Annotated in this window: 37 protein-coding genes and 4 pseudogenes; 26 read left to right on the top strand and 15 right to left on the bottom strand. The window is 61.9% G+C overall.

The annotated features are described in order from the left end of the window. Positions 1 to 1,050: 1,050 nt before the first annotated feature. Positions 1,051 to 1,344 carry a helix-turn-helix domain-containing protein gene (locus AB4118_RS31125; protein ID WP_441493358.1) on the bottom strand — a complete coding sequence of 98 codons (294 nt, stop codon included), beginning with the start codon at positions 1,342 to 1,344 and terminating at the stop codon, positions 1,051 to 1,053. Positions 1,345 to 1,508: 164 nt separating this feature from the next. On the opposite strand from AB4118_RS31125, the pseudogene AB4118_RS31120 reads away from it, so the two are divergent. The 9 genes and pseudogenes from AB4118_RS31120 to AB4118_RS31080 all read left to right on the top strand — a co-directional run bounded on the left by AB4118_RS31120 (position 1,509) and on the right by AB4118_RS31080 (position 6,702). Further along, positions 1,509 to 2,344, top strand: a pseudogene (locus AB4118_RS31120) (IS110 family transposase). A gap of 361 nt (positions 2,345 to 2,705) precedes the next feature. After that, positions 2,706 to 2,996 (top strand): annotated as a pseudogene (locus tag AB4118_RS31115) (transposase); the annotation flags it as partial. 35 nt (positions 2,997 to 3,031) lie between these two features. Further along, on the top strand, positions 3,032 to 3,625 hold the full coding sequence (locus tag AB4118_RS31110; RefSeq protein ID WP_441493357.1) for a hypothetical protein: 594 nt from the start codon (positions 3,032 to 3,034) through the stop codon (positions 3,623 to 3,625). Positions 3,626 to 4,028: 403 nt separating this feature from the next. Continuing rightward, positions 4,029 to 5,027, top strand: coding sequence for a sensor histidine kinase (locus AB4118_RS31105; protein ID WP_441493356.1), 999 nt, complete (start codon positions 4,029 to 4,031; stop codon positions 5,025 to 5,027). Between the two features lie 418 nt (positions 5,028 to 5,445). After that, a pseudogene (locus AB4118_RS31100) lies at positions 5,446 to 5,775 on the top strand (glutathione-dependent formaldehyde dehydrogenase); the annotation flags it as partial. Between the two features lie 41 nt (positions 5,776 to 5,816). Beyond that, positions 5,817 to 6,158: an ATP-dependent DNA ligase gene (locus AB4118_RS31095; protein WP_441493361.1), complete on the top strand. Its 342-nt coding sequence runs from the start codon at positions 5,817 to 5,819 to the stop codon at positions 6,156 to 6,158. Next, positions 6,073 to 6,303, top strand: coding sequence for an ATP dependent DNA ligase (locus tag AB4118_RS31090; RefSeq protein ID WP_441493355.1), 231 nt, complete (start codon positions 6,073 to 6,075; stop codon positions 6,301 to 6,303). Before AB4118_RS31095 ends, AB4118_RS31090 begins: the two co-directional genes overlap by 86 nt. A gap of 20 nt (positions 6,304 to 6,323) precedes the next feature. Next, positions 6,324 to 6,479 (top strand): ATP dependent DNA ligase, encoded by a 156-nt coding sequence (locus AB4118_RS31085; RefSeq protein WP_441493360.1) that lies wholly within the window; start codon positions 6,324 to 6,326, stop codon positions 6,477 to 6,479. A 100-nt stretch (positions 6,480 to 6,579) separates the two neighbouring features. Beyond that, positions 6,580 to 6,702 (top strand): hypothetical protein, encoded by a 123-nt coding sequence (locus tag AB4118_RS31080; protein WP_441493354.1) that lies wholly within the window; start codon positions 6,580 to 6,582, stop codon positions 6,700 to 6,702. Positions 6,703 to 9,327: 2,625 nt separating this feature from the next. Here the strand turns inward: AB4118_RS31080 and AB4118_RS31075 are convergent. The 4 genes from AB4118_RS31075 to AB4118_RS31060 all read right to left on the bottom strand — a co-directional run bounded on the left by AB4118_RS31075 (position 9,328) and on the right by AB4118_RS31060 (position 12,928). Then, positions 9,328 to 9,558 (bottom strand): hypothetical protein, encoded by a 231-nt coding sequence (locus AB4118_RS31075; protein ID WP_441493353.1) that lies wholly within the window; start codon positions 9,556 to 9,558, stop codon positions 9,328 to 9,330. Positions 9,559 to 9,692: 134 nt separating this feature from the next. Further along, positions 9,693 to 9,902: a cold-shock protein gene (locus AB4118_RS31070; protein WP_305693457.1), complete on the bottom strand. Its 210-nt coding sequence runs from the start codon at positions 9,900 to 9,902 to the stop codon at positions 9,693 to 9,695. A 748-nt stretch (positions 9,903 to 10,650) separates the two neighbouring features. Further along, positions 10,651 to 11,562: a universal stress protein gene (locus tag AB4118_RS31065; RefSeq protein WP_441493352.1), complete on the bottom strand. Its 912-nt coding sequence runs from the start codon at positions 11,560 to 11,562 to the stop codon at positions 10,651 to 10,653. Positions 11,563 to 12,031: 469 nt separating this feature from the next. Next, complete coding sequence (locus AB4118_RS31060; RefSeq protein WP_441493351.1) at positions 12,032 to 12,928, bottom strand: LysR family transcriptional regulator; 897 nt, start codon at positions 12,926 to 12,928, stop codon at positions 12,032 to 12,034. 275 nt (positions 12,929 to 13,203) lie between these two features. On the opposite strand from AB4118_RS31060, the gene AB4118_RS31055 reads away from it, so the two are divergent. The 8 genes from AB4118_RS31055 to AB4118_RS31020 all read left to right on the top strand — a co-directional run bounded on the left by AB4118_RS31055 (position 13,204) and on the right by AB4118_RS31020 (position 20,591). After that, the gene (locus AB4118_RS31055) at positions 13,204 to 13,938 is read left to right on the top strand and encodes an SDR family NAD(P)-dependent oxidoreductase (RefSeq protein WP_441493350.1); all 735 of its coding nucleotides are present in this window, start codon (positions 13,204 to 13,206) and stop codon (positions 13,936 to 13,938) included. A 203-nt stretch (positions 13,939 to 14,141) separates the two neighbouring features. Further along, a complete protein-coding gene (locus AB4118_RS31050) occupies positions 14,142 to 14,741 on the top strand; it encodes an NADPH-dependent F420 reductase (RefSeq protein WP_441493349.1) in 600 nt (199 codons plus the stop codon). 831 nt (positions 14,742 to 15,572) lie between these two features. Beyond that, positions 15,573 to 16,577 (top strand): helix-turn-helix transcriptional regulator, encoded by a 1,005-nt coding sequence (locus AB4118_RS31045; RefSeq protein ID WP_441493348.1) that lies wholly within the window; start codon positions 15,573 to 15,575, stop codon positions 16,575 to 16,577. Positions 16,578 to 16,838: 261 nt separating this feature from the next. After that, on the top strand, positions 16,839 to 17,279 hold the full coding sequence (locus AB4118_RS31040) for an HD domain-containing protein (RefSeq protein WP_441493347.1): 441 nt from the start codon (positions 16,839 to 16,841) through the stop codon (positions 17,277 to 17,279). Positions 17,280 to 17,900: 621 nt separating this feature from the next. Continuing rightward, positions 17,901 to 18,281 (top strand): IS66-like element accessory protein TnpA, encoded by a 381-nt coding sequence (gene tnpA, locus AB4118_RS31035; RefSeq protein ID WP_441493346.1) that lies wholly within the window; start codon positions 17,901 to 17,903, stop codon positions 18,279 to 18,281. Next, positions 18,278 to 18,625, top strand: a complete 348-nt coding sequence (gene tnpB / locus AB4118_RS31030) for an IS66 family insertion sequence element accessory protein TnpB (protein WP_441493345.1) — start codon at positions 18,278 to 18,280, stop codon at positions 18,623 to 18,625. Before tnpA ends, tnpB begins: the two co-directional genes overlap by 4 nt. A gap of 59 nt (positions 18,626 to 18,684) precedes the next feature. Beyond that, entirely contained in the window at positions 18,685 to 20,337 is a 1,653-nt protein-coding gene (gene tnpC / locus AB4118_RS31025; protein WP_441493344.1) for an IS66 family transposase, read from the top strand. Between the two features lie 56 nt (positions 20,338 to 20,393). Continuing rightward, positions 20,394 to 20,591: a hypothetical protein gene (locus AB4118_RS31020; protein ID WP_441493359.1), complete on the top strand. Its 198-nt coding sequence runs from the start codon at positions 20,394 to 20,396 to the stop codon at positions 20,589 to 20,591. A gap of 490 nt (positions 20,592 to 21,081) precedes the next feature. Here the strand turns inward: AB4118_RS31020 and AB4118_RS31015 are convergent, their stop codons facing one another. From AB4118_RS31015 to AB4118_RS31005, 3 genes are all read right to left on the bottom strand, one after another. Then, complete coding sequence (locus tag AB4118_RS31015; RefSeq protein WP_441493343.1) at positions 21,082 to 21,624, bottom strand: hypothetical protein; 543 nt, start codon at positions 21,622 to 21,624, stop codon at positions 21,082 to 21,084. Between the two features lie 856 nt (positions 21,625 to 22,480). Continuing rightward, on the bottom strand, positions 22,481 to 23,857 hold the full coding sequence (locus AB4118_RS31010) for a transposase (protein ID WP_441493342.1): 1,377 nt from the start codon (positions 23,855 to 23,857) through the stop codon (positions 22,481 to 22,483). Between the two features lie 125 nt (positions 23,858 to 23,982). Next, positions 23,983 to 24,387 carry a response regulator transcription factor gene (locus AB4118_RS31005; RefSeq protein ID WP_441493341.1) on the bottom strand — a complete coding sequence of 135 codons (405 nt, stop codon included), beginning with the start codon at positions 24,385 to 24,387 and terminating at the stop codon, positions 23,983 to 23,985. Positions 24,388 to 24,626: 239 nt separating this feature from the next. On the opposite strand from AB4118_RS31005, the gene AB4118_RS31000 reads away from it, so the two are divergent. The 3 genes from AB4118_RS31000 to AB4118_RS30990 all read left to right on the top strand — a co-directional run bounded on the left by AB4118_RS31000 (position 24,627) and on the right by AB4118_RS30990 (position 27,489). After that, positions 24,627 to 24,923 carry a hypothetical protein gene (locus AB4118_RS31000; RefSeq protein WP_441493340.1) on the top strand — a complete coding sequence of 99 codons (297 nt, stop codon included), beginning with the start codon at positions 24,627 to 24,629 and terminating at the stop codon, positions 24,921 to 24,923. A gap of 447 nt (positions 24,924 to 25,370) precedes the next feature. Continuing rightward, positions 25,371 to 26,819 carry a sensor histidine kinase gene (locus tag AB4118_RS30995; protein WP_441493339.1) on the top strand — a complete coding sequence of 483 codons (1,449 nt, stop codon included), beginning with the start codon at positions 25,371 to 25,373 and terminating at the stop codon, positions 26,817 to 26,819. Continuing rightward, positions 26,812 to 27,489: a response regulator gene (locus AB4118_RS30990; RefSeq protein ID WP_441493338.1), complete on the top strand. Its 678-nt coding sequence runs from the start codon at positions 26,812 to 26,814 to the stop codon at positions 27,487 to 27,489. Before AB4118_RS30995 ends, AB4118_RS30990 begins: the two co-directional genes overlap by 8 nt. 223 nt (positions 27,490 to 27,712) lie before the next feature. Here the strand turns inward: AB4118_RS30990 and AB4118_RS30985 are convergent, their stop codons facing one another. Next, a complete protein-coding gene (locus tag AB4118_RS30985; protein ID WP_441493337.1) occupies positions 27,713 to 29,023 on the bottom strand; it encodes an HlyD family type I secretion periplasmic adaptor subunit in 1,311 nt (436 codons plus the stop codon). Positions 29,024 to 29,026: 3 nt separating this feature from the next. Then, entirely contained in the window at positions 29,027 to 30,739 is a 1,713-nt protein-coding gene (locus AB4118_RS30980) for a type I secretion system permease/ATPase (protein WP_441493336.1), read from the bottom strand. A gap of 853 nt (positions 30,740 to 31,592) precedes the next feature. On the opposite strand from AB4118_RS30980, the gene AB4118_RS30975 reads away from it, so the two are divergent. Beyond that, positions 31,593 to 44,216 carry a peroxidase family protein gene (locus AB4118_RS30975; protein ID WP_441493335.1) on the top strand — a complete coding sequence of 4,208 codons (12,624 nt, stop codon included), beginning with the start codon at positions 31,593 to 31,595 and terminating at the stop codon, positions 44,214 to 44,216. 74 nt (positions 44,217 to 44,290) lie between these two features. On the opposite strand, the gene AB4118_RS30970 is transcribed toward AB4118_RS30975, so the two are convergent. Then, complete coding sequence (locus tag AB4118_RS30970) at positions 44,291 to 45,877, bottom strand: methyltransferase (protein ID WP_441493334.1); 1,587 nt, start codon at positions 45,875 to 45,877, stop codon at positions 44,291 to 44,293. Positions 45,878 to 46,017: 140 nt separating this feature from the next. On the opposite strand from AB4118_RS30970, the pseudogene AB4118_RS30965 reads away from it, so the two are divergent. After that, a pseudogene (locus tag AB4118_RS30965) lies at positions 46,018 to 46,137 on the top strand (hypothetical protein); the annotation flags it as partial. Here the strand turns inward: AB4118_RS30965 and AB4118_RS30960 are convergent. Beyond that, positions 46,078 to 46,344, bottom strand: coding sequence for a hypothetical protein (locus AB4118_RS30960; RefSeq protein ID WP_441493364.1), 267 nt, complete (start codon positions 46,342 to 46,344; stop codon positions 46,078 to 46,080). The pseudogene AB4118_RS30965 and the gene AB4118_RS30960 sit on opposite strands and share 60 nt — an antisense overlap. Positions 46,345 to 46,418: 74 nt before the next feature. On the opposite strand from AB4118_RS30960, the gene AB4118_RS30955 reads away from it, so the two are divergent. Together AB4118_RS30955 and AB4118_RS30950 are read left to right on the top strand one after the other, a co-directional pair. Then, complete coding sequence (locus AB4118_RS30955; protein WP_441493363.1) at positions 46,419 to 46,754, top strand: hypothetical protein; 336 nt, start codon at positions 46,419 to 46,421, stop codon at positions 46,752 to 46,754. A gap of 44 nt (positions 46,755 to 46,798) precedes the next feature. Further along, entirely contained in the window at positions 46,799 to 47,050 is a 252-nt protein-coding gene (locus tag AB4118_RS30950) for a hypothetical protein (RefSeq protein ID WP_441493362.1), read from the top strand. On the opposite strand, the gene AB4118_RS30945 is transcribed toward AB4118_RS30950, so the two are convergent. Next, positions 46,955 to 47,338 carry a response regulator transcription factor gene (locus tag AB4118_RS30945; protein ID WP_441493333.1) on the bottom strand — a complete coding sequence of 128 codons (384 nt, stop codon included), beginning with the start codon at positions 47,336 to 47,338 and terminating at the stop codon, positions 46,955 to 46,957. The two genes, AB4118_RS30950 and AB4118_RS30945, sit on opposite strands and share 96 nt — an antisense overlap. A 776-nt stretch (positions 47,339 to 48,114) precedes the next feature. On the opposite strand from AB4118_RS30945, the gene AB4118_RS30940 reads away from it, so the two are divergent. Next, entirely contained in the window at positions 48,115 to 48,789 is a 675-nt protein-coding gene (locus AB4118_RS30940) for a response regulator (RefSeq protein ID WP_441493332.1), read from the top strand. A gap of 372 nt (positions 48,790 to 49,161) precedes the next feature. On the opposite strand, the gene AB4118_RS30935 is transcribed toward AB4118_RS30940, so the two are convergent. After that, entirely contained in the window at positions 49,162 to 49,434 is a 273-nt protein-coding gene (locus AB4118_RS30935) for an HU family DNA-binding protein (RefSeq protein ID WP_441493331.1), read from the bottom strand. 621 nt (positions 49,435 to 50,055) lie between these two features. Beyond that, positions 50,056 to 50,301, bottom strand: a complete 246-nt coding sequence (locus tag AB4118_RS30930) for a hypothetical protein (RefSeq protein WP_441493330.1) — start codon at positions 50,299 to 50,301, stop codon at positions 50,056 to 50,058. A gap of 564 nt (positions 50,302 to 50,865) precedes the next feature. Between AB4118_RS30930 and AB4118_RS30925 the strand changes: the two genes are divergently transcribed. Next, a partial coding sequence (locus AB4118_RS30925; RefSeq protein ID WP_441493329.1) for a peroxidase family protein occupies positions 50,866 to 57,671 on the top strand: 6,806 nt, incomplete at its 3' end.

The following is a 57,671-nucleotide window of genomic DNA, read 5'->3' as shown; positions in this document are numbered from 1 at the left end:
CAAGCGGCGGGGCAGGGCGGCCAGCTTAGCCAGCCATCGAGATCACCAGCGTGCGGAGTGGTGTCGTCCGGTACCCGTGGGCGGGCGCCCAAGGCGGTGGTCCGCCTCGGCGATGACCGTTCCCGTACCCGTCGTCGTAACGGTCGCGCCGGTAGGAGCGTTGCCGTTGCTGGTAATACTCCATCTCAGCTATCCGATGATCGCGATTGTGGCGCGTGTATTCCGCGGGCAGCTTGTCCAGCGACTCGGACGCGCGGAAGTTTTGTGGTGCGGCGTTGGCCATCGGGGCCGGCGCCCCAAGGAAAAAACTAGCGATCAAAAGCGGACGCATTGGGTCCTCCCTGCACCATGCCGGAGGGCGCAATGCTTGGCGGTCGCGAAAACTCAGAGGCGGCCCTTGGAGGGGGCGGCTACACCGGGTCTGACTTGACCCGTTCGAATAACTTCTTCGCGGAAACACTCCGCACGTCGCCTCCGCTGCCCAAAGCCAGGAAACTCCCTGATTATAAGTTGTGCCGCGGAACCGGCAGTTTCGCTGTGGGTTCGATTCACGCGTGTTGGCGTCGCCGCACATCCGGCGCCCTCACGGCCTGGTCGCCCCGCCGCCAAATCCCCCGGAGGCGGGGCGACCGTGCCTAACTTCGCCGAGTTCAGACCTGCCTAAGCGATGCCGGACCTCCGTATGCCATGATTGTTTGTCGGAACCGTTCCGCAGCCCGCCACGTGAGGTCGTCTTCGTCTTCGGCGACGTGCAAGAATGCAGCCACGATGTAAGCTAACCGAGCACGCTCCCGCTCCTCAAATCCCTCGGGAACGGTCGATCTGACTTCGTTCCAAGCGGCCTCCAGAGCCGCCTGCGCGCGAGCGAGGTCAACGGGGTCCCTCAGCGATGAGAATGGCATGGCTCCCTCCTTCCCCAGGAAACTGCGAAAAAAATTTAGGCAAGCAGCCTGCGGCGACAAGGGGTGAACGATAGGATTCCGCAGATGATTGGCTGCGAGCCACTCGCCCAATGCATCGACTCGGTCAGGCCTGGGCGATACCGCGCCCCTACTTCCCACGAAGCAATCGCCGGCGCGCTTCCTCCGCGGCTTTGGCGGAATTCTTCGCCTTCAGCGGCAGACGGCGCTCGGGCTTGTCGACGCCAGGCTCGATATAACGATCTTTCGGGCGTGAGGTGCGCTCTCGGATGTAACTACCAAGCGCCTCCTCATCGAAGGTCCACAGTCCCCCGATCTTCGCCGCCCCAGGCAATTCCCCGCGGAGAGCCATCGATTGGATTATGCGCCGCCCAACGCCGAGGATTGCGGCGGCGGCTTCACTTCGCATCCGCTCAGGCTTCACTACTTCATCCTTGAAGTCCCAACCCGTCGAATGTCCGAGACTATTCGGAGTGAGCGATAACAAAAAGATCGGGTTGTTGGGGCTCCGGCCGCCCGTTGATACGGGATGACGGAGAGCGGTCTTCCGGTCAGGCTCCATCGATCCAACCGGTCAGGAGGCCTGCCATGGAGCTGTTCGTCGGTCTTGATGTGTCTGTTCGCACCACCAGCGTCTGCGTCATGGATGCGGGCGGCAAGCTGATCCGGGAGAGCAAGGTCGAGAGCGAGCCGGAGGCGATCGGCGAGCTGCTTCATGCGATCGGCGGGCCGTACAAGCGGGTGGGGCTGGAGGCCGGACCACTGTCGCAGTGGCTCTACAGCGGCCTGGCAAGCGCGGGGTTTCCCGTGATCTGCGTCGAGACGCGGCACATGAAGGCCGCGCTCTCGGCGCAGATCAACAAGACCGATCGCAACGATGCCCGCGGCATCGCGCAGATGATGCGGGTCGGGCTTTACAAGCCGGTGCATGTCAAGACGGTCCGGAGCCAGGAGATCCGGATGCTTCTCACCGCCCGCCAGTTCCAGCATCTGCACAAAGCGATGGGGCGGCTGGCCGAGAGCGACGAAACCTGCAAGCTGCTGATGACGGCGCCGGGCGTCGGTCCGATGGTCGCGCTGAGCTTCCGGGCCGGCGTCGACGAGCCGGCTCGCTTCGGCCGATCGCGCTCGGTTCCGGCCCATTTCGGGCTGACGCCCTCGCGCTATCAGTCGGGAGAGATCGATCGGGATCGCGGCATCTCGAAGTGCGGCGATGCCGGGATCCGCTGGGCGCTGGTCGAGGCCGCCGGGATCCTGCTGCGGATCTCGAAGAAGAGCTCGCCGCTGAAGACGTGGGGCTTGCCGTCGCCCGTCGTCGAGGCATGGCGAAGGCGACCGTGGCGGTAGCCCGGCGCCTGGCGGTCATCCTGCATCGGATGTGGGTCGACAACACGCCGTATCGCTGGGAGGCTGAGGCCGCCTGAACCAGCAAAAGAGTTCCGCGTCGCTGCGCGGATCGAGGTCCCGTCCAGGGACGCGTGGGCAGGCAATCTCGAGGCGGGCCTGAGCGTCAGTCCAGGCTGGCAGCTCGATAAAAAGATTGAGACGCCTCTCCATCCGACCCGATCATGAAGCGGCTCAGCGCCGACTTCGCAGAGAAGCCAGACCCCTGGCGGGAACTCATTATCGCGCAGCGTGGCGCAGAGGCTTGTCGGATAATCACCCAAAGCGATCGACGGCGGGCTCTATGACCCCGCCGTGGGCGCTTTTGCTTGACTCCTACCGCCCCAAAAGACGAGCCCGCCGGTTAGGGCGGGCTCCGTAGCTAAGCGGTTAAAGGAATTAGCTCTGATCGAAGGATTGCCCGCAAAGCTCGTCATGGCCGACGCGGCCTATGACGCCGATCCCCTCAGGCGAAAGATTGCCGAGAAGGGCGCCATCGCCGTCATTCCCAACAATCCGTCACGGGCGCGCAAGTATCCCCTCGACAAGCACCTCTACGCCCAGTGCCACCTGATCGAATGCTGCTTCTCGAGGCTTAAGCAGTTTCGGCGGGTCGCGACGCGCTTCGAAAAGACCGCCAGACACTACCTCGCCGTCGTCACAATCGCCGCGATGATCCTATGGATCAGATAAGTGTCCACAGATCCTACGCTCGGGTGCTTGGCTCCATGCGCCGCGCCAAAGCCTTATGGCAGGACCGCGACCCGGGCGAGCAATGTGACCAGCTCCGCCTGACGCTTGGTATTGGTCTTGGCGAAGAGTGCGGACAGTTGCGAGCGAACGGTCGAGCGACTGAGGTGCAGCTTACTGGCGACATCGACCGGCAGATCGCCGTTGGCCAACAGAAGCGCAAGCCGCGTCTCGGCCGTAGTCAGGCCAAACATGCGCTGAAGCATGAAGGGGTTAGGTCGCAGGTGAGCGTCAAGATCGACCAGCATCACCAGACTGGTACTATCGTGCGGTATAGCGTCTGCGGCCTGGTTCAGGACGAACGGCGCTTCGTGTTGGTTCCAGATGACGACCCAACACAATGGACCCAGCGGCGGCCGGTGTGGCGCCCGCGCCAACAATTGCATGAAGGCGCTCGTCAGTTGATCAAACTCTTCGCCCGAACTGGTCTTGCAGCGCAGAATCAGCCGGGCTGCGGCGTTGGCCTCGACAATCCTGCGGCGGTGCTCGACAACGAGATACCCACATCCGAGGCGGTCGAGCGTGCTCAGGGCGAAAGCGCCTTGATAATTCCTGGGGGAGGCGACCCCTGACCTGCCCTCCTGGTCGGCCGGCACACTCCTGGGTATTTCGCATGGCTCAGAGGTCATCGATTTCACCTTACCCGCCAAGCTATCCCGGTTTCGCCTGCCCCCATCTGAACGCACGTGTCTCTAACTTTGGGGATCTTTGAGTGTTCCTTGCCCGGGGGAACGATTTGTCGTGGCCCGGCGTTTGGGACGGTGCTGGAGTAGCTGTTGTGCACGCGTCGCGTTTTGCGTGTCGGCCTGGGGCCGAGATTGCCTGGACCGGTCAGCACGGCCCGGGATACCCGCCAGCGAGCGAACTGCGGCAGGCGTCGTTCAAGGGGCTCCGCGACGATGCAGATGCTGCGACTTATTAGAAACCCGACCTTCCTGATAGCATGCGCACCCCGCGGCCGGTCCGAGTGTAATCATGCCCACCAGCAACCCTCTTTCGTGGAGCGCTGAGAGCCTCCGGCGCGCTATCGGCGCAGCCGGGGTCGCCCTGTGGTCGTGGAACGTAGAGACCGACCGGTTCGCCATGGACGAACGGGGATACGCCTTATGGGCCGTGCCGGACGACGGTAACCCAGTGAAGTTCGAGGACCTGTCTGCCCGCATCCACCCCGCGGATCGGGATCGGGTCCGGGCCGCCTTCGCTGCGGCGCGGGCCATTGTCGGTGCCTACGAAATCGACTTTCGCATTATTATCGACGAGGAGATCCGTTGGATTTCTGCGCGCGGCATTGGCGACGATTCCCATCTGCACAATGGCGTTGCGTACGGCATCTTTCTGGATGTGACGGGCCGCAAGCAGGCCGAGGAAGGCCATGAGCTTCTCGCCGGGGAGATGAGCCATCGCGTCAAGAATCTGCTTGCAATTGCCTCGGGGCTGACCCTGATCTCGTCGCGGTCCACGACGACCGCCAAAGAGATGGCCACCGAATTGACGGGACGCCTGGCGGCTCTTGGGCGAGCGCACGATCTAGTGCGGCCGCTCCCGGGCCATCAGGGCCATGCGGCTCTCCTCGGCGACCTATTGTCGATCCTGCTGTCTCCTTATGAGGATCTGGGCGCCTTCAGCGGGCGCATCCGCGTCGCGGTGCCGCGCATGGGCGTTGGTGAAGGTGCGGCGACCGCGCTGGCCCTGGTCATCCATGAGCTCGCGACCAACTCGTTGAAGTATGGCGCGCTGTCGGCCGACACCGGCACGTTAGATGTTTCAGGTTGCTCGGACGACGAAGAGATCAAGATCGTCTGGACAGAGCGCGGAGGTCCCGCCGTCGAACCTCCAAACGGCGCCGGTGGGTACGGTAGCCGCCTCGTGGTTCGTAGCATCTCCGGGCAATTGGGCGGCTCGATCGACTACACCTGGTCCGCCGAGGGGGTCATTGTCACGTTACGGATGAAGGCGGCGAAGCTGGCCGATTAGGCGGCGCAGTAACGATCACCAAGGGGTGCCCGTCAGCCCAGTTCACCTCATTATCGGGGCGGCGCCCGTCTTCGAGATCACCTCCTTGCGAGGAAGGCGAGCAGGGCGGCGATCGCGAGCGGTAGCGCCCCTTGCCCGGGCGACGGGGACCCGGATTGGGACGCTCCGGCAGAGCGAGGTCGATCCCGTCTTCCATGCGGGCGGGGAGGTTGCTGAGAGGCATGGGATCAAAGGGCCCGGAGCCTCAAACGACATTCACGCCTTGAGGCTGCGATATGGCCACTCCGCCTCATCACGTCGGTCGTTCAAACAGTGACCAGTGAACACATGGCGGCCGATGGAACGGTTGGTAGCCCCTCGTCATTGAGCAAATTGGCCCCTGCTTCGGTATGGCTGCCAGAATAAGATCATTCCTGCTGGCCAAGCAGAATATCTGCGCGTGCCCGGATATCGGCCCAATCAAGGTCCCCGACAGTGTTCGGACGAGCAGGCCCTGTTCCTCTCCGACATCTTCCCGACCGGGTACATGGCTGCCGAGAACGCCCAAATTCGGGACGGCGATACCGTCGCGATCTGGGGTTGCGGGCCGGTCGGCCAGTTTGCGATCCGCTCGGCGTTCATGTTGGGCGCCGGCCGGGTGATTGCGATCGACGAGGTCTCCGAACGATTGGCGATGGCCGAGGCCGGGGGCGCCGAGACCATCAACTTCTCGGAGTTCGACGTCCGACAGGATTCCGATCGGGGCCGCGATGAACAAGGGCCTTACGCGGTACGTCCAACTTCAGCGCCCTGCAGCAAGCTCTCGGTGGCCGGGGCGGCAAGCGATCTGCCGCCGGCGCGCTCCTGTACGCCTTCGATCTGCTCTATCTCAACGGTCACGACCTCCGGACCATGCGATGCGAGGATCGTCGGAAGATGCTCGCCGATATCATAAAGCCCCACACCCTCGATCCGCTTCAGCGAGGACGTCGATGCTGTCGGCGACGCGCCTTTCTGACAGTCGCCTGCGAGATGGGCCTGGAGGGCATCATCGCGAAGCGCAGGGATGCGCCGTATCGATCCCGCCGGGGGCGGCGAATGGCGGAAGATCAAGTGCAACCAGTCGGAAGGGTTCTTCATCATCGGCTATGAGCCGTCGTCGTCGGGGTTGGGCGGTATCGGGCGGCTGCTGCTCGCAGCCTGGAAGAGCAACCGGCTGACCTATGTCGGCTGCGTAGGGACCGGGTTCACCGATCGCACTGCTACCGCGCTGCGGAAGCAGCTCTACGCGCTCTGATCGAGAAGTCTGCGTTGCAGATGAGAAGAAAGGGGACGCGCTGGGTACCTCCGGCCCTGGTAGCGGAGATCGAATTCCGGGGCTGGACCACAGACGGGAAGTTGCGGCACGCGTCGTACAAGGGGCTTCGGGAAGAGGCGGATGGGACGGTATTTCAGGTGGAGGACCCGTCGTGAGCCAGACTCTTTCGCCTGATCACGACCCAGTTGGACACTGTGGGGAGTAGAGGTGCCGTCAAGCGAAGGCGCCGATAAAGGTTGACCCGGAGCCATTCCGATGCGTGATCAGCAGCCGAATTTTAGCGCCATCCGCGCATTCAAGACTGATCTCGTGAGCGATCGGATCAGGGTGAAGCGCCAACAAATCCGTCAGAAACGTGCCATGTATGATGCCATCTGAATGTCCCCCCGTCAGTGAATAGGGCAGCGTGTAGCGCGCTCCGCTGGGAAATTCGATTGTCCCGTATGTAGTCATAACCTTGACTTTCAGGGCGCATCCTTTGCCCGACGCGCGCAGGCTGGAGGTGACTATCCGACCTCATGAACGGTGGCGGCCTAAGTGCCGACCATGTCCCCGATGCTGAACGCCGCATTCGGACTTCCGGAGACCGGAAGCTAGCTGAAAACTATCCGAATTTCCCTCCGGCGAGTAGATAAAACGGACTGATTGGAAGGGCAGACCAACTCAATGGCGCCATCCCACTCATGGAAAGGCGTGGCCTCATTCGGAACAAATGAGCCGGCCGGGCGCTTTAAGCTAAATGATGGGAATGAGTGAGACGAGACCATGACCGAGGTGTCAAAGAAGGGAAATCCTCTGACTCGCGGCGAGCGCCTGCAAGTAATGATCGACGATGACGAATTGACTGCAGTTGATGATTTTCGCTTTTCACACCGGATACCCAGTAGGTCCGAGGCCGTACGCGAACTCCTGAGGCGCGGGTTGACCGCAGCCGGCCACAAGACCTCGCAAGATGGTTCGGAGTCTTCGGGGACGCAAAGCGGCGGTCGGGATTGAGGGCTTGGCCTCGTATTGGAGATGGAGCTATGTTCTAAGCGAGAAGCCGGGGGGCCCTTCGTAGCTGGACGTCCGAAAGAAGCGATTGCTAGCGATGTCCTTCGTCAGCTCGACGAGATGTAGCTAAGTGAACGACGCACAGAAGCGCGGCCTTGCTAGGCTTATGCTTCGGTGGCCGCAGCGGCGAGCGGAGTTGAGGCAAAAATGGAGCCGCATTGCTGGCCTGCCGGCCTTATTCGAAGCGTACGAATTGACCTGCGAGGCCGCGGCCCATTGGTCGAAAATCTCCTCGCCGACAGGCCACGACCGCGCGGAGGAATATCGCGTTCTCGCCCTTGAGATCGAGCAGGAGATTGACGATGCGATTAGTCAGTCTTGCTAATGGGATGAAGCCAAACCCACGTTTCGAGGGCCGCAACGAGTTGGATTAGCTCGACCTCTGCGGGCGTATCTTCGCGACAACCAGTTAGCTGCTCGACGCGCTCAACGGCGCGCCAAACGTCCAAGTGTGTCACCAGGAGGACCAATATCGCTACACTCGTTGTCTCGAAGGGAGGAGCCATTTTGCTCACTCTCCAACTGCGCGCAAGACCAGCATGCCGCGCGTTCCGGAACCAAGCATTGCCTTCCCGCCCTCGTCAGGGCTTGCCCAGTGACCAAACCCGACGCTCAGCGGATGAGTGGCAGCACTGTGGCTGCCGCGACTATTACGACGATCGCTGTCCGAATTAGAACCCCGTGACAGCGGGCCATTGTCTCGTCGGACGATCTCGACTGCGCTTCCATGAGCAACTCCTCCACGCGACAAGGGCAGGCTTGCGCGAATGCAGAGGAGCAACAAGCGGAAACGCGTCTACGGGGCGCGAACGGTTAGCCTCCGTGGCTTAAACCGCACACATGGCACCGCACGGTTTATGACGCCGCTGGCGCTCCACTTGACCCCGACAGTGAGCTGCTCAACGCGCTCGACTGCCCTGAAGACGTCCCGGGGATTGTGAAGCCGGCCGCTCTCGTCATCCCCTGTCATTCGGCGCGCTCGATCTCCCGCGCCTCATAGGCGGCGATCGCATGGAGCATTGCAGATCGTCTCGCGCGGCCAGAAAAAAGACCCGCCGGAGCCGAAGCCCGAGCCAATGCAGGCCGCGTTGCTGTGATGGATTCGCGGGACGGGACGCAACCGGTAACGTCAGTTCCCGACCCATCTGAGACATTGGAAAATCGATGTCGGGCGACCGGAGTTGGCCGATTTTGTTGAAGAAGTCGGTCGAAAACGGAAGTTCAAGTGATCAAGTTGGCATTCGACTTGGTGAGCGAAGGAGACGTCCTCGATCGTCCGATCATTGCCAGTCGAACCGGCAAGAAATATCGCAACCGGCCGAATTCAGAATGCCCAAAAGAAAACGGCCGGTCTAACCGGCCGTTTTCAGTCTCATTCGCGCTCGGTGTCAGCCCTTGGTAACGATCGGCGTAGCCACGGGCGGAGGCGCCTTGCCCTTGCCCTTGCCGAAGCCATAATCAGCACACCCACCGACGCCAACCAACGCCACAGAAACAGCCAAGACCAGCAGTTTGGCAGCGGGCCGCTCTGCTCGACCATAACCGCCATCTTGCTTTGCAATTCACGGTGGCCGCCTTCAATAATGGAGGGCGACCACCGCGTCACCAAAGTTTACAATATTTATAGTCAACATATCTGCGGATATAAAATCTTTAATGAAAGAGCGGTAATATTTATATTGATTATGAACTAGAGACCAATGACGTTGCGATATTGCGACTTAGGTCGCAGACCTGCTCCCCGGCTTCCCTCGCGGACTCTGGGGAAGCTCTCCGCCGCATAGCACCCGAACGCAAAAAGGCCCGCCACCCCTTTCGGAGCGGCGGGCCATTTTCAACAGGGTAGCGTCAAACCGAGAGGCAGGAGCCACTCGAAAGCCGACACCGGTCATCCGCTCGATTTCGGGGGAAGCGCCAGGCCCGGCCCGCCGTCGCGCCGGCGCCTGGCGCTCAGGCGGCGATGGCTTTTTTCCGCTTCTTTACCGTTGGCGCAGCCAATGCCGCGTCTCGATCATTGGCTTCCTTCTCCAGGCGCTGTTGCTTCAGCTTAGCCGTGTTCGCATCACGGTGCCGGGCGAGGGTATCGAACTCCAACATGATCCGATTGCGAGCGAGCAATTGGGTCTGGGTCTTCAGAAAATTCTTGTCGGCATCGACGCGCTGCTTTGAATGTTCAGCCATGTCCATCTCCTGTGCGGTATTCCCCTGTCGCCGGCAGTAACGAAAAAAGGCCAAGCAGAAGCTTGGCCTTCCCTCGAATGACTGTTGTCGACGATGCCAGTACATCCGTGGTTATCGTCGAAGAAACAGTCAGATCATGCGGCTTGGAGCTGCTCGGCCGCCATCTTGCCGGACCTGTTGTCGCGGGCGACTTCGAAGCCGAGCTTCTGGCCTTCCTGCAAATCGCGCATTCCAGCGCGCTCGACGGCGGAGATGTGAACGAACACATCCTGGCTGCCGTCGTCAGGCTGAATGAAGCCAAAACCCTTGGTGGAATTGAACCATTTCACTGTGCCGGTGGTCATGAGAAACCCTCCTTTTGGCAAGACCTGTCGTTCGCCGAACGAATGTTCGGCGAGTTCAGAACGATTTCGAAAGGGGGAGTTCATCAGAGCCGCGCCGAAGCGCGAAAATAACAAGGACCGTCCAAGCAAATATCGACAAAAACCAATCTACACGTCGACACAGCCAATGTCAATGTTCGATTTAAGGCATCGAATAATACATGCAGTGCAAGGCATAAGACTTACAAAATCAGGGAATATCTTTCGCTTTCGTCTTTTTTGAACTGCTAGGCCTACAGAGCGCAAAATTCGAAGGACCACACACAACCAGTAGGAGACGGGAGGATCGCGGACTCTTGGGGAAGCTATCCGCCCCAAGGCACGAATGTCCGGTTCGGGGCAGACAGCCAACTTCGGCTCTCCACCCGCCCGCGACTCTCGGAACGTCTGCTAATCGGCAACGTCCGGGCGGGCCCTGGAGCCGGCGAGGTCAGTGCTGGGAGTTGCCCATCGATGCCTTCCACTCGTCACAAATTTTTGGAATCACCGAGAAGCACGAAACCTTCCCGATTCAGATGCTTAGTAGGCCTCAGGTGGCCTTCGCTACCTAATGCCGGGCATTCCTGCCTGATGCGTTCGGCGTGGGCGACCGGACAGAGGGAACCCAAGAGGCATCTCCGCGCTCGCTCCTGCGCCGACCGTGCGTCTGCATTCCCCACTCAGCCGCCCAGACGCGAAGGGGTGCGACGTCTGAAAACGAGTCGCTAACCTACGCTGACGCGACCGCAACTTCGTCAGTCTGGTCAGCCGGGATAATGAGAATGTCACGTTCTGCGTCGCGAAGTACTTGCTCGGCTACGCTGCCTATCAAGGCGCGCTTTACCCCGCTTTTCTTGCTGGTCCCGAGGACGATAAGATCGCTGCGTTCATCCTGGGCGCTAACCAAGATAGTTTGCGCAGGGCTGCCTTCACGCAGAACGACGCCGCTGGGCGTAGGTGGAATTCCAAGCTCGTTTGTATACGCCTCAAGTCGCTCCGCTGCTTCGACCCGTTCTTTATCCAGGTACGCATTGATCGCTACCGGATCTAGAACAGATCGCTTCATCAGACCGAGGGCCGGAGCATCAAACGCATGAACGATCTTCACGGCGGACTTGCTGAAGATTCCCATGCGCAAGGCCCCCTGGGCTGCCGCCTTCGACGCATCGTCAAAATCGAGTGCGAGGAGAGTTCGTTCATATACAGTTGAAGGCGGCTGGATCGCGACCAAGACTGGAATGCGGCTGCGTCGAATGACACGCTCGACGGTGGTCCCAGTGAAAACGTCCCGGAAGCGGCGGCGATGCGGTCCGAGGACGATCAGGTCGGCGCCGAATTCATCGGCGGCGGACAATATTCCGTTGAACGAGTCGTCTACCACGATCTCGAATTTGGCTGACACCCCATCGGCTTCGCAGGTTGATCGAACAGTATCTTCGAGCACGGATATGGCGGCCGATCGCTCCGCTTCGATCATGCGATGAGGCAAATCGCCATCCACGACATGGACAAGCGAAAGTGAAGAACCCAAACGTTTTGCTATGAGCGTGGCCCGTCGAAGCGCCCTGTCCGATCTCGTCGAAAGATCGGTTGCAACGAGGATGCGTTTTAGGGGGCCATCGTTTTTCGCAGTTAGCGTCATGGCTATCTCCAGACTCAAAATGCAGAGCGAGAACTCGTCAAACAGCGTCGCGCTAACCTAATATGCGTGAGCGGCACAGGATTGCTCAGGCTTCACCATTCTCTTTGGGCAATCGTTCCGCAAGTGAGCGCAGTCCGTTAGCGCCTCAGCGCCAACAATCTAGAGATCGCCGCGGCGGTCGCGCAGGCCATCGGGCCGAAATTACATGCATCGTCGAAGGTCCCTCAGGAGCTACCGAGACCCCCCAATGCTGTCCGTTCCTGGGCAACCCCTCAATGTCGGAAGTTGTTGCGGAAGAGACGTTAGACAGGCGCGCGGCCAACTTCGGCTTTCCACCCATCCGCGACCTTCAGAACGGCTGGTAATGGGTAAGGCCCCTGCGCGCCTGGAATCGACCCAAGTCGGACGCTGGGGATGTCCGCTTGCAGGCACTTGTCCACTGCAAGCGTCGCCGGCGACCTGCCGGGCGTCAGTCGCGCGATATGGACAGCCCCGCGAGAAGCGGAGCGTACGCGGCGAGCCTGCGGGATACGAACTCAGTGAAGAGCCGCACGCGCTTCGTCTTGCGTGTTTCCCCCTGCGTGAGAAGCCAGAGCGTCCCATGCATGGGCAGGTCGATGCCCGGCACCCTTACCAATAGAGCGTCGGCATCTCCGACGAAGCACGGCAGTTTCGTCATCCCGATCCCTTGCTGCGCCGCTACGATCTGCGTCTCGGCGTCCGGGGTTCTGAACGGAACTCCCGTGGTGTGAACCTCTCCCTCGCGCGTCCAGACCGGGAGTCCATGACTGTCTATGACGATCCACCGCATGGGATCAGGCGCGCCCGCACGCCACGCGGCTAGTCGATCGCGAGACATGTAGACGCCGCTCAACAGCTCCGGTCCCATCAGGCCGTGAAGATTGAGCGGCAGGGTCTTGCGGTCGGAGACGATGCGGATCGCGACGTCGGCCTCTCGGTTGGTCAGATTTGCCAGCTCGCCGGACGACGAGATTTCCATCTCGATGTCTGGATGCATACGCGCGAAATCGGCGAGATCCGGCATGAGCAGGTGTGTGGCGAGGAACGGTGGAAGCGTCACCCGCAAAAGCCCGCGCGCGCTCTGGTCGCGACCGAAGACGCGCGTCTCCAGTTGGTGCGACGACGCTTCCATCTGGTTCGCGAGTTCGAGGACCTCCTCCCCCGCAGCCGTCAGGCGGTAGCCCGAAGGCAGCTTTTCGAACATGTGCGCCCCGAGGCGTTCCTCGAGCTGGGCGATGCGTCGCAGCACGGTCGAGTGATTCACCCCGAGGCGCTTGGCGGCAGCCCGCACTGAGCCTCCGCGCGCGACGGCAAGAAAGTAGCGAACGTCATCCCAGTCGATCATGGTGCAATCCCGCACCGCAGAGTGCGCTTTCCAAAGCCCGTATCTAACACACCGAACAGCAGGAGGGGCGGCCATCATAGCTTAAATCGACAAGCGCGGCCCAGTTCCGAACGGCGGACACCGATCTGCGCGGCTGGCGTCAGTCGTCCAGTCGGAGTGATTTCGCACCACCGATCTGCGCGCTTCCGCACTCAACGTCTGACTCAGGCGGACCCATGTTGAGGTTCTCGGGGGCCTCCCCGAACAACCAAACACGGAGCCTGAAGAGAGAAGTCATGGGAAAGCTTGAGGGTAAGGTTGCAGTCATCACGGGTGGATCGAGCGGAATGGCGCTGGCGAGCGCCAAGCGGTTCGTTGAAGAAGGCGCCCATGTTTTCATCACAGGCCGTCGGCAGGAAGCGCTCGATGAGGCCGTCAGGTTGATCGGCCGGAACGTGACCGGCGTGCGCGGCGACGCGGCCAATCTCGACGACCTCGACCGCCTGTTCGATACAGTCAAGCGGGAAAAGGGCAAGATCGACGTCCTGTATGCGAGCGCCGGCAGGGGCGAAGCCGTCCCACTGGGCGAGATTACCGAGCAGCATTTCGATGCGACATTCGGCCTGAATACGCGCGGCACGCTGTTCACCGTGCAAAAAGCGCTGCCGCTGTTCAACGATGGCGGATCGATCTTCATGACCGGATCAGTTGCTTCGGTGAAAGGTTTTCCTGGTTACACCGTGTATGCGGCGAGCAAGGCGGCGTTGCACGCATTCGCACGTGGGTGGCTCAACGAACTGAAGGGCAGGAATATCCGGGTGAACGTGCTGCACCCGGGGCCGATCGCCACACCGATGCAGGACCAAGTCCTCACCGAGGAGGCGAAGCAGATGTTCGAATCCCTGATCCCGCGGGGAAAGATGGGTCGTCCCGAGGAAATTGCGGCGGTTGCGCTGTTTCTTGCTTCAGACGATTCGAGCTTCGTGAATGGGGTGGAGCTGTCTGTCGACGGCGGCTTCTCGGCCATCTGAATTTGCGCCGGATCGCGGGAAGCGGCTGACCGGCGGCAACCAGCGTGTCCATGGTGGAACGATTTCCGCGCTGTACGGTCAGTCCGGCCGCGCGGAAGGCGTTCACGGCAGGACGTCTACGCGAAGGTCGCCACACAGCGGAACGAATACCCAGCGCCGTTGAAGCCCGGGGAATCAATATCAACACGGATCGGAGAAGTATTATGAGCTATGCGATTGTAGGATTCGGTAAGATAGGCCAGGCCCTCGCCCACGCCTTCGCCCGTAAAAACATCGACGTGACCGTCGCGAGCCGCCGGCCGCCCGAGGCGTTGGCGCCTCAGGCTCGGGCGATTGGACCCACGGTCGTCGCCAAGTCGCTGCGGGAAGCACTCGAGGCCGACACAATCATCTTGGCGGTCCCGTTCGGGGAACATCGCGAGGTTGCGAAGGCCCTGCCGGGCTGGAAAGGCAAGACGGTCATCGACGCGATGAACGCGTTTCCAGTCCCTGATAAGCTGGACGGTCTCCCGTCCTCCGCCTTCGTCGCGAAGGCGTTCACCGGCGCCAAGTTCGTGAAGGGTTTCAATCACCTGATTGCGGCCACCCTGGCTGCCGATCCGATCGTCGAGGGCGGGCACCGGGTCGTCTTTCTGTCGAGCGACGACGAGAACGCGATCACTCCCGTGGCGGATTTGGCCAAACAACTCGGGTTCGCACCCGTCAAGCTGGGAAAGCTCAACGAGGGTGGCGCGCTGGTGCACGCACGCGGCCGCACTTGGGGCCAGTTGATCTTCCAGGACCTGTTCAAGAAGGAGCAGTAGCGGATTTACTGTCCACTGTCAGAGGTGCTGCTTGCCCGGACGAGCGGGTCTGCGACTTCCACAACGAGCCGGGGGCCGGGACATTAGAAACGCGCTTTGATGTCCATGGCGCTTCAGTGAGTTCATCCTCTCCCCGCCAAAACCGTCAGAGGCCCGATGCTCAGATGGAAGCAGTCATCACAAGACAAATTCTGATGCTCACGGGATTTCGATGCCACCTGCTGCCGCGTATAGTGCTATCTGCTCCGGTCTCTCTTCGCGTTTTTATGAAACCGGAGCGCTAAATCGGCAAAAATTACCGGATTTATGCGCTCGCTTTGTTGCTACGTCCCAATTTTGACTTTCCGTCCCACCCAGATGTTCTAGACGTGCGCCGGCCTCGCGCATCTGCTTGTCCTGTCATACGTGATGTCCTCAGGTACAATTTTCGCACCGCTTCGATAGTGGCAGGATTAATCAGCTTGTTATCTTCCAAGTCCTGAGGACCTGACATGGCAAAGATTAAACTTGCGGTATTCGTTATGGCGACGGCCGGAATCGCCTTCACCGGGCTTGCCGCGACAACGGAAGTCGCAAATGCCGTCGTTTATTGCACCTATATCGGTTACCCCGCCGGATGCGTCGCGCGGCCCGGCGTTCGTCTCGTCGCTCGGCCAGTCGGGGTCGGCGCCGTCACGGCGCCTCGCCCCGGAAATCGCAACGGCGGTGTCAACAGGGTCGGCGTTCGTCGCTAACGCCAAACCCGTTTCCGGAAGCTGACCCGACCCCAGTGCAGGCTCAATATGAAAGCAGTCCGGTCGGGCACGAAACGCAGTCGGGAGGAGGATGCCCGTGTCGGCACTCTCTCGTACCAATTCTGGGAGTGCGCGCGGAAGGGCTTTCGTAAAGAACGTTTCGACCACGGTGCTGCCTGAAGATCAGTTCGACGCGTGCTGCACTCGGTTCTCCAAGGCGGCAGCGTCCGCGCAGTTCAAGCTCGAGTTTTCCTCGTGGGAATTCGGTGACGTCGTTCTTACCCGGACACTTTATGGCGAAGCTCCAGTCCGGCATCGGCGGCACAGATCTCGACCTCACTTATGCGTCGTGCTCGCCCATCCCGCCTCACCTGATCCCAACTCGATTTTCCCTCAGCAGAGGCAAGGCAATCTCGGCTACCGTTCCCTCGCCATGCAAGGCCAAGCTGAAGACATGGAAGTCCTGACGCTGTTCCTGCCTCAGCACTTTTGCCAAGAGGAACTCGCCGATTTTGGAGGGGCGTGCGATCTGGAGCTCAATCCTGAGCTGAGAGTATTGCTCGCGGACTATCTCGAGAATCTGGCACGGCAATTGCCGCATATTTCTGCGAAGGACGCCCAAGGAATCGCCGCCGCAACGCTTTCGCTGGTGGCGGCTTGCATTGTGCCGCGTGGGAAACGCTCGATCACTGCGAAGGCGTCCTTTCCTCTGATCGAGCGTGCGCGGGCCTTCATTCGGCAGAATATGGCCTCGCCCGAATTCGGCCCCGGACGGTTGGCTGACCTTATGGCGATGTCTCGCTCCAAACTTTACCGTCTGTTTCAAAACGCCGGTGGCGTCGTTCACTTCATCAATCATGAACGGCTGATCGAGGCACATCGCCGCCTCATATCTCGCAATGCTCCGTCGATCCACGTCATCAGCGATGAAGTTGGCTTCGTTGATCATTCGACGTTCAGTCGCGCGTTCCGGCGTCAGTTCGGCTACAGCCCAACCGAGGCATGCGAGAGGGCATCTTTCAGTCTAACCTGTTCCTGGTCCGGAGAGGCAGATAGGATCGATCGGTGCCTCCAGGCGGAGGTCGGCCGCCCCAGGGGCTGATGCCGACGCAGGCGTGGCCCGGCCGTCAACCGGACGACCCCGGCGAGCCGGGATGGGTTATCGAGACGGTCGTTGCATGGAGAGATGGCGTTGTCCCCGTCTACGTCCTTCCGTCATGGGAGGATCGCGGGTTTGATGAACTTTCAGGCCCATTCGAAACCAAAGAAGAAGCTGAAGACGCTCTGGCCAGGGCCTCATTGTGACCGGGCAACGCAAAGAGGGCGTTCCCATCTCTGACGATAAGCGGGAGAGATGTAGAAAATGAGCACGCTCGCACGCGCCATTGAGATCGCCGCGAAAGCGCACGATGGCCAGAGGGACAAAGCGGGGGAACCGTATATCGCACACCCAATGAGGTTGATGGCGCGATTTCTCGCGTCCGGTCAGGAACAGAATGCGATCATCGCGGCGCTTCATGATGTTGTCGAAGACTCTGATTGGACGATCGAAGATCTGCGCCGAGAGGGTTTCACCGAGAATGTCGTGTCGGCGGTCGACGCACTCACTCGACGCGATGGTGAAGAGTACATCACTTTCGTGCGTCGGGCCGGCCGCCATCCACAAGGCCGGTCCGTGAAGGAAGCCGACCTGTTGGACAATATGGACGAGGTGCGACTGTCGAAAGTGCGTGATCGTGACCGCCTGATGCGGAAATATGCCGCCGGCCTTCGTGCGCTCAACGAAACGCCACTTATCCCTTGATGCGTCTCAAATCAGCGCGCGGCGTCCGTCAAACCGCGGGCTATCTGCTTGGCGATCGCTTCAGCTTCAGCGGGCGTCCATTTGTGCGCCGCGCTTGCGGACCGCCTGCCCTCATCATCCTCGAAATAGACATAGGCCAGAACGTGCTGGCCAGCGTCCAATATTCGGGGGACCTCTCCGATCTGCTCCGGTTAAATCTGCTTTACGCGTTCGAGGGTGAGGCCGGATTTGGTCCAAACGGAAGATGAGCACACCCTCTTATCTGGTTGGCGAGTGGCCGTTAACGGCATCGGCCACGCTCGGGTCTACGGTGCGCCCGAATAGCGTAACTTCGAACCAACTGTTCGAAACGCTATTGGCCTGGAATTCACTCCTTGAGGAGCGAGAATCCTCTGATTATGCAGTGCCGCAATGTCTCTAAGCGAATTGCGCTGGGCCAACATGTGTATCGGCGCGGCTTGTTTCCCATTGGGCGCCGAAGCTAGCCTCCGCAATTTCGAGCGTAGGGGCCGTCAAATTTATCAGTTATTTGTTGCCTGTAGGATGTAGCCCTTCGGCGTGGGCCGCCTTGCGGTGGCGCGTGCTGAGTGAAGAAATAGGCGTATGGATAGTCATACGCCTATGCCGAAGCTCTCTCGGCTTGAAGTGATCACGACGGGGTCGCGGCGGCGGTGGACGCCGGAAGAGAAGCTCCGGATCGTCGCGGAGAGTTATTCTGGTCACCGAGCGGCATCTTCGACGGCTCGGCGGCATGGACTGTCGAGCAGCCAGCTTTTCGCCTGGCGCAAGCTGGCCCGTGCAGGCCGCCTATCGGAGATAGACGAGCCAGGCTTCGCGGCGGCGATCATTGTCCCGGAGGCGGCTGCGGCGCTGGAGCGGTCGGCTTGTTCGGCTGGAGCCGGACGTATGGAAATCATCATTGACGACGTGCGCATCCTCGTCGATGCGAGCGTCGATGGTGCAGCCTTGGCCCGCGTGGTCGCTGTCATTGGGCGGCGATGATCCCGGTTCCGTCGAACGTGCGGGTGTGGTTGTCGGTCGGCCGGACCGACATGCGCCGGGGGATGACGGGGCTGGCGCTTCAGGTTCAGGAGGCGCTGGGCCGGGACCCGCACGCTGGCGATTTGTACGTCTTCAGAGGCGCCAGGGGCGATCTGATCAAGATCCTTTGGCACGACGGCCTGGGCATGTCGCTCTATGCGAAGCGGCTGGAGAAGGGCCGCTTTATCTGGCCGTCGCCGGCCGACGGCGTGGTCGCAATCTCGGCGTCGCAGCTGGCCTATATGCTCGACGGTATCGACTGGCGGAACCCGCGGCACAGCTGGCGGCCAAGCAGCGCCGGATAAGGTCGGGACGCTTCATTTTTTAGGAGTCAGCGAGTGGGATTCATGATTCACTTCTTGTCGTGGACGCCGCTCTTGCCGACTTGCCGGACGATATCAACGCGCTGAAAGCGGCGCTGACGATCGAGCGCGCGAAGACGCGGGACGTGGCCGCGGACCTGGCGGTGGCGCGCGCGAAGGCGTCCGAAGATCTGGCCTTGATCGCCCATCAAAAGTTGCGGATCGCCAAGCTGGAGCGGCAGATCTACGGCCCTCGCTCCGAACGGTCGCAACGGCTCATCGACCAGTTGGCGCTGCAGTTCGAGGAACTGGAAGCGAGTGCCACCGAGGATGAGCTGGCTGCGGAAATTACCGTGGCCAAGGCCACGGTTGTGGCAGGGTTCACCCGCAAGCGCCCCGAACGGAACACCTTCCCCGATCACCTGCCGCGCGAGCGTGTGGTGATCGATCCTCCGACGGCATGCGACTGCTGTGGCGGAACCCGACTGCGCAAGCTGGGCGAGGATGTAACCCGGACTCTGGAAGCGGTCCCCCGCCAATGGAAGGTGATCGAAACCGTGCGGGAGAAGTTCACCTGCCGGGATTGCGAGAAGGTCAGCCAGGCGCCGGGCCCCTTCCACGTGATCCCCAGGGGATGGGCCGGCGCCAACCTGCTGGCGATGATCCTGTTCGAGAAGTTCGGCCAGCATCAGCCCTTGAACCGACAGGCCGAGCGCTATGCCCTGGAAGGCGTACCGGTCAGCCTCTCGACCATGGCCGACGCCGTGGGGTCGGGCTGCGCGGCACTCGACCCGGTTCTGAGGCGGGTTGAAGCGCATGTCATGGCGGCTGAACGCCTGCATGGCGATGACACCACCGTGCCGGTTCTGGCCAAAGGCAAGACCGATACTGGACGATGTTGGGTCTACGTCCGCGATGACAGGCCGTTCGGTGGGGCATCGCCGCCGGCGGCGATGTTCTATTACTCCCGCGACCGCAAGGGCGAGCATCCCCAAACCCATCTGGCCGGATATACCGGGCTGTTCCAGGCCGACGCCTTCGATGGGTATCGCCAGCTCTATCTGCCTGAGCGAAGTCCCGGGCGGATCCTGGAAGCAGGGTGCTGGGTTCACGCCAGGCGCCCGTTCTTCGCCATGGCCGATCTTGAGGAGAACGCCCGGCGGCAGGCTGCGGGCAAGAAGACGATCGCCCTCTCTCCCCTTGCGGTCGAGGTCGTGCGCCGCATCGACGCCCTGTTCGAGATCGAGCGGCCGATCAACGGCAAGAGTGCGCAGGAGCGCGGGACAGTTCGCCAGGACCTGAGCAAGCCGCTTGTCGATGCGCTTGCGGTCTACATGCGCGAACAGCGTGCCAAGCTCTCCCGCGGCCACGACCTCGCCAGGGCCATCGATTATATCCTCAAGCGCTGGGCAGCCTTCACCCTGTTCCTGGATGACGGGCGGGTGTGTTTGTCGAACAATGCAGCCGAGCGCGCGCTGCGCGGCATCGCTCTTGGAAGAAAATCATGGATGTTCTGCGGGTCAGACCGGGGAGGTCAACGCGCTGCCGCCATGTACAGCCTCATCGTCACGGCCAAGATGAACGACGTCGATCCTCAGGCCTGGCTCGCCGACGTTCTGGCCAGGATCGCCACGCATCCAGCTCATCGGATCGACGACTTGCTGCCCTGGAACTGGATGCCCAAAGCATCCGCCATCGCTGCGGCGGCGGCCTGACATTGGCCCCGGTTAACAAGGTCCACCATGTCCATACCATTGCCCGCGTCGCCGAAATGCTCGGTGAGGACGAGGACTGGCTGTGGGACGTGGCCAATGAAATGGACCAGGAGGACGGCGTGGTCTGGGTCTATGGGCCAGGCGATGACAGCGTCATGGCGTTCACAGACTTCGGCATCGAGACGCTCAAAGGCCTCGCCGAAATCTACAAAGCCAATCCTCACCTGCTCACAAGATCGGACGACCCGAAATAGCCGTACTGCGGCCTACGCCGCATGGTTACTGTAGGATTAAGAAAAATGTCGATTATGTGGGGTCAATCGCATGCCGGTTTGCACACGAATAACCCGACACCAATCCGCTAAGTTCACCGAAAATCGGACTCCCAATGGCTTCATTGCCGACCAGAATCGTGTCACGCGAGCTAATGGGGTCCCTGACTACGGGTTCCGCCGAGGAGACTCGGTTTATTTCGAATATGCCCCTCCGGCGATCAAAGCCCCGCTGTGGCTGACGTGAGGAGGTGCTGTTCTACCCGAAAAGAGCAATCTAGCGAGATAGCGCGGTCTTCACGACGTCATAGCGGGAAGCGCGCGGCTGCCGTGGCCAACCGCCCACTAACATTCAACCCGGACCTCTCGGCGGGGGCGGATCAACACCACTCGCCGCTGGCGAAGAACCAGAGGCGCCGAGGCGCCGAGGCCCCCAATGACGCGTGCGGGGTGAAATCACCATCGCCAACGGCTACTCGACAATGCCAACGGTTTTTAGTGCCTGCACAAGTTCTGGGTGCATCTCAAATTTCCAATTCACGCGCTCTGTCTTAGTCCCGCTAACTTCGTTGGCGAGAGCGCTGATCAGAAAATCCGATCCATCATGTTCCATTTTCTTGAAGGTCAGCGAAAGCGCCTCACCGACCTTTCGACCCAACTTGCCGTAATGGAGATTCGCCGTCCCGTAATCCGACCATCCAGCAGCGCGAGCGAGCTCGCCTGCCGTTTTGATTCCGGCTGCGTTCTCCGCCAGCATCGCGCGCTCGTACCGCTTTAGAAGTTGGGTGCGAAGGTACGTCTCATACTGTTCAGCAGTTGCGATGTGGGTTTCGCGTCGGCCCTGCTTTGCAGCAGCAAAGGACCGATCAACCCAGGCACGGGCTGCGATATAGGCGTCGTCCATTGTATCGCCTGTGGCGATGTGATGCCGCTTGTCGCCCAGATTAATCGCAACCTCGCATTTTTTGCGAAGCGTGCTCCCCTTGAGCTCGAAGCCCTTATATTTTTCGGGCATTATTTGTTTGATCCCCCCATTAATTTTTGGGGCAAACCATACAGATCGGCGGGTCTAACACCAGTACGATAGGCGCGCCGATGTAGACGACTTTTGTCGGATACCCGTTCGTCACCGGTTCCGTCACCGAGATCTCCGTCGCTTGCGTGAGATCTTACTCGGCGGTCGCGCCGATGGCGCCGCCGCACGCCTAGTGGCGTCTCGCCTCAGGTAGCGAGGCGGCTAGACAAGATCAGATGACGCCGTTGGCTTGGAGCTGCAATCGGATAGGGCTTGATAATCCTCGACTGCAGCTCTCAGCATGCTCAATTCGAGGCGTTCGGAATCGCTGATCTTCCTGAGATCCTCGATCTGGCCAATGCGTTCGAGCACCACACGGTACTCCTCATGATTTGTGATCGCCACGGTCGGGGTTTCCGGCCAGCGTTCGGCGCGAGCTTCACATCGGCTTTGGCACGGCGGCACGGCGGCGACCTACTGCGTTGCTCCGAGCGCGCGGAAGCGGCGGTCGCGTGGCCATCGCGGACCACAAGAGTTGGAAGGCGCGTGAAGGCGCTTCCGTCCCGCGCCAGATGCGGACGTTGGCGCATTGCCGAAGAAGCAGACGCTACGAGTGTGCTGACAAGAGTTCGGCTCTCGACCCAAGCGAGACGTTCGCGGCAGAGCGCCAGATTGGGGAAGATGGCCCATTCCGGACTCTGACAACGTCTGCTCTCAGACAGTCTGATGCGTGCGCCGGCCAGGGCCGGAAGCTGCCCGTCCGCTATGTTCGCATTCAGCAGATTGTGTTGAAGAAGTCGGCGCTGGGTAGACTATCGATTGAGGCTGGGTGGCTTTGTGAGAGAGGCCTTCGCCCTCATGCCGCCCGTGGCGGCGCTCCCACCGGCATCAGCTTCGCCATTTTCCTGAGGTTCTGGGCAGTGGCTGCGAGGAGGAACTCATCGCGGGCACCGCATGGTCCTCGCAGTCTCAAGCGGTCAAGTTTGAGGATGCGCTTCAGGTGCGCGAACAGCATCTCGACCTTCTTCCGTTCGCGTCGCGAGGTGACGTAGGCATCGGTGGCAGCGATGTCGCGCGCCATGTCGCGGGCGCCCTCGTGGATGGAGCGCAGAAGCTTGCGGGCAGGTTCTTTCGGACAGCAGCGCGGCTTCAGGGAACAGGCATCGCAGTCGCGCTTGACGGCTCTGTAGCGCATGAGGCCTTCACGATCGATGCCGTCGCGCGGCACCGCGAAGGGGCGGCGAAACTGCCGAAGCTCCTTGCCGCCCGGGCAGATGTAGAGATCGCGATCATGATCATAGGCGAAGTCGGATCGGCTGAAGGTGCCGTCCCGACGCTGGGATTTGTCGAACACGGGAACATGCGGCTCGATCCCGCGCTCGTGCACCAGCCAGGCGAGATTGTCGGCTGAGCCATAGGCTGCGTCCGCGACCAGCTTCTCGGGCCAGGTGCCGAACCTGTCCTGAGTGCGCTCGATCATGGTCCGCGCGGCGCCGACCTCGGCCTGCCGCACAGCCGTGGTCGCCTCCACATCCATGATGACGGCGTGCTTCAGGTCGATCAGATAGTTGGTCGCATAGGCGAAGAAGGCTTGCCCGCCATGGGCAGCCGTCCAGCGTGCGGCAGGGTCAGCTGGCGAGAGGAACTTGGGCACGACCGGCGTCGCCGCGCCGAAGGCCGCATCGTCCAGCACGGCCAGATACTCGCGCACCGCATGGTTGGCGGCCTCGGGCGCCAGCCCATCCTTGCCGGGCACGCCGTTCTGGCGATTGGCATCGGCCTTGATCAAGCTGGCGTCGACCGCAAATCCCTCGCCTCCGACCAGTCCTTCCGCCATGCAGCGTCCAACCGTCGTCTCGAAGACCTCGCGCAGCAGATCGCTGTCGCGGAAGCGACCGTGCCGGTTCTTCGAGAAGGTGGAATGGTCGGGCACATCCCCCTCCAGGCCAAGCCGGCAGAACCAGCGATAGGCGAGGTTCAGATGGACTTCGTCGCAAAGCCTGCGCTCGGAGCGGATGCCGAAGCAGTAGCCGACGATCAGCATCCGGATCATCAGCTCGGGATCGATCGAGGGCCGGCCGGTGTCGCTGTAGTAGGGACGTAGATGCGCACGGATGCCGGACAGATCGACGAAGCGGTCGATCGAGCGCAGCAGGTGGTTGGCCGGGACATGCCGCTCAAGGCTGAACTCGTAGAACAGTGCCTCCTGCGCAACCGTCCGCTCGCCCATCATCGCGCCGCCCTCCGCCCAAGGACGACTGAATCAGAACCTCAGGCTCGCAGCAACACCGACTTCTTCAACAAAATCCACCCAAGTTGAACGTTGACCGGTGGGGCGTGGGAAGACCCGAAATTAGCCTATTCCAGATTCACCGAACGCCGCGCTGATAACCGAGCGGGGGCTTCCAAGTGTTCGTGGCGTTCCTTGTCTGGTCGGAGGGCAATGGTTATCGCGTCGAATAGAGCCGAATTCTGCAGAGGTTTCGAGAGAATGGCGACAATATCCGAATGGTGAGCCCACTCCTGATCCCCATCGTGCGCGGTAATGACGATCGTCGGGATATGGATGTTGGCCTCGATCAAGCGATGGTGAAGCTCAGGGCCGGTCATGCCCGGCATCATTACGTCGAGGATGAGGCAGGCGGGTGTCCCTTCGGAAAAGGCCGCCAGAAAATCGTAAGCTGATTTGAATATTTTCGTCTCGTAATCGTGAAATCTCAATGTCCGGCTCAGGGATTTCAACACGGACGGCTCGTCGTCCACGATAGCGATCCAGGATAGACATTGCCCCATGGAGCGGAGGCTGACGCAGTTCTTGCTTATTGTCTACCGAACTGTTGGATCGTATGTGAACGATAGTCGAGACGAGCGCAGCTTCCTACCCCACCCATCTCGGCCTCACACCGCATTCCGCGCGCGGACCTTAGGGACAATAGTGGGAACAGCGCGTTAGTGGCAGCATTGTCCAGCAGGAATGGACTTCCCTATATTCCTTGAGAGCGATGTCCAAGCTGGTTGAGGCCTTGGCCATGACGCTGACCCAGAGGCGCGGTCGTGCACGTTTGATGCTGCGCTTGCCTCATTGGCGTGTCGCCTTTGATCAGAGCCGCGATCCGGCGTTTCTCGATATCTGCGAGGCGTACGAATTGACATGCAATGGGCTTGAATTCTGGCGCAGTTCGGACGCGCCCACGCGCTCTGAACGGATTGCGGAATACCACGAGCTGGCAACCTCATTGGAATTGGACGCGGAGGCCATGGCGACCGCCTGGACGAAAATCGGAGAACACGATTGTTGAACTAGCTCAGCGCCAACAATCTAGAGATCGCCGCGGCTGTCTGGCCATCGGGCCCAAATTACATGCATCGTCGAAGGTCCCCTAAGGAGCTACCGAGACCGCCCCAAGGCTGTCCGCTCCTGGGCAACCCCTCAATGTCGGAAGTTGTTGCGGAAGAGACGTGAGACGGGCGGAGCCGCCCGAACAGACTGTAACTATTCCGTGACCGCTTCGTTCGGAAGCAGCTTCAACTCTCCAAATTTCTTTGACAAAGAATTGGACGGGATACATATTAGAATCCAGCGTCATGGTCTATCGCTAAATTCATGCCTCTCCCGCCAAACTCTTTTGGGCGTGCCATGATCTTAAACCACCTCTTTGACACTAACGTAATATCTGAATATTCAAATATATTAGATTTTAAATATGTATTAATTCATTCTACAGTTCATATTCAGGACATAGAGAATGACAACTAAGGCACATTTAAGATCCTATTTATTGACTTCTTACCTCAATAGACAATGGCATAAATTGAGCCTCGCCAAGCAATACACGCTGGCGAGTTCAGCCCTCGTCGTCGTCGGCATGCTGACCCTGGGAGGGTGGGTTTCCGATATCATCGAGACCATCGTCACGGAGAATGCAGCCGTCGCGACGGCCCGGTACATGGACAACTTCGTCCAGCCGCATCTTCAAGCACTGCCCTCAGCCAACGTGCTGTCGCCCGATAGCAGTGAAGCCCTTGACGACGTGATGGAGACGGCGGCCGTCCATATGCGCGTCAGCGCGATCAGGGTCTGGGCGCATGACAACATGCTCGTCTACAGCACTCGTAAGGACGAGATCGGCAAGACACTCGCGCCGAAGGAAAGCTTGAACGCTGCATGGCACGGCAAGATCTCCGCCGAATTCGATCACCCCCACATCGAGGAGCATGACAAGGACCACGCAAGTCATACACCTCAGCTCGAAGTTTACTCGCCGATCCGATCGAGCGCGGGCATGATCATTGCCGTCGCCGAATTCTACGAGAATGCCGAAGAACTCAGGCAGGCCCTGATCCAGGCACGAGAGCAGAGCTGGATCGTCACGGGAGTCGTGACGATTCTGATGATTGGAGGCTTGTTCTGGATCGTGGCTCGCGGCAGCACAACGATTGAAAGGCAGCAAATATCGCTCCAGGAGCGTGTCGAGCAGCTCTTTCAGTTGCTCGCGCAGAACGAGGATTTGCGTAATCGCCTGCAAGCATCGGCACACCGCACGACGGAGCTCAATGAGCGGTATTTGAGGCAGCTTGGATCCGACTTGCATGACGGCCCTGCCCAAATGCTCAGCCTGGCCCTGCTCAGGCTTGATGGGTTGAAGCCCCGGAACACGGAAGCGGACGACGAGGCCAGGAAACGGAGCAACGCACACTCTACGATCAAGTCGGTATTGTCTGATGCGCTGAAGGAAATCCGCAGCATTTGCTCTGGCCTGACGCTTCCTGAAATCGAAAAACTCTCGCCGAGATCGGCCTTGTTGTCGGCGGTGCGCGCCCACGAACGGCGGACGCTGACATCTGTCTCCATCGACATCTGCGATCTACCGAATGACATGGATCACGCCACCAAAACCTGCTTGTACCGTTTCATCCAAGAAGGCCTGAATAACGCTTTCAGACACGCGCGCGGCATGGGCCAACAGGTGAGCGTGCGATCAGACGGAGCGCTGATCACTGTCGAGGTGACGGACCAAGGCCCGGGTATCGAGCCCCACCGAAATCATCCCAGCGACGTCCACCTCGGCCTCACCGGCCTCAGGGATCGGATCGAGATCCTTGGCGGAAGCCTGCATGTCTCAAGTTGGCCGAACAAGGGAACACGCCTGACGACACGCCTCCCCCTTCAACCGACAGGTGAAGCTTATGGCTGACAAGATCCGGATTGCCGTCTTCGACGATCACCCGCTGTTTCGGGCGGGTGTCGTGCACACCTTGGCCTCCGAGCCCGACCTGGAGGTCGTTGGGCAGGGCTCATCGGCCCATGAGGCCATTCAGACCACCCGGGAGCGGCTGCCAGATCTCGTCTTGCTGGATCTCGACATGCCAGGCGGCGGCATGTCGGCCATCGAGGCGATCGTCACCCATTGGCCGTCGGTAAAGACCGTGCTGCTGACGGTCGCGTCGGATGAGGAACAGGTCCTCGCCGCGATGCAGATGGGCGCTCAGGGCTATATTGCGAAGGGCGTCAGCGGCGTTGAACTGGTGAGCACGCTCAAGGCCATCCATAGCGGCCAATCCTATGTGTCACCGGAACTTGCGGCCAAGGTTCTGACCCAGATGAAGAGGCCAAACTCCAAGCGAAATGCGGCGGCAGACCCGTTCGCGGACCTCACGGGCCGCGAGGAGCAGGTTTTGTCCTTCGTCGCGCAGGGCCTGACCAACAAGGAAATCGGCAACTCCCTGTCCCTCAGCGAAAAGACGGTCAAACATCACATCACGAATGTCCTTCAGAAGCTTCACGCCAGGAATCGCGTGGAAATAGCCCTTATGGTCAACAAAAAATCGCCCGGAACACAAAACATCAACGCTCGATTACTTTAGTTGCGGGAGATAAATACACATCAATCTTGATATCCATTGGGATAACAGCGATATAACGCCATTCCGAGGGGGGCGCGCCAAGCAGACCCTCCGGCCATCGATTGCACCCCAGACCAGAATGCCGGCGGCATTCGGCTGGCCCATGAATTCCGAGCATTTGCGGCATTGCAGGGCCGTCTGGCGGACACCTGCCGGAGCCTTGGGCGCGGTCGCTCGGGGGCAGTCAAACCCCGCGAAATGCACGCATGACCTGATCCGTCAGGGGCTTCGTCAGATAAGACATCACTGTCCGACTGCCTGTCTGGACGAATGTCTCGACCGGCATTCCAGGAATGATCTTCAGATTGCCGAGACGCTCGCGCTCTCCGGGCGTGAAGTTGATACGGGCAGGGTAATACTGGGCCCCGGACCTCTGATCCTGCACCAGGTCCGCGGCAATCCGATTGACCACCCCAAAAATCTCGGGAGTTGTTCTCTGGTTGAACGCAGAGAGACGGAGCATCACTGTCTGCCCGGCGCGGAGTTGGTCGATGTCCTGGGGCGCAACCTTGATCTCGACGGAGAGATCGTCCTCTTCAGGCACGATCAGCATCAGCGTGTCTCCCGCAGCGACGACTCCCCCGATCGTATGGACGTTGAGCTGATGGATCGTACCGGTCTGCGGAGAGCGGATATCGATACGCTTCAACTGGTCTTCGGCCGCCACGCTTCGTTCCGTGAGCTCGACGGCCCTGTCCTGAATCTCGCGCAGTTCCTTGGCGACCTCGCTCCGCAGATCCTGGTCGATCTGGATAATCTGCATCTCGGTTTCGGTTATCTTCCCCCTGGTCTGGGCGACCGAGGCGATCATGGCACCGCGCTCGCCATCCAATCGCGCGTCCTCGCGTGAGAGGGCGGTTACGCGACTGAGCGAGACCAGATTCTTGCGCCATAGCTCCTGCACTCCATCAAGCTCCTGATGGATGAGGACAATCTCCTTGCCCTTGGCCTTGGCCTGGACTTCAAGGCCGTCGATCTGCTCGCGCAATTGCTGGACACGCTGGCCCAACTGCTCCTTCAGGCCGGCGCGAGCCAGGCGCCGAAGGTCGAACAGGCCTTCCTCGCCGTCGATGAGCCGCGCCACGTCCGGCTCGGCCACCCGTTTCATGAGGCTATCGGGAAAGACGAGACGGTCGCGGCCGTCGCGCTCGGCCTCCAGGCGCGCCTGGCGCGCGCAAAGCTCGTCGAGCGTCTTGGACAGCATCGCCAGGTTCGACTTCGCCACCGTTTCGTCAAGTCGAATGACCACCTCGCCGGCCTTGACCTTGTCGCCGTCCCGGACATTGAGCGCACCGACAACTCCGCCGGTCGGGTGCTGTACTTTCTTCGCATTCGAGTCGACGACAACCACCCCTGCAGCGACGACTGCTCCGGACACCTCCGTCCTCGCGGCCCATCCGTAGAGCCCGCCCACAAGGATGGTCGTACCGGCGAGGCTTGCGAGCAGGTGGCGCCTGATCGACCGGCGGGGGTCTGTTGCGGTTTTCGGCGACATGGATCAGTTCTCCACTGCCTTGAGGACGGCCGCGGCCGGGAGCGGCACAGGGCGCGTCACCCTGGACAGAACCTCGTCCTTCGGACCGAAGGCCTGTGCCCGCCCTCCGTCCATCATCAGGATCATATCCACCCCCGCCAGCGCACTCGGGCGATGCGCAACGACCACGACGATGCCGCCGCGTGCCCTGACCCCGAGGATGGCCTGCGTCAGCGCGGTATCGCCCTCGGCGTCGAGATTGGAATTGGGCTCGTCGAGCACGATGAGGAACGGGTCGCGGAACAGCGCCCGAGCAAGACCGATCCGCTGGCGCTGCCCCGCCGACAGGGCGGCTCCGCTATCGCCAATTTCGGTTTCATAGCCATCAGGCAGACGGAGGATCAGGTCATGCACGTTCGCAGCCTTGGCTGCGGCAATGACATGCTCCGGATCGGCAGCCGGGTCGAAGCGCGCGATGTTCTCGGTCACTGTTCCCGCGAAGAGCTCGACATCCTGCGGCAGATAACCGAGATACCCGCCCAGATCTTCATCAGGCCAATGCTCGAGGGCAGCACCATCAAGCCTGATTTTGCCACGGCAGACCGGCCAGATGCCGACAAGCAGCCGCGCAAGGCTCGATTTGCCGGAGCCGCTTGGCCCGATGACGCCCACGCCCTGACCGGCCTTGAGCGCAAATGAAATCTCCTGGACCAGGAGGCGCCCCTGCCCCGGGGCAACCACCGCAGCGTTCTCGACGCTCAGCGACAGGCGAGGTGCCGGCAGCTTCAACCGTCCGCCCGGCGCCGCTTCGGTCCCCATGACCTGCTGAAGCCTGCGCCACCCCTGCCTCGCGCCGACAAAGCCTCTCCAGTTTGCGATGGCAAGCTCCACCGGGGCCAGTGCCCGGGAGGTCAGGATCGAGGAGGCGATCATGATGCCCCCGGTCGCCTGGCCGTCGATGACGAGATAGGCACCGATGCCGAGAATGGCCGACTGGAGCAGCATGCGCGTCACCTTCGTCAGCGCACCGAAGCCGCCGGAGACATCGGAAGCCCTTTGCTGGAAGGTCATGTGGCGGCTGTTGGCATCGTCCCAGCGCGCACCGATGCGCCGCGCCATGCCAAGGGCCCGGACCACTTCGGCATTGCGCCGACCAGACTCGGTGATCCGGCTGCGGATAGCCGCGGCGCCAACGGCTGACCTGGTCGCATGGCGGGTGAGCATGTCTGTCAGAAGCGTCACGGCGACGAGGAACAGGGCCCCGCCAAGCGCCGCCAGGCCGATCCAGGCGTGGAAGGCAAAACAGACCGCCAGGTAGAGTGGCATCCAGGGCAGATCGAAGAGCGCAGCCGGCCCTCCGCTCGCCAGGAAGGCTTTCATTTGGTCGAGGTCGCGCAAGGGCTGTTGTCCGTCGCCATCGATCCGGCTGCGCAAGGGCTGCCGGAGCACCGCCTGAAAGACATCCTGGGAGAGCTCGCGGTCGAGCGTCGCGCCGATACGCGAAAGGATGCGCCCCCGGCAGAGATCGAACAGTCCCTGGAAGGCGTAGAGCGCCGCCGTGATCGCAGCGAGGCCAATGAGCGTGGGGATACTGCGGCTCGGCAGCACCCGATCGTAGACCTCCAGCATGAAGATGGAGCCGCTCAGATAGAGCACGTTGATCAAGCCGCTCAGGAGCGCGACACCCGCGTACGCGTCCCAGCTCGAAGCGAGCCAGGAAGGGCCCTTCGACGTCATGGCCCCCATATCCCCACCCCATGTGTTGCCGGCGTCAGGCTTGCGGCCGGATCGGATGCGCCTGGGCTCAAGGGGCTTTCCACTCTCCCGCCGCAAGGGGCCTGCCTGGCAAGGGCTTGTCCCGACGACGAGCATCTGCGGCTCCGGTCGTGCGGCACAACAATCATGCCATTCCCTGAAATCACGTCGCAATCTCCGTCGAAACGGCCCGGAATCCGGATGCTGGACATCACATCGGCGCTGAAACCGCCCTCGGCATGCGCTATCCAGCGACCCTAATCCGATCGCCGCCTCGGCAGAACGTACTCTCGTCCAAAGCCTTCAAGGACTATGGTCCGACATCATTCGGACGATGGTCGCTTCGCCCTGACCTTCACCGCCGGCTCCCGTGCCCAGGTTGCGATGCCGCAGTGCGCCGGAATGAACCGAGGCGCCACCGGCGAGCTTCGAAACAATGGGTGGTGTCGCTTGCATCCGTAACCGTCTCCGGCATGCAGCGGCGAGGCGTTGGCGACTATGGTCCAACGAATTCCGACCATAGTCCGGCCGCGCTGGCCAGAAGTCCCAAGTACTTATGGATTGAACTTCCAATACTCAAGTCGCAATTGCCAAAACCTCACTTTATCGGCATCATCCTCGATAACAATTTCGCGAAATATCGGCTCAATTCCGCATCATTGGATCAGTATAGATCCAATATTTGCGATATTTCAGATGCATTGATCTAGCCTGCACGCGGCAGCGCGCCGAGATCCGGAAAGAGAGATCCTCCAGCAACCACTCGAGGCCGGCCAGGCCCCGAGCCGGATCGTGTTGACGCGTGCAAACAGACAAGCAATCGGGAGGTCCGGCTATGGTTACGTTTGATCGCGTAGACCTCGATTACATCCTGCAGCAGATCCTGATGGCCGAGGCCGGGCAAGGGCCCGTCAACCCGCATCTGGCCTTTGGATTGCGCGAGGTCGCAGGGACCAACAACAACCAGTCCACCGGCGCCGGCGGCTCAACATCGACATATGGATCGATCGACCAGCCTCTGCCTTTCTATGCGACACAGCTGTTCCAGCCAGGATACGCAGCGGGCACGCCATTCGTGGTGGATTCCACGCCGCGCACGATCTCCAACCTGATCTCCGACCAGAGTTCGGCCAACCAGGCCGCTGTCGACGCCTACAACGCCCTGCACCCGGAGCTGGCGACGCCCCTCACCGTGCAGCTTCAGTTCAATCCCGACGGCACAGCGAACTCCGGCTATATTGCCAATCTGGGCATCGCCAATGTCACGCCGGATGGCGGCATTTCCGCCCCGTTTAACACGTGGTTCACCCTCTTCGGGCAGTTCTTCGACCACGGCCTCGACCTGATCTCGAAGAGCCAGACCGAGATCGTCTTCATCCCGCTGCTGCCCGACGATCCGCTCTATGTGCAGGCGACGGCAACCAACCCCAACCCCAATAACTTCATGGTTCTGGCGCGGGCCGTGCAGCCGACATTGAACCTGGTCACTCCGTTCGTCGATCAGAATCAGACCTACACGTCTCACCCCTCGCACCAGGCCTTCCTGCGCGAGTACCTGTCGACGCCAGGCGCGCTCGCCGGAACGGTCACGATCGAGGCCACGGGCCGGCTGCTCGAGCACACCGATGCCACGGGTGCGAAACACCTCGCCACCTGGGCCGACGTCAAGGCCAATGCCCTGAAACTCGGGATCGCGCTGACCGACTACGATGTCGGCAATGTGCCGCTGCTGGCGACGGATGCCTATGGCAATCTCATCCTCGGTGCCCATGGCTTCGCACAGGTTGTCGTCGCACATGCTGGAGGCGGCACGACACTGGTCGAGGGCACAGCGACCGGCCTCGACCTGACAGATCCGCTGCCGCTCGAGAGCGGCGAGAAGGTTGTCCGCATTGGCCACGCCTTCATCAACGACATGGCGCATGCAGCGAGCCCGTTCGATTCAAGCGGCAACCTGCTGCAGCCCGACAGCGACGGACTCGCCGGAGGACCTGCGCCCGCGGCTGGCCTCTACGACAACGAGCTTCTGGACAGCCATTTCGTCGGGGGTGATGGGCGCGCGAACGAGAATATCGGCCTGACCACCGTCCATGAGGTCTTCCACAACGAGCATAATCGCCTGATCGAGCAGACCAAGGCGATGGTCCGGGGCGAACTCGCCAAGGGCGACACATCGTTCGCCCTGAACTGGGTGCTCTCCGGGGCCAATCTCGCGGACGGCATCCAGGACGATGAATGGGACGGGGCGCGGCTGTTCCAGGCCGCCAAGTTCGGCACCGAAACGCAGTACCAGCACCTGGTCTTCGAGGAATTCGCGCGCAAGGTCGTCCCGACCATCCATGTCGCGGGCGACACCAACATCCACCTCGACGCGGCGATCACCTCCGAGTTCGCCAATGCGGTCTACCGCTTCGGCCATTCGATGCTGGACGAGACCATCGACCGCTTCGATGCCAACGGCAATCCGGTCCTCAACCCGGCGACGAACCAGCAGATGACGCTGATCGATGCCTTCACCAACCCGCTGGCCTTCCTCGCTCAGGGCTCCGACGCCGCGGCCCAGATCATCCGGGGCGCGACCCAGCAGGTCGGCAACGAGATCGACGAATTCGTCACCGGCGCGCTGCGCAACAACCTGCTCGGCCTGCCGCTCGACCTCGCCGCCCTGAACCTGGCCCGCGGCCGGGACACCGGCGTGCCGACGCTGAACGCGTTCCGCCACCAGATCTACGATCAGACGCACGACGCCAACCTGCGCCCCTACCAGAGCTGGGACGATTTCGGTCACTACCTGAAGCACCCGGCTTCGCTGGTCAATTTCATCGCAGCATACGGGACGCATGCCGCCCTTACGGCCGAGGCGACAGTCCTCGACAAGCGCACCGCGGCGCTTGACCTGATGGTTTCCGCGCAGAAGACGATGAGCTTGAACTACGCCTTCAGGGATGCCGCGGGCAACCTGACGAGCTTCAAATATACCGATGCCGGCCTGAAGCACACCGACTTCGCCTTCGTCGATCAGACCGGCCGCTACACCGAATATGGGTTCACCGACGCAGCCGGCCATCTGACCAAAAGCGCTCTGGATTCGGCGGGGAACGCCAACATCGCCAATACGGCGAACACCCTCAACGCCGACAATATTGGCAATGCCGACCCATCACAGGATGCCGGCAAGCCGATTCTCGATGGCTTCGGTCATCAGATCTCGGTCGCCAACACCGATTTCAGCCAGGATGCCTACGACTTCCTGCATAGTCACGGCGCCTACGGCAACGCCGATCCGGCGACCTCCACCAATGCCAACCTCATCCACGACGCCAATGGCGCTGTCGCTCTCTGGAGCACTGGCTCGATCACCGGACTCGATCAGGTCGATATGTGGATCGGCGGCCTTGCCGAAAAACAAGCCCTGAACGGCAGCCTGCTCGGCTCCACATTCGAGCTCATCTTCCGCGTGCAGCTCGAAAACTTGCAGGACGGCGACCGGCTGTACTATCTGCCGCGGATCGAAGGCACACATTACTCCGACCAGATCGAGAACAACTCGTTTGCGGAGATGATCCAGGCCAATATCCCCGGCACGCATCACCTGCCCGCTTCGATTTTCCAGGCGATGGAATACCAGATCGAGGCCAAGGACTATTACCAGCTCGGTGCCAACGGCAATGTGCTGACGGATGCCAATGGCAACCCGCTCCTGCGCGCCAATCCGACATTCCCGACCTGGACGGATGCCAACGGCGTCGTGCACAACCTCGTCGAGATCACCAAGGACGGAACCCTTCATTTCATCGGCAAGGATTTCTACTTCGGGAACACCATGGTGCTGGGCGGCACAGACGCCAATGACAAGCTGCTGGCCGGAAACGCAGATGACGACACGGTCTGGGGCGACGGCGGCAACGACACCATCGACGGCGGTGGTGGCAATGACAATCTGTTCGGCGGTAGCGGCGACGACCTGATCACGGATCAGGCCGGCGATAATGTCGTGCATGGCGATGACGGCAACGACACGATCCTGCTCGGCAAGGGCGCCGACATCGTCTTCGGCGGCGCAGGCGACGACTACATTTCCTCGGGCGGCGGCATTGACGACGTCGTAGGCGGCGCGGGCAACGACATCATCCTGGCCGGCGAAGGCGGCGAAGAGGTTCAAGGCGATCAGGGCGATGACTGGATCGACGGCGGCAAGGATGGCGGCGACGTGCTCATCGGCGATGTCGGGGCGCCAACCGGCGAAACGCCGCTCTATACCGGCAACGATGTGCTGATCGGCGGAGTCGGCACCGTCATGAAGGGTTTCGGCGGCGACGACATCATGCTCGGCGTCGGCGGCTTCGATAAGTTCCTCGGCGGCACCGGCTTCGACTGGGCCTCCTTCGAGCTCGAGACGCAGGCCGTCAGCGTCGACATGAAGCGGCGCGAATTCATCTCGCCGATCAATCCGCTGGGCGGCGACGGCATTCGCGATGTGTTCAGTCATACCGAGGGCGTCAGCGGCTCGCAGTTCGACGACGAGATCCTCGGCGCCAATGACCCGCGAGCAGTCCGTGCGGCCGCCAAGGACGCCCTGCTCAATCCGAACCTGATCCTCGGACTTGCCGACACGCCGGCCGACTCGACCGGCAAGACCTACACCAATCACAACGGGACCCTCGAGGGCTCGTTCTTCGCGCCGGGCGTCGGCGGCCCCAACAGCGCTCTCGGCTTTGCCGGCGGTGACATCCTGCTCGGCGGTGCCGGCAACGACCGCATCGCTGGCGGCGGCGGCGACGACATCATCGACGGCGATGCGTGGTTGCACGTCGCATTGCAGCCGAATGCGCAGGGTGTGATCGGCGCCGGCAGCCAGATCCTGCGCGAGATCCGCTACGACGACACCCACCCCAATAACGTCGACACGGCCGTCTACAGCGACAACGCAAGCAATTACACGATCACGGTGCGCGGGGCCGCCGGCGCAACTGTGGTCCGCCAGCTGGATGCAGCAACAATCGCGGGGCTGGCGAGCGGCGCGATCCAGCTCGCACCCGATGCGCAGGGCTTCGTCACGGTAGCGCATACGCCCGCCGGCGCCGTCGCTGCGACGAAGAACGCAGTCGATGACGGCACCGATCGCCTGCGCAATATCGAGCGGCTCGAGTTCGCCGATGTCACCGTCGACGTCTCCGGTGGCCGCAACCACATCCCGGTCAGCACGCTCACCGTCACCGATCGAACCGGCAACATCGCGGCACCTGCCGTTGGAGACACCCTGTCCTCGAACTTCGCCACGGCCGGCGTGATCAAGGATGCAGACTTCGCAGGCGGTATCATCACCACCCCGATCTCCTATCAATGGCAGTATCAGGACCTGATCCGCGCCGAGTGGATCAACATCACGGGCGCGACGAATCCCAACGCCCTGGTTCCCGGCGACTTCGAGGAGGGTCTGCAGATCCGCCTGAAGGCCACCTATACGGACGCGCATGGCTACACCGAGACGGTGACGAGTGCGCCGACACCCCTGCTCGCCGCGGACCCCGGCAAGAACTTTGGGCCGACGCAGAACCAGCGCGTCGTCCAGCTCGTGGACAATGTCGATGCCTATCAGGGCGAGAAGATCAACGTCTTCGTTCCGATCACGAATTTCTGGACCGACGACCATACGGCGAACACCGCACTCCACTTTGCCGCGACGCTCGCCAATGGCCAGATTCTCGATGGCTCGGCGGCTGCATTCGGTCTCCGCTTCACGCTTCAGTCCGACGCGACCGGCATCACCGGTGCCACCATCACCGGCCAACTTCCGGTCGGCTTCAACGGAGCGATCGACCTCCGATTCTATGCCACGGACGATGCGATCACGACGCCGGCGGGCGTGGTCCTGCCCGCGCATACCTCGACGGCCGACTTCGCCATCAACGTTCTCAACACCACCGGGAATGTCGCCAACAATCCCGCCGCCGCCGTCACTGCGGCCGCGGCCCCTGCTGCACCAGCAGCGGATCCGATGGGGGTGAGCTTCGACCGCGTCGATCTCGACTGGATCCTGAACAATATCAAGATGGCCGAGGCCCATCAGCCACCCGTCAATCCGCATCTTGCCTTCGGGCTGCGCGAGGTCGCCGCAACCAACAATAGCGCGGTGTCCGGCCAGGGCACGTTCGGCGCCTCGGACCAGTCATTCCTGCGACTGACGACCCCGGTGCTGGGCCTCGCCCAGGACAACCCCTTCGCGCCCGGCCTCAACCTCACGAGCTATGCGCAGACGCATGGCAGCGTCTATGATTCCAACCCGCGCATGATCAGCAACCTGATCGTGGATCAGAGCGCCGCCAATCCTGCCGCACTCGAGGCTGCCACGTCGCAGGCGACGGTGATGCCGGCGGTGCAGGACCCGAACAAGGTCGCGGCCCTCGACGGCTTTGACCCGACCACCGGACTGCCGAACTACTCCATCCCGAACGTGACGCCGGATGGTGGCATTTCAGCGCCGTTCAACACCTGGTTCACGCTGTTCGGCCAGTTCTTCGACCATGGCCTCGACCTCGTCAACAAGGGCGGCAATGGCAGCGTCATCATCCCGCTGCTGCCGGACGACCCGCTCTACAAGGCGGGCAGCCCGACCAATTTCATGGTGCTGACGCGCGGAACCATGATCGAGCGCACCGCGGGCGCCGACGGGATCGTCGGCACGTCGGACGACACCTTCACGCACGAAACCACCAACGCGATCACGCCGCCGGTCGACCAGAGCCAGACCTATTCCTCGCATCCCTCGCATCAGGTGTTCCTGCGCGAGTACATCAACGTCGCAAATGCTGGCCAGGCGCCGAACATCCATTCGACCGGACGGATGCTCGACCATGTCAACCAGGCCGGAGCGACCCAGACCGGGAATGCCGACGCGACGGCGGCGACCACCGACCTCTCGCACCACATGCCGACCTGGGCCGACGTCAAGAAGAACGCGCTCGATAATCTTGGGCTCAAATTGTCGGATTACGACGTGGTCAGCGTGCCGCTCGTCCAGGCCGACGCCTATGGCAACGTCATCCGCGGCCCCAACGGCTTTGCACAGGTCGTCTATCAGGTGCTCGCCACCGACAGCACGACCCATATCACGACGTTGCTCGCCGAGCGGACCATCGAGGGCACCGCAGCCGGCCTCGACATCGACCACATCGCGGTGCCGGCTGGCCTCGCTGCCCCGCCGAACGCGACGCTGTCGACGCAGTATGTCGGCGCCGGCGTCGCCTTCATCAACGACATGGCCCACAATGCCAGCCCGTTCAACGATTTCGGCCAGGCTCTCACCGCCGACGGCGACGGCGTCGCGGGCAATGCGCTCCCGGTCGATCCGGCCACGGGCCAAAATCTGGTCTACGACAACGAACTCCTCGACGCGCATTACATCGCAGGCGACGGCCGCGTGAACGAGAATGTCGGTCTCACCGCCGTACATGATGTCTTCCATTCCGAACATAATCGGCTGGTCGAGCAGACGAAGGCCTTCATCCAGGCCCAGCTCAACAAGGGCGATACCTCGTTCGCATCGGAATGGGTTCTCCCGGGCGTCAACCTCGCGCCGGGCACTGGCGGCACGGCCCATCAGATCACAGCCACCGAATGGAACGGCGAGCGCCTGTTCCAGGTCGCCCGCTTCGGCACCGAAACGCAGTACCAGCACCTCGTCTTCGAGGAATTCGCGCGCAAGATCGCGCCCGACATCCATGTCTCGGGTGATACCAACATCCATCTCGACCCGGCCGTGTTCGCCGAATTCGCCCACACCGTCTATCGCTTCGGCCACTCGATGCTGGACGAAAACCTGCAGCGGTATTCGCTGCACCATGGCGCCGACGGAGATCCACTGAACGGCACGCCCGAACTGGATGCCAACGGCAACCCGATTCTGCTCGACGGCAATGGCAATCAGGTTTCAAGCAATATCGCCCTGCTGACCGCCTTCACCAACCCGCTTGCCTATCTGAATGGAGGCGCCGACGCATCCGGCCAGCTTGCTCTCGGTTCCATGGCCCAGATCGGCAACGAGATCGACGAGTTCGTCACCGGTACGTTGCGCAACAACCTGCTCGGCCTGCCGCTCGATCTTGCCTCGCTCAACATCGCGAGGGGCCGGTCCGAGGGCGTGCCGGGGATCAACCTGGTTCGCAACGAACTCTATAGCCAGACCAACGACGCGTCGCTGAAGCCATATGAGAGCTGGCACGAGTTCGGCCAGTTCCTGAAGCACCCAGCCTCGCTGATCAACTTCGTCGCCGCTTACGGCACCCACGCGACCATCGTCAATGCGACGACACTCGCCGACAAGCGTGCAGCTGCATTGGCACTCGTCAGTGCCGGCGAGAACGAAGCCAATCGCGGCACCGACGCCTATGACTTCATGCACAGCACCGGCAACTACGCGAACAACGTCAACGATCCGCGCGCCTATCATGGCGCATTGATCGATCCTACCACCGGCTCGGCTCAGATCGACCCTGTCACGCATCAGCCGATGCTCGATCAGACCCCGCCGCATTACAGCACGGGCTCGGTCACCGGCCTTGACGCGGTCGATCTGTGGATCGGCGGTCTGGCCGAGAAGCAGAACCTGCATGGCGGCCTGCTCGGCACGACATTCGACTATGTCTTCAAGCTGCAGATGGAAAACCTGCAGGACGCCGACCGGCTCTACTATCTGCCGCGCATCGAAGGCATGCAGTTCTCCGACCAGATCGAGAACAATTCCTTCGCCGAGATGGTGATGAACGCCACCGGCGTGCACCACATATCGGCCAGCATCTTCCTGACGCCGGAATACAAGATCGAGGCTACGGACTTCTATCAGCACAATGCCGATGGCAGCGTTGCGGTCGACAGCCACAACAACCCGATCTTCGCGGTCGGTCCGGCGATACCATCCTTCACCGGCACGGACGGGCAGTTGCACCCACTGGTCGAGATCCAGGGCGACGGGACCGTGCACTTCCTCGGCGAGGACAACTTCTTCGGCAACACGATGGTGCTCGGCGGCACCTCGGCGAATGATCGGCTGATGGCTGGTCAGGCAGATGACGACACGGTCTGGGGCGATGCCGGCGACGACATCATCGATGGTGGCGGCGGCAACGACAATCTATTCGGCGGCGACGGCAACGACATCCTGAGCAACACCAACAGCTCCATCGGCTCATCGTTCCACGGTGATGGCGGCGACGACACCATCTATGGCAGCAAGGGCGACGATCTGATCTTCGGCGGCGCCGGCAACGACCTGATCTACGGCAACCAGGGTGTCGACGACATCGTCGGCGGATCGGGCAACGACATCATCTATGGCGGCGAGGGCGGCGAGGAGATTCAGGGCGACGAAGGCGACGACTGGATCGATGGCGGCCCCGACGGCGGCGATGTGCTCATCGGCGACGTCGGTGCACCGACCGGACAATTCCCGCTCTATGCCGGTGACGACGTGCTGATCGGCGGCGTCGGCACCGTGATGAAGGGCTTCAGCGGCGACGACATCATGCTCGGCGTCGGCGGCTTCGACAAATTCCTCGGCGGGCTGGGCTTCGACTGGGCCTCGTTCGAGAGGGAGACGCAGTCCGTCGCCGTCGACATGAGCATCAAGGAGTTCATTGCGCCCGACGCACCTCTCGGCGCCGATGGCATCCGCGACATCTTCACCCAGACCGAAGGCCTGAGCGGCTCCCGCTTCGACGACATCCTGACCGCGGACAATAATGCGCGCGCACCGATCGTGCCGCTCGCCAAGAATCAGCTCAACAATCCCGGCCTGATCAAGGGCCTGGCCGATGGCCCCGTGGACGGCTTCGGCAACCCCCAGCTGTCCTTCATCAATGGCACGACGGAAGGGGCATTCTTCAAGCCCGGCACGGCGGTGGGCATCACCGGCAATATCGTCCTCGGCGGCGGCGGCAACGACATCATCGAGGGCGGCAGGGGCGACGATGTCATCGACGGTGACGCCTGGCTTCATGTCGAACTCTTGCCGAACGCCGCAGGCGTCGTCGGCCTGGGCAGCCAGATTCTGCGCGAAATTCGCTACGACACGACTCCCGGCAACATCGATACGGCCGTGTTCACCGGCAACGCCTCCGACTACACGATCGACGGCAATGAGGACGCCGAGGGCTTCATCACTGTCGTGGACAGCGTGGCCGGGCGCGACGGCACCGACCGGCTGCGCAATATCGAGCGGCTGCAATTTGTCGACACGACAATCGACGTGTCCCAAATCGACTTCGCCGTGACGACACACAATCATATTCCGCAAGCCAACCCCTCGATCGGAGGAGCCGCCCTCCAGGTCATACTTGCCGCTGGGCTGGCCGCCCCGCAGGTAGACAGCGCACTGACCGCTGACGTGACGAACCTGGTGGATTTCGACTTCGCCGGCGGCACAATCACCAATCCGCTGTCCTTCCAGTGGCAATACCTGAACATCGCGCGCGGCGCCTGGGTCAACATCGCCGATCCGGCGCTCCACCCCAACGGCGCCACCACGGCGACATTCACGCCGACCGACTTCTTCCTTGGCCAACAGCTTCGTGTCGTCGTGACCTATGCCGACCCGGCGGCTCAGGCTGGCTTTGTCGAGCGCGTCGTCTCGGCCCCCACGGCTGTCCTGGTTCCCGATCCACTTGCCGCAAACACGGCGCCATTCGTCGTGGCGCAGCAGGAACTCGTCGGGCTGCCCAATACGGCAGCAGCGCAGGACAAGCCGATTACCAACATGTTCCTGCCGCTGACGACGGTCTTCGGCGATCGGGAGACGGCCGCGACGGCGCTCACCTACACGGCCGCCATCGTCGATGCCAACGGCACTGCGCATCCCATCACGAACGCGACTTCGTTCATGGGCCTCTCCTTCACGGTGGATCGGGATGCGACGGGCGCAGTCACGGACGGGCATATTACCGGCACGCCGCCGGCAGGCTTAACGGGCGGCATCACGGCGCGCATCACGGCGATGGACCCGCAGGGGCTCGCTGTCACCAATGACTTCACGATCGATGTGCTCGGCCGCAGCAATGGCACGCCGGTCTTCGGCAGCAATCCCGTCAATGCCCAGTTCAACGAGTTCACGACGGCGGCCGTCACCGCCGCGCAGAATCTCAGTACGCCGGCAGGTACGCTCATTGCCAATCTGAGTGCGACAGACACCCTGACGGCATTCCAGATCGCCAATCACCAGGCCGCGGCCCCGCTGGCATGGAGCATCGTCAACGGCGACGCGCTCACACAGGGGCTGTTCAAGATCGGAGCCACGACCGACACGGTCACGGCAGCCGGCGTCACCAGCGCTGCGACCCTGGTGTTCAATCAGGCTCCCGATTTTGAGGCGATCAAGCAGCAGCTCGGCGGCAATCCCAATGCCTCGATCAACGCCGCCGGCACCGAAATCACCTTCACGATCCAATTACAGGTGAGCGATGGTGACCAAACAGCGATCCAGACCGAGATCGTCCGGATCGAGAACGTCAACGAGGCGGCCTCGGGAGCAGTCCATGTCGGCGGCTTCAGCGCCAGTACGGCCAACGCAGTGCTTGCCGGCACTGACACGCTCGCCGATCCCGACCTGATCACAGCAGCCAACCCCACGGGCCGGATTGCCGGCATCAATCCGCCCGGCACCGCAGCCCCCTTCCAGTGGCAGCAATGGAACGGCACCGCCTGGGTCAACATCACGGGCGCAGCCGGCACGGCGCCGTCGCTCACGATCGCAAACCAGACGGTCCGGCTTACGGCCAGCTACGGTGACGTGTTCGGGGCGAACAATCCGGCCAACACCCCTGCGGCAATGATCTCGCCAGAGACCTTCGTGGTTGGGAACGGTAACGGCAACACCTTGTCGGGAGACGTTCCGGCCGGCCTCTTCGCCAACGGGCACAACCGGACCTTCCTCGGCCTCAGCGGTGTCGATACCGTATCCTATGCCAACGACGCGTCAGGCGTCGCGGTGAACCTTCTTGATCCGACCAAGAACACCGGCATCGCCGTCGGCGACAAATACGTGTCGATCGAGAACGTGACCGGCGGGTCGGGCAACGACATTCTGACCGGCGATGCCAACGCCAATGCCCTCACCGGCGGTGTCGGCGACGATCTCTTCATTGCCACAGTCAACGACGGCAACGACAATTATGCCGGCGGCGCCGGCATCGACACCTACGACCTGTCTGCAACCTCTGCCGGGGCCGTCGTCACGACCAGCAGCGCAACGAGCAGTCAGATCGGCAACGACACGTTGAGCGGCATCGAGAATATCATCGGTAGCCAGGGCGCCGACACCATCACCGTCAATGGCGGCGTGAATGTCATCGACGGCCAGGGCGGCAACGACATCATCGATGCCGGCGCCGGCATCGATACCGTCCATGGTGGCTCGGGCGATGACATCATCACTGGCGGCACCGGCAACGATGCGCTGTTCGGCGACGCTGGAAATGACAGCTTCATCTACACCATCGGTCATGGTGCCGATGCGGTCGATGGCGGCGCGGACACCGACAAGCTTATCATCACCGGCACCAACGCGTCCGACACGCTCAATGTCGTCTTCAGCGGCACCACGCTGACCGCCTTCGAGGGCGGAACCATCACCGGCATCGAGCAGGTCACCGCGGATCTCGGATCCAATAGCGGGTCGGGCGACACCTTGTCCTATGCTGGAACGACTGCCGCCGTAACCGTCAATCTCGGAGCGGGGACCGCCTCCGGCTTCACCTCGATCGCCAATATCGAGAACGTCACCGGAGGCAGTGGCGACGATAGTTTGACGGGCAATGGCGGGAACAACACCCTGAATGGCGGCCTTGGCAACGACACGCTCAACGGGGGCGGCGGGACCGACACGATGATCGGCGGCGCGGGCGACGATATCTACATCACCGATGGCAACGACACCCTCACGGAAGCTGCCAACCAAGGCACGGACACGGTGCGGAGTTCCGTCACCTTCACGCTTGCCAACAACTTCGAGAACCTCACCCTGACCGGGAACGGCAATATCAACGGAACAGGAAACAACGCCGCCAACGTCATCATCGGCAACGGCGGCAACAACACCCTCACCGGCGGCGCAGGCAATGATGTCATGACCGGCGGCGCAGGCAGCGACACCTTCCTCTTCAACACGACCAACGAGTCCGGCGTAGGGGTCGGCAACAATGATGTGATCACCGATTTCGAGGGGGCCGGCGTCGCTGGTGGCGACATCATCGATCTCTCGGCAATCGATGCCAACACCGGCTCTGGCGGAAACCAGGCCTTCACCTTCATCGGTAGCGCCGCCTTTTCCGCCGCAGGGCAGGTGCGCGTCATCCAAAGCGGCGGCGACACGGTCGTCCAGCTCAACACGAACAACAATGTCGGCACGATCGAAATGGAGATCAAGCTCGCGGGGCTTCACAGTCTCGCCGCCGGCGACTTCATCCTGTGAACAGAGAGCGGGTAGCGCGATGGAGCCATCCTCGCGCTGCCCGCCGCTGCGCGGCGGTGCCTCCTGCTCGCCTCCTATCGCGGCTCCGGCAGGAGTACTGCGCCGCTGGCGAGATGGCCGATCGTTTTGTCGACATGCCGGCGGGCGATCGCAAGCAATGCCTGCTCATCCCGCCACGATGCAGGCCCCTCCGTTTCGTGAAACTGGCCCCGATCGGCGGCGATCTCGCCGGCCAGCCATTGGGCCAGCACGGCCCTGTCCATCGTGCCGTCCAGCCGTGCGGTGATCGCACGTCCCATTTTCGATAGGTGAACCGCGACGTGGCGCAATCCGGTCACGGACGGAAGCCCGAAGGCAGCCTCCGCTCGCGCCAGCGGCCAGGCGACGGGGCGTGCGGCATCTTTCCGACCGACGCAGAGCGCCAACAAGGAGGGCTCGGCCCGGCCTTCATGGATGAGGCTCATGAGCACGCGCGCGACCCGGGGGCCCTCCTGCCCGGAAGCGAGTTCCGCGACCGGGAGCGTGCCCGGCCATGCGTCGGCCAAGCGCGACATCGCTTGCGCGACAGCCGCGACCCTGGTTCCCAGCCGGCGCCCCCGCGCGTCCTTGAACGATGCCGTCTCGCCTGCTGTTGGCGCCGTCCGCTCGAGTCGCATCGAGATATGGAGACGGCGGAGATCGGCCAGCGTCGGCGCGCGGATTGCGCGGGCCGCGCCTGCCTTGACGAGCAGCGAGCGCCGGAACGGCCTGCCGCCATACTGGTCGAGCAGCCCGCCCGCCCCGATTGGGTCCTGCACCGCCAGTTCCGCAATCCGGCGCCGCATGTCCGGCGCAAGCAGTTCGCGGGCATCGGCATCAAGGTCGGCTTCGCACAGGAATCCGAGGCCGTGCCTGGCCGCCCGCTCCATGAAGTCGCCGAACGAGCAGGGTGCGTTATGTTCGGTCAGGAACTCGCCCAGCAAATAGGAACCCGGCATCCGCAGCAGGCGTGCCGCTTCCGCGCGCGTGATCTGACCGAAAGCGAAACCTCCGGCGGTCGCCTTCCGCAGGGTCTCGAGGACCGCGCGGGCCCGCTCGACGCGCTCCCGCGGCGAGCCCCGGCCGCAGACCTGACTGCGCAGGATGTCGCGGACGGGGCTGCGCAGATGCCAGCCCGGCAGAACATTGTAGCTGACGGCCGCGATGCCGTTATCGGCAAGCGACGCCTCGATCACGCGCAGGATCGCGTCCTGCACATGCCCCGGGACCCAGCTGAAGACACCGTGGCAGATCACATAGTCGAAATGTCCGCGGGCGCTGCCGGAATTGGCGAGATCGGCCTCGACCAGCTCGATATTGCCAAGGCCCAGCGCAGCGATCCTGCGGCGCCCGTCTGCAATCTGCCGGGACGACAGATCGATGCCGACGCAGTGTGAGCGCGGGAAACGAGCGGCCATCGGGATGAGATTGCCCCCCGACGCGCAGCCGAGCTCCAGCACGCGCGCCGGCTCAGCCGAAGGAGCGTCGAGACCGTGGAGGGCCGCAAGCGCGCCGAGCGCGGCAGGATGCGTGTAGGCGATCGGCAGCGAGAGATATGGGAAGCCGTCATAATCGCTGGCATCGCCGCCGGGTCCATCGTTCTCGGCAATAGGGCTTGGATACGCTGGGTCGCCTACGCTCATCCGCCCCCCTCGTCACCTACACCGTGCCGGCCGCCCAACGGGTATTGCAGCCCCCGCGTCGCCTGGCAGGCAGAGCGGATCATACTGAGCCTGCGAACAGGATAACTGCAACCATATGGCCAGCGGGCATTGTCACGGGAATGGTGCGATCTGAGCCTGCCACGGTAGGACAGTGGCATGCAGCCGATTTCCTACGCTCGTTACCAGTTCCCGCCTGGGAGGTCACCGGCCTTGGCGGCAACGACGAAATCCATGGCGGGGCAGGCGACGATATTCTCGATGGCGGCCCGGGCGGCTTTGACAACCTGTTCGGCGAGGCGGGCAACGACCGGCTGACATTGGCGACGAGTGATGGCGGCGGCGTGGCCTCGGGCGGCGAGGGCGACGACGTCCTCTTCGGCAGCGACACCTCCTTCAACAACTTCGACAACACTGTGCAGGGCGATGCCGGCAATGATGAATTGCATGCCGGTGCGGTCGGCTCGGGCATGAGCGGAGGCGGCGGCTCGGATCGGCTATCAGCGGTGCGGCCGACGACCAGATGGACGCCGGGCGCGACGAGTTCGGCTTCGAGCTGGACAATGCGCAGGACCTCTTCGTCTACAGCGGAACCGGGCGCTGGAGCACCGAGGGCAGCTTCTTCGGCGACACCGTCTCCGGCTTCCAGGATGGTTCCGACCTGTTCGACCTGCGCGGCAGCGGGCTGCAATTCGCCGATCTCTCGATTGTCAACGAGGACTTCCAGACGACGATCACCTCGAACCGCGGGCAGATCACGATCTTCGAGAGTTTCGGGCAGGAGGTTTTCCTCGACCAGGATGATTTCCTGTTCGGCCCGGCGCCCGCGCCATTCTCCACCGATCCGCTGTTTATCTAACGGGCTCGGAGGCTGATGACCTCATCCGGAACAGGAGCGCTAACATGGCGATCCCGTTCCGGGGTGCGCAGTTCGCGTGTGAGCATTTGAGTAAGGTCTATCAGGTGACCTCCGGCATCTTTGCTCAGTGCGAAAAAATCCGTCGCAAAGCCTGGTCGAAAAGGGAGAGCGCCATCTCCGCTCCTCCTGTCGATGCAATCTCACGTGGAGAGATGGGAACCGAGTGCAGCGGCGATCGCGTCGAAAAGCGCAGCGTTCCTCAGGGGCTTCAACAGGATCGAAATGATGTCGGCTGATCCGAACGCTTCGCGAACACTAGCATCTCCACGTGCGGTAATCACGATTGTCGGAATATGGATGCCGCTCTTCACCAGGTGACGGTGAAGCTCGACGCCAGTCATCCCTGGCATTTGCACGTCCAGAATGAGGCAAGCAGGTGCTCCTTCGGCCAGGGTTGTCAGAAATTCGCGGGCCGAACTGAAGGTCCTGGAGTCATGCCCATGAACTCGCAGCGTCCGGCACAAGGACTTCAGCACGGACGGATCGTCGTCCACGATAGCGATCCAAGTTGAACCTTGGGCCATAGGGCAAAATATGGGGCCTTTCCCGCTGGTTATCGACCTGACCGTTGGGCCAGTACACCACCCGCATAGTCGGAGGCTCGGTCGATCCGAGAGGGTCCGATGGGTGGCGGGGGGATGAGGGCGACCCGCCTCGAAAGCCTGTCAGGCATTCTCCGAAGACTGGCTCAACGCGCTTGAAGCTCCGGGGATAATGCTGAGCGAGGAGGTTATCGCGGACGGCAGCGCATTCTTCACCTTGGCCTGCAAGATGGGCCTCGAGGGGATTGCGAAATGCTCCGCCACTGTAGCACAAAATGAACCGCGCGCTTTACGAACTTTGGGAGTGGTTAGTCTCGTCGTTCGCCTGCGAAAACCATGCGCTTGCCTCAGGGCTGTACTGCGCTGCTTCAAAGCGCAGTTCTGGGACAGAATAAAACCTCCTCTTCGGTTCCCGCGAAAATGACAATTCTGTTAACTGGGCGTCATCGATGCGTCATTTCGCGTTCGCTAGCTTGCAACTCATAGCCAGGTGCCTGTGTCGCGTGCGTACTGAAGTCCTTCTGATCAAGCCGCAGTTCGTATTCTTGCGGCGTTCGCCGGCAATCAGAACTTCAGCCACACTCTGACCAAAAGCACTTTCACCCTTGAGGGGGCCATTCCTTGGGCTTTTCGGGAGAAAGGATAGTTTTGTGAGAGGTATCTATAAGTACAATTCGTCATGCGACGATATGACAATGAAATTTCACGACAGAAGTAGCCAATATTGATTTGGGGCGATAAATCTATGGGGCAGGACCATGGCGGACCGATCGATCGCTATAGTCGATGATCACCCGATGTTGGTGGAGGGGATCGCTGCGTTGCTGAAACGACGGGGCGGTTTCGCGCTCGCCGCGACCGGGAATGCTGCGGACGATATCGTCGCGATCACCTGCACCCATCAGCCCGATGATATGATCGTCGATCTGGGCATGGCGGGGGATGTTTTCAAGGCGATTGCGGAGGCATCCCGGATCTCGCCCAAGACGAAGATCATCGTGTTCACGGCCTCGGCCAGCACCGATGATGCGATCAAGTCTCTCGACGTCGGGGCGAAGGGCTATGTCCTAAAAGGCGGCCCGGGCGACGACCTCATTCAGGCCCTTCAATGCGCGCAGCAGAACGATGTCTATGTCAGTCCCTCGTTCGCGACCAAGCTGATCTCCGCCTTGAAGGACAAGGCCCTCGAACGACAGAAGGCGGCCTGCAACAGGCTCAACGTCCGGGAGGAGCAGATCGTCAGACTTCTGCTTTGCGGGAAGATGAACGGCGAGATCGCGCGCGAGCTTTCGCTGAGTAACAAGACCGTCAAGGGCCACATGACCACTCTGATGGCCAAACTGAATGCCCATACGCGCCTGGAGGCGATGATTGCTGCGCAAAAGCTAGTTGCTGGGGCGAGCATGCCGACTGTTACAAGGTTCGGCCCGTGACGGCCGCCGAATCCTGCCGGCAACAGTTGAGGGGGTATCGGCAGGGAGCGGGCCAAGTTTGAGACAATGACGAGTACCGCTCACTAATCGATCTAAATCCGCATGCGGGAATACCGAGCAGACCGCAGGCGAAACCGGGCGCTGTAAATCGGAAACTGCGCCTTTAGCAGGAATTGGATCGCCAGCAGATTGACACCCTGGCGTAGTGTTATGTCACGATCAGAAGTTTCTCTAACACCGTGAAGAGACCAATGGACTTCACTAGCTGTCGCGCGAGCTTAGGAATGCCCTCCGCATCTAACGTCAGGTAAGCGGCCAGGATCGTCCAAGGTCACTCCCCGCCCCGCTAGATCGAGCGGGGCGTGTGCTGTCTCAGGCAACGGTCTCAGCGAGGTCCTTGGCAACTTTGAATTTCACAACCGTTTTGGCCGGAACTTCGATCATCGCCCCAGTCGAGGGGTTGCGGGCTTGACGAGCATCGCGTTTCGCCGCGGAGAGCTTGCCGACTCCGCCTAGAGTGACATCGTCACCTTCATTGAGCGTCTTCGATACGACAGCAGCCAGAGAGGTGAGGATCGCTCCAACATCAGCCTTCGACTTATTGGTCTCTTCGGCAATGGCTGCAATGAGTTCGTTCTTAGTCATCGGAAATCCATCTAAGTTCGGGAATCCCGACATAGTCCAGCGATACCGATATGCAAGGTCCGTCGATATCGCAGGAGGGAGGCCAGCCCCTGGTGACGTGTGTCGGTGGCTCTAAACGTTCGCCTTAGCCAATACCTTTTGGTTCCATCGTGGACCATACGGGAGCGCGCCTCATCGGGAAGTCCCTGCAAATGCGCATTCGGCGCCTCGACTTCGATCTCGACGTTTTTTTGAGATCTCGGCAAGCAGCTCCACCAATGGCAACTCGCCTTCTCCTGGATAGAGCCTGCCAGCGCGCATATCGGCGTATAAATCGGCAGGCGCCGGGGCGTCACAGAGCCGCCAGGATTACCCTAGGATCCATCGCCGTCGCCCGCTCGGGAGGCACGCCGGCCGCGGTCGTCGCTGCTTTTTCATGAGTAGGCACGTTGCTGAGCGGGATGGACTCCAGCCCGACCTTGATAGCGAACGCCTCGGCGTACTCGCGGAGGGGTGGCGCCCGTGCGTGGTCGTCCAGTGAGAAAGCGGCCAAGCCAAGGAAACGCACCACTTCCATCATGAACAATGGAAAACCGCGGCAGGTGCCGCTGTAGCGCGAGCTTAGGAATACCCTCTAGTCCTCTAGTTCAAACGCGGGCCGAACCGCTCCCTGAAAGCCGTTGCGTCTTCCGCATCGGGAAAACTTACGCGGATCCGTCGGTGCTCGGGCTGCATGACGATGCGAGCATGATGAGGAATTTCGCGTTCAATCAACCAAAGCCCGATGTCAAACAGGCGTTCGTTTAGCATGAGAGGTTCGAGGGGGAGGTCGATCGACAATGAGCCCGCGGTGCCCAGGAGCCCCACAGCGGCGTCGAACTTCTGCATGCCGCCCTCCTGCGCCACTCCCATGCGTTTAGCCTTCTCCACCGACTTGCTCAATCGAGACGCTCACGTTGCCGGCGTGTTCTTGGCCAAGGGCCGAATAAATTCAGAACCGCCGTCGTCGTCCCGCTAGACTGGGCCTCGCTCGCCAAGTGCAACCTTGGCAGCTTCGACCGCGGCTCGGGCGACATGGAGGTCCCCGCTTCCGTCCTTGGCGTCCTTCGCCACCCGACGAGCATCCAAGATATCGGCGCCACGTTCATGACGGTTGCAGGAATGGCCTCCGATCTGTCTCAGGAGCTAGCCGCATTCCGAGTCAAGAAAGTGGCTCGTCAGCGCCTGCGCGGCCACTCAACTCATCATTGCCCGGGAGCCGAACGATTGGACAATGCTGCGATAGAACCGGCGCCTGACGGCATCCTAGCCGTCGAGCGCGCGGCGAGACATTCAAACGCCCAGTTTGTTGTCAACCTCGCCGATCTGAACAAGATTCTTGAGCAAATTAAGGTTGCAGAGCGTAACGTTGCGGGTGAAAGTCTTGTCGATATTATCGGTCAAGATGCATCCTTGCTGCCAATCGGCCTTAGAACGGTCGATGGCAGTAACAATCATCTCCTTCCAGGTCAGAGCCAGGCTGGCGCTGCGGACGAAATCTTCCCGCGGCTGCTGACCCCGACCTACATCAATGATGCCGATGGCGACATGATGCCGCTCGGCCCCCCCGGAGCACCGGTCGTCACCAATACCAATTACGACCCCACCATCACCACCTCGAGCAACCAGCCGGGTGTGAACGTCCACAGCGTCGCCGATGCCGACCCTCGCATCATCTCGAACCTGATCGTCGATCAGACGCTGACCAACAGGTCTGCCCTGATCGCGGCGCTCGAAAGGAGTGCGGCGGCCGGTGGTATTTCGCTGACGCCAGGGTCTTCCGTCGCGGCAGCCGCCGCCGATCTGATCCTGGCCGCGCGTGATGCGGCTGCCGCGGCTGCTCCCTTCGCCGCGGCAACGGCGTTAGCTTACGGGCAGGCCGTGACGGCTGCGGGAATTGTACAGACCCAGATCAGCAGCGCGCTTGCGAGCCTGACGGCGCTTCGCGCCGACGTGGCCGCCGATGGCGTCGTCGACGTCTCGACGAATGCAGGCGACGCCGTCACGGCGGCGACGGCCGCCCTTGCGGCAGCAACCAGCGTCCTGGCTGCGCTTCAGGCGCCCGGCACGGCTGCCGAAGCCGCGGACATTGCCAGCGCCCAGGCCCAGGTGAACGCCCTCACGACCTTCGTGGCGACCGTGACGGCSGTGCAGGGAGCCGTCGGCGACGGCGTCACCATTCCCGAATTCAATACGGTCGTCCTTGCCGAGGGCACCGCCCAGGGCCTGGCGACCGCTGCAGCGGCCAATGCGGTGGCGCTCTCCCAGGCCGTGGCCGACCCGGCCGGCCAGCACCTGGTCAATCTCATCGCGGATGCCGGTCTCGAGTTGTCCAATGATGGTTCGATCCTGATCGAGGACCGTTCGCCCGACGTCGGCCTCTCGCCTCCAAACAGCGCCTGGATGACGTTCTTCGGCCAGTTCTTCGATCACGGCCTCGACCTCGTCACCAAAGGCAGCAACGGCACGATCTACATCCCGCTCCAGGCCGACGATCCGCTGATCGCCGGCCCGGACCATATCCTCGGCAATGCGGACGACCTTGCGCCGGAATTCCGCTTCATGACGTTGTCGCGGGTGACGCCCTTCGACGCCAATGGCAACCCGAATCCGCTGGGAACCGAGTCCCAGAACACGACGACGCCGTTCGTTGACCAGAACCAGACCTACACCTCCAGCGCCTCGCATCAGGTTTTCCTGCGGGAGTACAAGTTCAGCGTGGACGCCGTCGGTAATGATGGCATCGCGGACACGCATGCCGTGAACACCGGCCACCTGCTCAATGGCGTCCATGGCGGCATTGCAAATTGGGCAGAAGTGAAGGCGCAGGCGGCGGAGAAGCTGGGGCTGGAGTTGAACGACGCCGATGTCCTCGACGTCCCGCAACTCGTCGTCGACGCCTATGGCAAGTTCACGCCGGGCACGCATGGCTATGCCCAGGTCATGGTCAATGTGTTTGAAAACGACGGGGTGACGACCCGCATTTCAACGGTTGCCGTCGAGGGCAAGGCGGGCGGCCTGGACATTCACCACATCCTTCCGAGCGACCTGCCGGCAGGTTTCGTTCCCTTGCCGGGGGCGACAGCAACCGTCTTCCAGGTGATCGGTACCGGTCATGCMTTCCTCAACGACATCGCGCACACTGCTGTACCGGTGGTGATCGGCGGCGTCTTGCAGCCCGACGCCGACAGCATTGTCGGGAACCCCGTCCCGGATGACGGCCAGGGCCATAATCTTCAATACGATGATGAACTGCTCAACTCGCATTTCCTGACCGGCGACGGCCGCGGCAACGAGAACATCGGGCTGACCGCGGTTCACACGATCTTCCATTCCGAGCACAATCGCCTCGTCGAGGCGAACAAGGACACCATCATCGCCTCCGGCGACGTGGCCATCGTCAATCAATGGCTCGCCGCCGATCCCGACAACGCCCGGACGGCGATCAGTCAGGTCGAGCTCGATGCCATCAACGCGCTGACCGACCCGTTSGCAAAGGCTGCGGCGATCGATGCMTTGGACTGGGATGGCGAGCGTCTGTTCCAGGCCGCCCGCTTCGTCACCGAGATGCAATACCAGCATCTCGTGTTCGAGGAGTTCGCGCGSCGCATTCAGCCGAATGTCGATCCGTTCGTCTTCACCAACTCGGCCGATCTGAATCCGGCGATCGTCGCCGAGTTTGCCCACACCGTCTATCGYTTCGGCCATTCGATGCTGGTCGATACCGTGGACCGGCTCGACAATGATCTCTCGCTCGTCAACAGCGACAACGCTTCGGCCGATGATGCGCAGCAGGTCGGCCTGATCCAGGCCTTCCTCAATCCGCAGGAATTCACCGCCGGCGGCGTCGTCCGGGATAGCCTTGGGRSCCCYGTCGGATTCAGCGACGAGGTGGCGACYGGTGCGCTCATCCGCGGCATGTCTCGTTCGGTCGGCAATGAAATCGACGAATTCGTCGTCGAAGCCTTGCGGAACAATCTGCTCGGRCTGCCGCTCGATCTTCCCGCSTTGAACCTCGCCCGGGCTCGCGACACCGGCATYCCGAGCTTGAACGACGCGCGCGCTCAAATCTACGCCACGACCGGCGGCGCCGACCTCAAGCCCTATACCAGCTGGGCCGACTTCACYCAGCACATCAAGCACCCGCTATCCGTGGTCAAYTTCATCGCAGCCTATGGCACCCATCCGCTGATCGCCGCCGAGACGACCTCGGAGGGCAAGCGTGCAGCCGCCATGGCCATCGTGCTCGGCACCGATCAGACCGTGCCAGCGAATGCCGCCATGCAGCCGCCGGTCCTGGCGCATACGATTCATGCTCCGGCTGACCGCCTCGACTTCCTGAACGCGACCGGCCTCTATGCGGCGGACGGCGCCGGTCCCCATGACGACAGCCTTGGCGGACTGAACCATGTCGATCTGTGGATCGGCGGTCTGGCCGAGGAGATCAACGAGTTCGGCGGCCAGCTCGGCTCGACGTTCAACTTCGTGTTCGAATATCAGCTGGAGCACCTGCAGAACGGMGACCGGTTCTATTACCTCAGCCGCACGCAGGGCATGAACCTGCTGAACCTGCTGGAGCCCAATTCGTTCACCGACCTGGTCATGCGCAATACCGACCTGGGCGATCTCCATTCGACGCATCTTCCGGGCAACCTCATGTCGGTTCCGGACATGATCCTGGAGCTCGACAAGCTGGCGGGTCAGGAGAACTATAGCGGCATTGCCGCGCGCGACGGGACCGATCCAGCCGATCGCAGCCTGCTCGATCCCGTGCACTCCGATCCTTTCGTGCAAGGCATCGATCCCAAGGTTCACCGGGTCGAAGGGACGGCCCGCCTGGATGCCAACGGTCAGCCGGTTCTCGATGCGGATGGCAAGCCGATCTTCGATGGCGGAATCCTGCAGTTCTCCGGCGGTGAACACGTCGTTCTCGGCGGTACCGAGGGCAATGACAGGCTGTATGGCGACAAGGGCATCGACACCCTCTGGGGCGATGACGGCAATGACTATCTGAATGCCGGCATGGAATCCGACCAGGTGTTCGGCGGCGGCGGCGACGACATCATCGAGGATCCGTTCGGGGACAATTTCCTGCGCGGCGAAGCCGGTGACGACGTGATCGCCAGCGATGCGGGCCTCACCCTCATGTTCGGCGGCGAGGGCAACGATTTCATCATGGGCGTCACGGACGCCAAGGAAGTRTTCGCCGGCCCGGGCAATGACTTCATTCTCGGCGGTTCCGCGCCCGACGGACTGATGGGCAATGAAGGSGATGACTGGATCGAGGGAGGCGAGGGTTTTGACGGWCTGTCGGGTGAAAACTCGGACCTGTTCTTCAACTCGCCGATCATCGGACACGACATCCTCAACGGCCAGGGCAACGACACCGACTATGATGGCGAGTCCGGCGACGACATCATGGTCCAGGGCGCCGGAATCCAGCGCAATAACGGCATGCTGGGCTTCGACTGGTCCATTCAGAAGGGAGACGAAACCGACGGCGTCATCGATCTCGGCATCTCGCGCTTCGCCAATCAGCTCGCGCTGACATTGCGGGACCGCAACGACTCGGTSGAAGGYGCCTCGGGCTGGAAGCACAACGATACATTGATCGGGACCAGCTTTCCGGTCGGCGCTGTCGGTGCAGGAACCGGCCCGGTCAATGGCCCCGCGACGGACAGCAAGCTTCTGTCCCAGAACGTCGACCTGATCCGCGGGCTCGAGGACTTCATCAAGCTGGCGYCCGGTGCGGTCATCGGACAATCGGCGGSGACCGTCGCGGCCATGGCGGTCCCTGGCTCGCATTTCCGCGATCTCGCTCCCGACACCACTGTCTTCGACCCCGGCAATGGTGGCGACATCCTGCTCGGCGGTGCCGGCAGCGACACCATCACTGGAAATGCCGGCAATGATCTGATCGATGGCGACCGCTGGCTCAATGTCCGGATCTCGGTGCATGCCACCAAGGACCCGGCGAGCGCCCAGCTGTTCACGGTCGATGGCTTGACCACCCTCATCTCGGGGACCGGCAATGCCAATTGGGACGGAAAATCGGTCGCCGACCTGATGCGAACCGGACAGATCAATCCGGGCCAGCTCGAAGCGGTGCGCGAGATCATCTCCGACGGCGCCCTGGCAACCGATACCGACGTGGCGGTCTTCCACGGCAGCCGCGCCGACTTCACCCTCGCGCGCAATGCCAACGGCACGGTGACAGTCGTCGACACTGTCGTGGCACCGGTCCTCGGGGCAGATGGCATCAAGATCCCGTTGATCGACGACGAAGGCACCGACACGCTCGTGAATATCGAGRTCGCGCGGTTCACGAATTTCGATGCCAATGGCATTCCGACCGGAACGTTCACGGATGTGTCGCTGGCACGAGCAAGCGGCGCACCGACGATCACCAGCACCGGCACCAATGTCCTGACGGCCAGCACCGCTGGAATCGTCGACGCCAACGGCATTGCCAACACCATCCGCTACCAATGGCAGACCTCGGCAACCGGAACRGGMCCCTGGACCAATGCCGGGCWGCCGACGGCCAACGCCAACCGCACCATCAACGACGCCAATTTCTAYCGGGTGATCGTCAGCTATATCGATGGTGACGGGCTTGCCGAGTCGGTGACCTCCCAGATCGTCGCCCGGGTCGGAACCGGTGGGAWCGAMACCATTACCGGCACGGCCGATCCAAACCTGATCAACGGCCTGGCGGGCAACGACACGCTGAACGGCCTGGCAGGTGACGACGTCCTGAATGGCGGAGCCGGCGCCGATACGCTCAATGGTGGCGCCGATAACGATACGCTGGTCGCCGGTGTCGACACCGTCCGCGACGTCCTCGATGGTGGCACCGGGATCGACACCGCGGATTACTCGGCGGCAACGGCGGTTTTGACCGTGACGCTGAACGGCGCAACCGCGGCGGTCGTTGCGGGGTCGGGGACCACGAACGCAACTTCCGACACGATCGCCAATATCGAGAATTTCATCGGCGGGAGCGGCAACGACTCGATCACCGGTGATGCCAACGACAACGCGCTCAGCGGCGGGGCCGGTAACGACGCGCTGACCGGTGGACAGGGCAACGACGTGCTCAGCGGCGGGGCCGGTGCCGACACGCTGAACGGCGGCGCAGGCAACGATCGTCTCGATGGCGGCGCCAATCCCAACACTACGGGCGACGTCATGACCGGCGGTGCCGGCGACGACACCTATGTCATCGACGATGTGGCMGGCACGGCKGCTCAACGGGACCAGGTCATCGAGGCTGCAGGCGCTGCCGGCGGCATCGATACGGTGACCGGAGCGGTCAATCTCGACCTCGCACTCTACGCCAATGTCGAGAACGTCACGCTGACGGGAACCGCGAATGTCAGCGCGACTGGCAATACCGGCGACAACATCCTCACCGGCAATGCCGGCAACAACGCACTGACCGGCGGCRMCGGCACGGACACGGCGGTGTTCACCGGATCGGTGCTCGACCATACCCTCACCACGACMAAYGCSGGCGTGCTGACCATTACAAGCGATGCCGATGGCCGCGACACGCTGACGACGATCGAAAAGGTTCAGTTCGGCGCGACGGCCTACACCACCCAGTTGGGAACGGCAGCCGGGACGACGATCACCGGCTCGGCTGGCAACGACCTGATCTTCGGCCTCGGGGGCAACGATACGATCAATGCCGGCRCYGGTGACGACGCCATCGTCTGGCGGGTCGGCGATGGYCGCGATGTCGTCAATGGCGGGGCCAACGGAACGGTCGGCGATGCCTTCAGCATCACCGGCGACAATTCGGACGAGGTCTTCTCGATCTATTCCAGGTTCGAGTGGCTGAAAGTCGCAGGCAATCTCGCCAGCGATCTCAATGCCAACACGGATATCGTGATCACCCGCAACGGCAMGGGTACGGCCTCGGTCGTGGCCGAGCTGGATCAGATCGAAGAGATTTCGATCAATACCGGTGGCGGCAATGACAGCGTCCTCGTGGTCGGCAACCTGACCCCCTCGGATCTGCGCTTCAACACCATCACGGTGAACTCCGGCACAGGTGACGACACGGTCGACGTGACGGCTCTCGAATCGGCCCACCACGTCGTGCTCAATACGGGCGGCGGCTCCGACCATCTGGTTGGCATGCGTGCCCAGGATGAAATGCACGTGACCGGACCAGCTGCAGCCGGCGGATCGACTGGCGGCGGTGGCAGTAA

This window comes from Allobosea sp. 2RAB26 (assembly GCF_052115465.1).
Classification (GTDB): domain Bacteria; phylum Pseudomonadota; class Alphaproteobacteria; order Rhizobiales; family Beijerinckiaceae; genus Allobosea.
This window is presented reverse-complemented; position numbering and strand designations above follow the sequence as displayed.

Excerpts from the sequence above, each read along its gene's own strand:
- AB4118_RS30990 (WP_441493338.1), top strand. The coding sequence starts at position 26,812 with ATGGCTGACAAGATCCGGATTGCCGTCTTCGACGATCACCCGCTGTTT.
- AB4118_RS30960 (WP_441493364.1), bottom strand. The coding sequence starts at position 46,344 with ATGCAATTCATCATTGCCGGCATCGCCCTGCACAGTGTTGTCGAAGTT.
- AB4118_RS30955 (WP_441493363.1), top strand. The coding sequence starts at position 46,419 with ATGGACGCCGGGCGCGACGAGTTCGGCTTCGAGCTGGACAATGCGCAG.
- AB4118_RS31015 (WP_441493343.1), bottom strand. The coding sequence starts at position 21,624 with ATGCCCGAAAAATATAAGGGCTTCGAGCTCAAGGGGAGCACGCTTCGC.
- AB4118_RS31065 (WP_441493352.1), bottom strand. The coding sequence starts at position 11,562 with ATGACGCTAACTGCGAAAAACGATGGCCCCCTAAAACGCATCCTCGTT.
- AB4118_RS30975 (WP_441493335.1), top strand. The coding sequence starts at position 31,593 with ATGGTTACGTTTGATCGCGTAGACCTCGATTACATCCTGCAGCAGATC.
- AB4118_RS31070 (WP_305693457.1), bottom strand. The coding sequence starts at position 9,902 with ATGACCACCGGCACAGTGAAATGGTTCAATTCCACCAAGGGTTTTGGC.
- AB4118_RS30935 (WP_441493331.1), bottom strand. The coding sequence starts at position 49,434 with ATGACTAAGAACGAACTCATTGCAGCCATTGCCGAAGAGACCAATAAG.
- AB4118_RS30980 (WP_441493336.1), bottom strand. The coding sequence starts at position 30,739 with ATGACGTCGAAGGGCCCTTCCTGGCTCGCTTCGAGCTGGGACGCGTAC.
- AB4118_RS31085 (WP_441493360.1), top strand. The coding sequence starts at position 6,324 with ATGAGAAGAAAGGGGACGCGCTGGGTACCTCCGGCCCTGGTAGCGGAG.
- AB4118_RS31060 (WP_441493351.1), bottom strand. The coding sequence starts at position 12,928 with ATGATCGACTGGGATGACGTTCGCTACTTTCTTGCCGTCGCGCGCGGA.
- AB4118_RS30985 (WP_441493337.1), bottom strand. The coding sequence starts at position 29,023 with ATGTCGCCGAAAACCGCAACAGACCCCCGCCGGTCGATCAGGCGCCAC.
- AB4118_RS31055 (WP_441493350.1), top strand. The coding sequence starts at position 13,204 with ATGGGAAAGCTTGAGGGTAAGGTTGCAGTCATCACGGGTGGATCGAGC.
- AB4118_RS30970 (WP_441493334.1), bottom strand. The coding sequence starts at position 45,877 with ATGAGCGTAGGCGACCCAGCGTATCCAAGCCCTATTGCCGAGAACGAT.
- AB4118_RS31110 (WP_441493357.1), top strand. The coding sequence starts at position 3,032 with ATGCGCCGCGCCAAAGCCTTATGGCAGGACCGCGACCCGGGCGAGCAA.
- AB4118_RS30930 (WP_441493330.1), bottom strand. The coding sequence starts at position 50,301 with ATGCAGAAGTTCGACGCCGCTGTGGGGCTCCTGGGCACCGCGGGCTCA.
- AB4118_RS31000 (WP_441493340.1), top strand. The coding sequence starts at position 24,627 with ATGTCCAAGCTGGTTGAGGCCTTGGCCATGACGCTGACCCAGAGGCGC.
- AB4118_RS30995 (WP_441493339.1), top strand. The coding sequence starts at position 25,371 with ATGACAACTAAGGCACATTTAAGATCCTATTTATTGACTTCTTACCTC.
- AB4118_RS31090 (WP_441493355.1), top strand. The coding sequence starts at position 6,073 with ATGCGCCGTATCGATCCCGCCGGGGGCGGCGAATGGCGGAAGATCAAG.
- AB4118_RS31040 (WP_441493347.1), top strand. The coding sequence starts at position 16,839 with ATGAGCACGCTCGCACGCGCCATTGAGATCGCCGCGAAAGCGCACGAT.
- AB4118_RS30945 (WP_441493333.1), bottom strand. The coding sequence starts at position 47,338 with ATGGCCCAAGGTTCAACTTGGATCGCTATCGTGGACGACGATCCGTCC.
- AB4118_RS30940 (WP_441493332.1), top strand. The coding sequence starts at position 48,115 with ATGGCGGACCGATCGATCGCTATAGTCGATGATCACCCGATGTTGGTG.
- AB4118_RS31080 (WP_441493354.1), top strand. The coding sequence starts at position 6,580 with ATGCGTGATCAGCAGCCGAATTTTAGCGCCATCCGCGCATTCAAGACT.
- tnpB (WP_441493345.1), top strand. The coding sequence starts at position 18,278 with ATGATCCCGGTTCCGTCGAACGTGCGGGTGTGGTTGTCGGTCGGCCGG.
- AB4118_RS31075 (WP_441493353.1), bottom strand. The coding sequence starts at position 9,558 with ATGGCTGAACATTCAAAGCAGCGCGTCGATGCCGACAAGAATTTTCTG.
- AB4118_RS31105 (WP_441493356.1), top strand. The coding sequence starts at position 4,029 with ATGCCCACCAGCAACCCTCTTTCGTGGAGCGCTGAGAGCCTCCGGCGC.
- AB4118_RS31050 (WP_441493349.1), top strand. The coding sequence starts at position 14,142 with ATGAGCTATGCGATTGTAGGATTCGGTAAGATAGGCCAGGCCCTCGCC.
- AB4118_RS30950 (WP_441493362.1), top strand. The coding sequence starts at position 46,799 with ATGGCGATCCCGTTCCGGGGTGCGCAGTTCGCGTGTGAGCATTTGAGT.
- tnpA (WP_441493346.1), top strand. The coding sequence starts at position 17,901 with ATGCCGAAGCTCTCTCGGCTTGAAGTGATCACGACGGGGTCGCGGCGG.
- AB4118_RS31020 (WP_441493359.1), top strand. The coding sequence starts at position 20,394 with ATGCTCGGTGAGGACGAGGACTGGCTGTGGGACGTGGCCAATGAAATG.
- AB4118_RS31010 (WP_441493342.1), bottom strand. The coding sequence starts at position 23,857 with ATGATGGGCGAGCGGACGGTTGCGCAGGAGGCACTGTTCTACGAGTTC.